Source organism: Synechococcus sp. CBW1004 (genome assembly GCF_015840715.1).
Taxonomy (GTDB): Bacteria; Cyanobacteriota; Cyanobacteriia; order PCC-6307; family Cyanobiaceae; genus Cyanobium.
Window position 1 is genome coordinate 1,854,822 of the sequence record NZ_CP060397.1, and the last position, 57,671, is coordinate 1,912,492.

At 67.8% G+C, this 57,671-nt stretch carries 46 protein-coding genes (2 of these 46 cut by a window edge); 24 read left to right on the top strand and 22 right to left on the bottom strand.

Features of this window, described 5'->3' with window-relative positions:
• From mnmG to H8F25_RS08965, 4 genes are all read left to right on the top strand, one after another.
• Window positions 1-1,554: the 3' portion of a tRNA uridine-5-carboxymethylaminomethyl(34) synthesis enzyme MnmG gene (mnmG, locus tag H8F25_RS08950; protein ID WP_197210113.1), read on the top strand. 411 nt of this gene lie to the left of the window's left edge; only the last 1,554 of its 1,965 coding nucleotides appear in the window; its start codon lies beyond the left edge, outside the window; its stop codon occupies window positions 1,552-1,554.
• A 53-nt stretch (window positions 1,555-1,607) separates the two neighbouring features.
• Window positions 1,608-2,615, top strand: coding sequence for a hypothetical protein (locus H8F25_RS08955; protein WP_197210114.1), 1,008 nt, complete (start codon window positions 1,608-1,610; stop codon window positions 2,613-2,615).
• Window positions 2,616-2,766: 151 nt separating this feature from the next.
• Entirely contained in the window at window positions 2,767-3,312 is a 546-nt protein-coding gene (locus tag H8F25_RS08960) for a chorismate lyase (RefSeq protein WP_231597345.1), read from the top strand.
• 98 nt (window positions 3,313-3,410) lie between these two features.
• On the top strand, window positions 3,411-4,007 hold the full coding sequence (locus H8F25_RS08965) for a hypothetical protein (protein WP_197210115.1): 597 nt from the start codon (window positions 3,411-3,413) through the stop codon (window positions 4,005-4,007).
• On the opposite strand, the gene H8F25_RS08970 is transcribed toward H8F25_RS08965, so the two are convergent.
• The 3 genes from H8F25_RS08970 to H8F25_RS08980 all read right to left on the bottom strand — a co-directional run bounded on the left by H8F25_RS08970 (window position 3,928) and on the right by H8F25_RS08980 (window position 6,093).
• A complete protein-coding gene (locus H8F25_RS08970; RefSeq protein WP_197210116.1) occupies window positions 3,928-4,449 on the bottom strand; it encodes a DUF1269 domain-containing protein in 522 nt (173 codons plus the stop codon). The genes H8F25_RS08965 and H8F25_RS08970 overlap by 80 nt on opposite strands.
• Before the next feature lie 82 nt (window positions 4,450-4,531).
• Window positions 4,532-5,272: a hypothetical protein gene (locus H8F25_RS08975; RefSeq protein ID WP_231596717.1), complete on the bottom strand. Its 741-nt coding sequence runs from the start codon at window positions 5,270-5,272 to the stop codon at window positions 4,532-4,534.
• Between the two features lie 278 nt (window positions 5,273-5,550).
• Window positions 5,551-6,093 carry a SprT family zinc-dependent metalloprotease gene (locus tag H8F25_RS08980; protein WP_197210117.1) on the bottom strand — a complete coding sequence of 181 codons (543 nt, stop codon included), beginning with the start codon at window positions 6,091-6,093 and terminating at the stop codon, window positions 5,551-5,553.
• A gap of 100 nt (window positions 6,094-6,193) precedes the next feature.
• Here H8F25_RS08980 and H8F25_RS08985 point away from each other — a divergent pair, with 100 nt between their 5' ends.
• From H8F25_RS08985 to corA, 6 genes are all read left to right on the top strand, one after another.
• Window positions 6,194-6,616: a hypothetical protein gene (locus tag H8F25_RS08985; protein WP_197210118.1), complete on the top strand. Its 423-nt coding sequence runs from the start codon at window positions 6,194-6,196 to the stop codon at window positions 6,614-6,616.
• A gap of 116 nt (window positions 6,617-6,732) precedes the next feature.
• The gene (ligA, locus tag H8F25_RS08990; protein ID WP_231597346.1) at window positions 6,733-8,781 is read left to right on the top strand and encodes an NAD-dependent DNA ligase LigA; all 2,049 of its coding nucleotides are present in this window, start codon (window positions 6,733-6,735) and stop codon (window positions 8,779-8,781) included.
• Between the two features lie 282 nt (window positions 8,782-9,063).
• On the top strand, window positions 9,064-10,197 hold the full coding sequence (locus tag H8F25_RS08995; RefSeq protein ID WP_197210120.1) for an efflux RND transporter periplasmic adaptor subunit: 1,134 nt from the start codon (window positions 9,064-9,066) through the stop codon (window positions 10,195-10,197).
• Complete coding sequence (gene devC / locus H8F25_RS09000; protein ID WP_197210121.1) at window positions 10,172-11,425, top strand: ABC transporter permease DevC; 1,254 nt, start codon at window positions 10,172-10,174, stop codon at window positions 11,423-11,425. Before H8F25_RS08995 ends, devC begins: the two co-directional genes overlap by 26 nt.
• Window positions 11,426-11,550: 125 nt before the next feature.
• Window positions 11,551-12,264 (top strand): ATP-binding cassette domain-containing protein, encoded by a 714-nt coding sequence (locus H8F25_RS09005; protein ID WP_370525710.1) that lies wholly within the window; start codon window positions 11,551-11,553, stop codon window positions 12,262-12,264.
• A 110-nt stretch (window positions 12,265-12,374) separates the two neighbouring features.
• Window positions 12,375-13,457 (top strand): magnesium/cobalt transporter CorA, encoded by a 1,083-nt coding sequence (gene corA / locus H8F25_RS09010; protein WP_231596718.1) that lies wholly within the window; start codon window positions 12,375-12,377, stop codon window positions 13,455-13,457.
• Here corA and H8F25_RS09015 read toward each other — a convergent pair.
• The gene (locus H8F25_RS09015) at window positions 13,442-13,747 is read right to left on the bottom strand and encodes an MliC family protein (RefSeq protein WP_197210124.1); all 306 of its coding nucleotides are present in this window, start codon (window positions 13,745-13,747) and stop codon (window positions 13,442-13,444) included. The two genes, corA and H8F25_RS09015, sit on opposite strands and share 16 nt — an antisense overlap.
• 354 nt (window positions 13,748-14,101) lie before the next feature.
• Here H8F25_RS09015 and H8F25_RS09020 point away from each other — a divergent pair, with 354 nt between their 5' ends.
• Window positions 14,102-14,266 carry a hypothetical protein gene (locus H8F25_RS09020; RefSeq protein WP_197210125.1) on the top strand — a complete coding sequence of 55 codons (165 nt, stop codon included), beginning with the start codon at window positions 14,102-14,104 and terminating at the stop codon, window positions 14,264-14,266.
• Window positions 14,267-14,308: 42 nt separating this feature from the next.
• Here H8F25_RS09020 and H8F25_RS09025 read toward each other — a convergent pair whose 3' ends face one another.
• From H8F25_RS09025 to H8F25_RS09040, 4 genes are all read right to left on the bottom strand, one after another.
• Window positions 14,309-14,923 carry a TVP38/TMEM64 family protein gene (locus tag H8F25_RS09025; protein ID WP_197210126.1) on the bottom strand — a complete coding sequence of 205 codons (615 nt, stop codon included), beginning with the start codon at window positions 14,921-14,923 and terminating at the stop codon, window positions 14,309-14,311.
• 101 nt (window positions 14,924-15,024) lie between these two features.
• On the bottom strand, window positions 15,025-15,831 hold the full coding sequence (locus H8F25_RS09030) for an ABC transporter permease (protein ID WP_370525882.1): 807 nt from the start codon (window positions 15,829-15,831) through the stop codon (window positions 15,025-15,027).
• Window positions 15,832-15,842: 11 nt separating this feature from the next.
• Window positions 15,843-16,577 carry an ABC-2 family transporter protein gene (locus tag H8F25_RS09035; RefSeq protein WP_197213667.1) on the bottom strand — a complete coding sequence of 245 codons (735 nt, stop codon included), beginning with the start codon at window positions 16,575-16,577 and terminating at the stop codon, window positions 15,843-15,845.
• A gap of 92 nt (window positions 16,578-16,669) precedes the next feature.
• Window positions 16,670-17,644 (bottom strand): ATP-binding cassette domain-containing protein, encoded by a 975-nt coding sequence (locus tag H8F25_RS09040; protein ID WP_197213668.1) that lies wholly within the window; start codon window positions 17,642-17,644, stop codon window positions 16,670-16,672.
• A 208-nt stretch (window positions 17,645-17,852) separates the two neighbouring features.
• On the opposite strand from H8F25_RS09040, the gene H8F25_RS09045 reads away from it, so the two are divergent.
• Together H8F25_RS09045 and H8F25_RS09050 are read left to right on the top strand one after the other, a co-directional pair.
• A complete protein-coding gene (locus H8F25_RS09045) occupies window positions 17,853-18,374 on the top strand; it encodes a hypothetical protein (protein ID WP_231596719.1) in 522 nt (173 codons plus the stop codon).
• 181 nt (window positions 18,375-18,555) lie between these two features.
• Window positions 18,556-19,389 carry a hypothetical protein gene (locus tag H8F25_RS09050; protein ID WP_197210128.1) on the top strand — a complete coding sequence of 278 codons (834 nt, stop codon included), beginning with the start codon at window positions 18,556-18,558 and terminating at the stop codon, window positions 19,387-19,389.
• A 171-nt stretch (window positions 19,390-19,560) separates the two neighbouring features.
• Here H8F25_RS09050 and H8F25_RS09055 read toward each other — a convergent pair whose 3' ends face one another.
• From H8F25_RS09055 to H8F25_RS09085, 7 genes are all read right to left on the bottom strand, one after another.
• On the bottom strand, window positions 19,561-25,842 hold the full coding sequence (locus H8F25_RS09055; protein ID WP_197210129.1) for an esterase-like activity of phytase family protein: 6,282 nt from the start codon (window positions 25,840-25,842) through the stop codon (window positions 19,561-19,563).
• A gap of 188 nt (window positions 25,843-26,030) precedes the next feature.
• On the bottom strand, window positions 26,031-26,642 hold the full coding sequence (locus tag H8F25_RS09060; RefSeq protein WP_197210130.1) for a 2OG-Fe(II) oxygenase family protein: 612 nt from the start codon (window positions 26,640-26,642) through the stop codon (window positions 26,031-26,033).
• A gap of 84 nt (window positions 26,643-26,726) precedes the next feature.
• Complete coding sequence (locus tag H8F25_RS09065; RefSeq protein ID WP_197210131.1) at window positions 26,727-27,098, bottom strand: hypothetical protein; 372 nt, start codon at window positions 27,096-27,098, stop codon at window positions 26,727-26,729.
• A 90-nt stretch (window positions 27,099-27,188) separates the two neighbouring features.
• The gene (locus H8F25_RS09070) at window positions 27,189-29,171 is read right to left on the bottom strand and encodes a GGDEF domain-containing protein (RefSeq protein WP_197210132.1); all 1,983 of its coding nucleotides are present in this window, start codon (window positions 29,169-29,171) and stop codon (window positions 27,189-27,191) included.
• A 344-nt stretch (window positions 29,172-29,515) separates the two neighbouring features.
• The gene (locus H8F25_RS09075) at window positions 29,516-32,380 is read right to left on the bottom strand and encodes a valine--tRNA ligase (protein WP_197210133.1); all 2,865 of its coding nucleotides are present in this window, start codon (window positions 32,378-32,380) and stop codon (window positions 29,516-29,518) included.
• Window positions 32,381-32,405: 25 nt separating this feature from the next.
• A complete protein-coding gene (locus H8F25_RS09080) occupies window positions 32,406-34,811 on the bottom strand; it encodes an EAL domain-containing protein (protein WP_197210134.1) in 2,406 nt (801 codons plus the stop codon).
• 88 nt (window positions 34,812-34,899) lie between these two features.
• Window positions 34,900-35,760, bottom strand: a complete 861-nt coding sequence (locus H8F25_RS09085) for a hypothetical protein (RefSeq protein WP_197210135.1) — start codon at window positions 35,758-35,760, stop codon at window positions 34,900-34,902.
• Window positions 35,761-35,947: 187 nt separating this feature from the next.
• Between H8F25_RS09085 and H8F25_RS09090 the strand changes: the two genes are divergently transcribed.
• Window positions 35,948-37,420, top strand: a complete 1,473-nt coding sequence (locus tag H8F25_RS09090; RefSeq protein WP_231596720.1) for a 1-acyl-sn-glycerol-3-phosphate acyltransferase — start codon at window positions 35,948-35,950, stop codon at window positions 37,418-37,420.
• Window positions 37,421-37,431: 11 nt separating this feature from the next.
• Here the strand turns inward: H8F25_RS09090 and H8F25_RS09095 are convergent, their stop codons facing one another.
• Complete coding sequence (locus H8F25_RS09095) at window positions 37,432-38,064, bottom strand: 2OG-Fe(II) oxygenase (protein ID WP_197210137.1); 633 nt, start codon at window positions 38,062-38,064, stop codon at window positions 37,432-37,434.
• Window positions 38,055-38,504 (bottom strand): protein phosphatase, encoded by a 450-nt coding sequence (locus H8F25_RS09100; protein ID WP_197210138.1) that lies wholly within the window; start codon window positions 38,502-38,504, stop codon window positions 38,055-38,057. The genes H8F25_RS09095 and H8F25_RS09100 overlap by 10 nt, the downstream gene beginning before the upstream one ends.
• Window positions 38,505-38,576: 72 nt before the next feature.
• Between H8F25_RS09100 and H8F25_RS09105 the strand changes: the two genes are divergently transcribed.
• From H8F25_RS09105 to H8F25_RS09115, 3 genes are all read left to right on the top strand, one after another.
• The gene (locus H8F25_RS09105) at window positions 38,577-38,831 is read left to right on the top strand and encodes a hypothetical protein (protein WP_197210139.1); all 255 of its coding nucleotides are present in this window, start codon (window positions 38,577-38,579) and stop codon (window positions 38,829-38,831) included.
• Window positions 38,832-39,109: 278 nt separating this feature from the next.
• Window positions 39,110-40,405 (top strand): extracellular solute-binding protein, encoded by a 1,296-nt coding sequence (locus tag H8F25_RS09110; protein WP_231596721.1) that lies wholly within the window; start codon window positions 39,110-39,112, stop codon window positions 40,403-40,405.
• Window positions 40,402-41,676 carry a mechanosensitive ion channel family protein gene (locus tag H8F25_RS09115; protein WP_197210141.1) on the top strand — a complete coding sequence of 425 codons (1,275 nt, stop codon included), beginning with the start codon at window positions 40,402-40,404 and terminating at the stop codon, window positions 41,674-41,676. Before H8F25_RS09110 ends, H8F25_RS09115 begins: the two co-directional genes overlap by 4 nt.
• Window positions 41,677-41,727: 51 nt before the next feature.
• Here the strand turns inward: H8F25_RS09115 and H8F25_RS09120 are convergent, their stop codons facing one another.
• Complete coding sequence (locus H8F25_RS09120; RefSeq protein ID WP_197210142.1) at window positions 41,728-41,922, bottom strand: hypothetical protein; 195 nt, start codon at window positions 41,920-41,922, stop codon at window positions 41,728-41,730.
• A 201-nt stretch (window positions 41,923-42,123) separates the two neighbouring features.
• Window positions 42,124-43,140, bottom strand: a complete 1,017-nt coding sequence (ppk2, locus tag H8F25_RS09125) for a polyphosphate kinase 2 (RefSeq protein WP_197210143.1) — start codon at window positions 43,138-43,140, stop codon at window positions 42,124-42,126.
• 694 nt (window positions 43,141-43,834) lie between these two features.
• Between ppk2 and H8F25_RS09130 the strand changes: the two genes are divergently transcribed.
• Both H8F25_RS09130 and H8F25_RS09135 read left to right on the top strand, forming a co-directional pair.
• Window positions 43,835-47,380 carry a diguanylate cyclase domain-containing protein gene (locus tag H8F25_RS09130; RefSeq protein ID WP_197210144.1) on the top strand — a complete coding sequence of 1,182 codons (3,546 nt, stop codon included), beginning with the start codon at window positions 43,835-43,837 and terminating at the stop codon, window positions 47,378-47,380.
• 922 nt (window positions 47,381-48,302) lie between these two features.
• The gene (locus tag H8F25_RS09135; RefSeq protein ID WP_197210145.1) at window positions 48,303-49,421 is read left to right on the top strand and encodes a DUF389 domain-containing protein; all 1,119 of its coding nucleotides are present in this window, start codon (window positions 48,303-48,305) and stop codon (window positions 49,419-49,421) included.
• 21 nt (window positions 49,422-49,442) lie between these two features.
• On the opposite strand, the gene H8F25_RS09140 is transcribed toward H8F25_RS09135, so the two are convergent.
• The gene (locus H8F25_RS09140; protein ID WP_197210146.1) at window positions 49,443-50,771 is read right to left on the bottom strand and encodes a hypothetical protein; all 1,329 of its coding nucleotides are present in this window, start codon (window positions 50,769-50,771) and stop codon (window positions 49,443-49,445) included.
• A gap of 424 nt (window positions 50,772-51,195) precedes the next feature.
• Between H8F25_RS09140 and H8F25_RS09145 the strand changes: the two genes are divergently transcribed.
• Both H8F25_RS09145 and H8F25_RS09150 read left to right on the top strand, forming a co-directional pair.
• Window positions 51,196-51,411, top strand: a complete 216-nt coding sequence (locus tag H8F25_RS09145; RefSeq protein ID WP_197210147.1) for a helix-turn-helix domain-containing protein — start codon at window positions 51,196-51,198, stop codon at window positions 51,409-51,411.
• 144 nt (window positions 51,412-51,555) lie between these two features.
• Window positions 51,556-51,717 carry a hypothetical protein gene (locus H8F25_RS09150; protein WP_231596722.1) on the top strand — a complete coding sequence of 54 codons (162 nt, stop codon included), beginning with the start codon at window positions 51,556-51,558 and terminating at the stop codon, window positions 51,715-51,717.
• Window positions 51,718-51,934: 217 nt separating this feature from the next.
• On the opposite strand, the gene H8F25_RS09155 is transcribed toward H8F25_RS09150, so the two are convergent.
• Complete coding sequence (locus H8F25_RS09155; protein WP_197210149.1) at window positions 51,935-52,945, bottom strand: AAA family ATPase; 1,011 nt, start codon at window positions 52,943-52,945, stop codon at window positions 51,935-51,937.
• Between the two features lie 298 nt (window positions 52,946-53,243).
• Here H8F25_RS09155 and H8F25_RS09160 point away from each other — a divergent pair, with 298 nt between their 5' ends.
• A complete protein-coding gene (locus H8F25_RS09160) occupies window positions 53,244-53,957 on the top strand; it encodes a hypothetical protein (RefSeq protein ID WP_197210150.1) in 714 nt (237 codons plus the stop codon).
• A gap of 37 nt (window positions 53,958-53,994) precedes the next feature.
• Here the strand turns inward: H8F25_RS09160 and H8F25_RS09165 are convergent, their stop codons facing one another.
• Window positions 53,995-54,987 (bottom strand): PolC-type DNA polymerase III, encoded by a 993-nt coding sequence (locus H8F25_RS09165; protein WP_197210151.1) that lies wholly within the window; start codon window positions 54,985-54,987, stop codon window positions 53,995-53,997.
• Window positions 54,988-55,152: 165 nt separating this feature from the next.
• Between H8F25_RS09165 and H8F25_RS09170 the strand changes: the two genes are divergently transcribed.
• Both H8F25_RS09170 and H8F25_RS09175 read left to right on the top strand, forming a co-directional pair.
• Complete coding sequence (locus H8F25_RS09170) at window positions 55,153-56,133, top strand: hypothetical protein (protein ID WP_197210152.1); 981 nt, start codon at window positions 55,153-55,155, stop codon at window positions 56,131-56,133.
• A 242-nt stretch (window positions 56,134-56,375) separates the two neighbouring features.
• Window positions 56,376-57,671, top strand: the start of a protein-coding gene (locus tag H8F25_RS09175; protein ID WP_197210153.1) for a DEAD/DEAH box helicase. Its footprint extends 1,644 nt past the window's final position; only the first 1,296 of its 2,940 coding nucleotides appear in the window; the start codon lies at window positions 56,376-56,378; its stop codon lies beyond the right edge, outside the window.

Genomic DNA, 57,671 nt, shown 5'->3' on the forward strand with positions numbered 1-57,671 from the left:
GCCGATGGCGGCGGTGACAGCTGGCAGCCCGCCCACGGCCCTGCCGCGCGAGTCTGCGGGGTGCGCACCTACTTCGGGGGTGTCTACGGCGCCCGTGCCGTGATTCTCACCACCGGCACCTTTCTGGGTGGACGGATCTGGGTGGGCGATCGCTCCCTGCCGGCCGGCCGCGCCGGTGAACCGGCCGCCGAAGGCCTCACCGAGGCCCTGCGTCAGCTCGGGTTCCGGCTGGATCGCCTCAAGACCGGCACCCCCGCCCGTGTCGACCGCCGCAGCATCGCGCTCGATCAGCTTGAGGAGCAGCCCAGCGACGCCCACCACCGCTATTTCTCCTTCGATCCGGCCGCCTGGGCAAGTGGCGAGCCGATGAGCTGCCACATCACCCGCACCACCGCCTCCACCCATCAGCTGATCCGGGACAACCTGCATCTCACGCCGATCTACGGCGGCCATCTCGACAGCAAGGGCCCGCGCTACTGCCCCTCGATCGAGGACAAGATCGTGCGCTTCGCGGATAAGGACTCGCACCAGATCTTCCTCGAGCCCGAAGGGCGTGACACCCCCGAGATCTATGTGCAGGGCTTCTCCACCGGCCTACCTGAAAACCTGCAGCTCGCCTTGCTGCGTACGCTGCCGGGCCTGGAGGCCTGCGTGATGCTGCGCCCGGCCTATGCGGTCGACTACGACTATCTGCCGGCCACCCAGCTGCGTCCTTCGCTCGAGACGCGTCGCGTCGCCGGCCTGTTCAGCGCCGGTCAGCTCAACGGCACCACCGGCTATGAGGAGGCCGCCGCCCAGGGCCTGGTGGCCGGCCTCAACGCCGCCCGCCTGCTGCGGGGGCAGGAGCCGGTGCACTTCCCCCGGGAGGGGAGCTACATCGGCACCCTGATCGATGATCTGATCAGCCGTGATCTGCGCGAGCCCTACCGGGTGCTCACCAGCCGCAGCGAATACCGCCTGGTGCTGCGCGGGGATAACGCCGATCGGCGCCTCACCCCTCTGGGCCATGAGCTGGGGCTGATCGACGAGCGCCGCTGGCAGATCTATCAGGACAAGCAGGAGCGGATCGAGGCGGAGAAACGCCGTCTCGAGACCGTGCGCCTCAAGGTGAGCGATGCCGCCGCCCCTGCCGTGGTGGCCGAAACGGGCGCCGCCATCAAGGGGTCGATCACGCTGGCGGACCTGCTGCGCCGTCCCGGCTTCCACCACGGCGATCTGGTGCGCCATGGCCTTGCCGATGCCGCGCTCCCTGCCGATGTGTGTGAAGGCGCTGAGATCGATATCCGCTACAGCGGCTACCTGGCCCGCCAGCAGCAGCAGATCGAGCAGGTGCGCCGCCAGCAGGGCCTGGCCATTCCCGCCGGCCTGGATTACGCCGCCATCGCCACCCTTTCGGCGGAGGCACGCGAGAAGCTGGCGGCGATCCAGCCGCTCACACTCGGGCAGGCGTCCCGCATTCCCGGCGTCAGCCCCGCCGACGTGCAGGCCCTGCTGCTGTGGCTTGAGCTGCGCCGCCGTCGTGAGGCCGTGCCCGCTGCGGTCCCCGGGCTCTGAACACCGCCTGCTGCCAGTACAGTTCGCCATCCCCTGAGCCCTCAGGACCGCAGGTGAGTGCCTCCGCCCCCGGCCCCCCGCATCGCTCCGGCGAAGGTCGTCCCCTGCGCGGCATCCCGCGTTCACGTGCCTTCTGGGAGCTGAAGGCCGAGCAGATGATGAACCGGATCTTCGATCCGGAAGACCCGATCGACCTGGCCGTCGAGCATCTGCCGCAGGACGAGACCACCCTCCCCACCTCGCTTCAGGATGATGAGGCGGCAGCGCGTGGCTTCCAGGCCGGTCAGGCCGCCGCCGGGTCAGAGTTGCCCCGGAGTGCGCCGCCGCCGCCGCCACCAGGCCTGCCCTCCCGCCAGCGCGATCCTCTGCGCTCCGGCCGCGGTCGGCGTGCCACGACCCGTTCCACCGCCTCCACCGCCTCAGCCCGTGTCGCCGGCCGGCCCGATGAGCGGCTCCTGCTGATCGGAGCCCTCTGCGGTGTCTGCCTGGTGAGCCTGGGTGGTTCGCTGCTCTATTTCCGTTTCTGGAATCGCCTGCAGCTGAATCTGGCTCAGGAGCGCAACCTGTTGCTGCTGGAGCGGCTGCGGAATCTGGGGCCTGCCAATCCCCCTCCCGTCTCCGGTCCGGAGCCGGCCGCTCCGACCCTGCCGGGGCCCGCCGCCCAGACCGCCGCCGGCGCCGAGGGCCTGCCGCCGCCTCCCCCGCAGGAAGCCTGGATCGAGCAGCTCTCCTCGCTGCCTTCGCCCGCTCCGACTCCGCCCCGGGTCCTCACCGTGCCCGTCAGCCCGAGCCTCGCAGCCACGTCTGCACCCCCCGCGCGGGTGGCGGCGGCTTCGACGCGTCCGGCGGCCCCCCTGCCCCAGCTGGTCGGTGTGGTGGCCGGAGCCGGCCGTGCACCCTCCGCCATCTTCCTGGTCGGGGGCAGCTCGATGAGCGTGGGCAGCGGTGAGCTGATCGGCTCCACGGGCTGGCGTCTGCGCAGTGCCGAGGGGGAGACCGCTCTGCTGGAACGCGACGGTGAACTGCGCCAGGTCTCGATCGCCAGCGGCAACGGCTTCTGATCCCGTCTTCCTAGGCTCGATCCCCACCAGGACAGCCTCCTTGCCGACGCCCCTCCCACCTGCCGTCCCGACGGCCCCTGTGCAGGGAGATGGGGCCGGAGCATCCCTGCTGCCCTCCCCCTGGCCCCTCTGGCAGGCGCCCTTCGCCGAGGTGCAGGACGCCACCGCCGGCCGGCAGCTCAGCGGTGCCTGGAAGCTGCTGCTGCTCGGCGATGGCAGCCCCACCCGTCACCTGCAGCTGCTCACCGGCATGCCCGTGGAGGTGGAGCTGATCGCCATGGGGCCCGACCGCTGTGCCGTCGAGGAACCGCCGGCACCGGCCGAGGTGGGGGAGCTGCAGGCGCCGCTGCTGCGCCGTCAGGTGTGGCTCAACTGCGGCAACCTCAGCCTCGGCTGGGCTGAGAGCTGGTGGAACCTCGAGGAGGCTGAGCGCCATCTGTGCGACCGTCGCCAGCCCATCTGGCGCAGCCTCACCACCGGTCGGGCCGAGCTGTTCCGCGAGGTGGACGGCCTCGGCCAGGTGCGCGCTCCCTGGCTGTCGGAGCGCTTCGGCTGTCCGGGCCCCTTCTGGAGCCGTCACTACCGCTTCTTCCGCAATGGGCGGGAGCTGACCGTGATCCGCGAGGTGTTCTCCCCCGCGCTGGAAACGTGGCTGGGACCGGCGATCGGTCGGGAGCCCCCGACATCGATGTCATGACATTTCATGAAGTCGGTAACAGCGTGTCGCGGTTTGCTCTTGACGGATTGACGGGCTCTATGAGCTAGCCAGCATGCGGGCACAGATCTCCACGGTCCATGTCCCGTCCAGCAGCCAGGGCTCAGGCTCCAGGTCCCACCCGCCGGCCCCGTCCCGCCTCGCCGCCGCCCCGTAACCTCTCGGCCCTGCCCGCCACCCCGTTGCCCGCTCCAGCGAACGACTGGCTGAGCCTCACCGAGCTGGGCCGCCTTTACGGCATCTCCGCTGTCCAGACCGGCAGGCTCCTCGTGCTCGCCGGCCTGCGCAGCCGGGAGGGCGAGCCGACCGCCCGCGCCCTGGGCGAGGGAATCGCTCTCTGCCCACACCCCGGTGACCACCACCAGGCCCTGTGGAGCCGGGTCGGCTGTGCCGCTCCCCTGGAGCGCCAGGGCCTGGAACTGCAGCAGCAGCGCAGCCTGGTGGGCCTGTGGGCCGATCTGCTCAGCGCTCTGCAGCAGGGGTCTCCTTCGATCTGCGTCTCCGCGGAGGAGATGGCCGACGACATGCCTCAGGAACTGGTGCGCCCCGTCAACCGCGAACTGCGGCAGCGGGGCTGCAGCTTTCAGGTGCGGCGTCTCAGGACAGGCGCAGCGCTTCGGCCTGCTTGCTCGCCTGCTCCAGCAGCTGACGCAGGCGCTCCTCGTCCGTGTGACTGAGGTTGGTGCGCAGCAGCTTCGCGTGAGGAGCATGGGAGCGCAGGCGTTCGATCACCCGATCGGGCGTCGCGTCGCGCAGCAGCACGAACAGGGCTGCGGTGCCCTCCGGCAGAGTCTCGCCCACCTCGCGCATGAAGCCGTCGTTGATGCCCAGGTCCGAGAGGGAGCCTGAAGCTGCGCCGATCCCGGCACCCACCGCCGCACCCAGCAGCGGGTTGAGGAAGAGCAGGCCCACCAGCGATCCCCAGAAGCCGCCACCCAGGGCGCCGGCCGTGGTGAGGTTGAGGGCCTGCCGCAGGTGCACCTGGCCGCCGCGGTCGCGCTCGACGACCACCGCATCCTCCAGGGAGATCAGCTGTTCGCGCTGGATGTCCACCAGGTCGCGGCGCACCTGCTCCGCTTCGTCCGCCGTGGGGAAGCCCACCACCACAAGGCTGCTCATCGTGATCCGCAGATGGATGCGGTCAGGTTAGGGGTGCGGCTCGGATCGGATGCCGCCCGCCCCCTGCGGCCGGTCCCGGCCATCAGCGTCGGCGGCTTGAGCGTGGCAGGGGGCGGGCGGCGCCGGAGGGGGGCTCGCCGTCCGCGTCCCGCTCCCGGCCGCTGCGCTGCGTCAGCTCCTCCTGCAGGGGATCGGGACGGCGCAGTGGCGCGCTCGGGCGCTGCCAGCGGGGCACACTGAACACCTCGTCATCGGGCCAGTCCTGGGCTGCGCCACTGCCGCTGTCGCTTCGGTCCGGATCTGCTGCAGCCGCTGGCCTGATGCGGTCTTGCTCCGCACCGACATCCCGTTCGGTGGCGGTCTCCACAGGCCGGGCGGCCGCCATGGATCCTCGCCTGGAGATCGCCTGCAGCGGCTGGCGGCGGGGGCGATCACTGCGCCCGCTGCTGCGACCACCGGTGCGCTCCCGCTCCTGGGGCAGGACGTCTCTGGCGGGTGCGGGTGGCTCGCTGCGCCGCCGCTCGCTCTCCTGCCAGGGCTCCGGCCAGTCGTCGCTGTCATCCAGCAGCCAGTCGAGACGGTTCTCCACCCAGCGACCCAGCCCGTCGAAGCCGCCGCGGCTTCCCGGTCGTCCCTCCGATCTGCGGTTGCCCTGGCGTGCGCCCGGCCGACTTCCGGAGACGCCCTCCACCAGCTGGCGGCCGGTGCTCATCCAGCGATCGAGGCGCTGCTCCAGGGGTTCCCCATCGCGCATGGAGCGGCGTTCGGTGGGAGGAAGCGGCGAGCGCGGATCCCGGCGCCGGCCGCCATCAAACGAATCCATCGGCCAACCCTACCGAGCCTGCTCGCCTGCCAGCCTTCTGCAACCGATGGGCCTCATCGCCGGCGCCGGGCCAGCCAGCGCTCGCGGCCCATCCCCACCAGCGCAATGGTGAGTCCGCCCCATTCCAGGGTCCAGAGAAAGGTGGCCATGGCCGCCGTCGGATCGCCGGACCCTACGCCTGCCCCCCGCCCATCGGCCCATCCCGGCCAGGACGGGGCCCCGCGGCCACTGGCTGATCGCTGGGCCGGGTCAGCCAGACGCGGGGAGATGGGCGGCGGTCAGCCGGCCGCACGTTCGAACAGCAGCAGGCAGTCCGCATGCCAGCGGCCGTTGTGCAGTCGTTCGCAGCAGGCCCTGCAGGCGAGACCCTCGCGCCGGCGCCGGTAGGGGGAGCGCAGGCCGCAGCAGGGGCAACGGGCGATCCAGGCGGCGGGCCTCTGCGGCACCGGGAAGCGGTGACGCACGCTCACCTCGAACTCCTGCTGGCTGGCGTTGATGCGGGCCATGCGGGCGCGGAACCGGGGACCATGCACCTCCCGGACCCCTAGCACCCGGTCGATCCAGGCGTGGATCATCTCGTGGCAGAGGGTGCTCAGCGTCGCCTGGCGGGGCAGCGGTTCCAGCAGTGGCCTGGACAGGACGATCTCGCACAGGTCGCTGCCGTCCGGCCGGCGGCCGCTGCGGTAGAGCCCGGCCGTGCGCGTCAGGCGGCCGTCGCTCCAGCGCACCGTCACCAGCGGACCTTCCTCGCGCAGCAGGGAGTTCTCGAAGTGCTCGCGGTTGAGCCGGTGGAACAGGGGCAGCAGCGGTTCCAGGGGCACGGGTCGAGGCGTGTGGTCCACCGACGTCGCCGCATCATGGCGTCCCCGTTGCGTGACGTCGTCGGTCAGACTCTCGGCTCCGACGATTTCAGGCGCAGACATGGACGCGGGACTGGTGCAGACCATCGGCACGAAGGCCCTGCTGGCCGGGGCCGGAGCGCTGCTCCTCTACTGGACGATCTCGGCGGTGAAGCTGGTGCTCAGCGCCCGCGGCATCAACCCGCTGCTCAAGCAGTTCTTCAACCAGGTGGCCTCCGGCCAGGTGGACGGCGCCTATCTGCTCACCACCAAGAACTACCGCTCCCACGTCAACCGCCAGCAGTTCATCCGCTTCCTCGCCGGTCTGCAGCTCAACAAATACCGCAATCTCAAGTCCGGCCGGCCGCGCCTGCAGGAGGACCAGATCATCCTCACCGTCAAGCTCAAGTCCGACGGCAAGGAGGAGCTCCCCCTCGATTTCACCTTCGTCAAGGTGGAGGACGCCTGGCGGGTGGATCGGATCCAGAAGCTCGCCGCCGCCTGACGCGTCCCGTTTCCGTGCCCCGCTCCGCGCCCCCGCAGCCGGCCGATGACGCTCCTGCCGCTGCAGCGGTCGCGGCAGCGGCACCCTCCGAGGCCCAGCGCCAGCGGGCCGCCGAGCTGAGATCCCTGCTCAACCGCGCCGCCCACGCCTATTACGTGCTCGACGCGCCGCTGATGGAGGACGCGGTCTACGACCGCCTCTACCGCGAGCTGCTGGAGCTGGAGCAGGCCCATCCGGCGCTGCTCAGTGACGACAGCCCCACCCAGCGGGTGGGTGGCGCGCCGGCCGAGGGCTTCGTCAGCGTGCGGCATCGCATCCCCCTGCTCAGCCTCGACAACGCCTTCAGCGTCGAGGAGCTGGAGGCCTGGTATTCCCGACTGCTCAAGGTGCTCGACCGGACGCCTGCCGCCGGTGAGCCTCTGCCGGCCCTGCCGATGGTGGGCGAGCTGAAGATCGACGGCAACGCCCTGGCCCTCAGCTACGAGCACGGTGTGCTGGTGCGGGCCGCCACCCGCGGCGACGGCGAGCAGGGGGAGGAGATCACCGCCAACGTGCGCACGATCCAGAGCGTGCCGCTGCGGCTGCAGCTGGCCTCGCCGCCCCCCTGGCTGGAGGTGCGCGGTGAGGCGCTGATCCCCGATCCGGTGTTCGCTGCGATCAACCGCGAGCGGGCGGAGCGGGGTGAGGCCCTGTTCGCCAACCCGCGCAACGCCTGCGCCGGCACCCTGCGGCAGCTGGATCCGAAGGTGGTGGCCGCCCGGCGGCTGGACTTCTTCGCCTACACCCTGCATCTGCCGGAGGACTGGCAGGCCGGCACGGAGACGGGGGATCCCCTCCGGCCGGGCAGCCAGTGGCAGTCGCTGCAATGGCTGCAATCCGCCGGCTTCCGGGTCAACCCCAATGCCGCCCTGCTCAGCGATCTGGCGGCGGTGGAGGCCTTCTGCGCCACATGGGAGGAGCGGCGCCACGAGCTCGACTACGCCACCGATGGTGTGGTGCTGAAGCTTGATGACCTGCGCCTCCAGGACGAGGCCGGCTTCACCCAGAAGGCGCCGCGCTGGGCGATCGCGCTCAAGTACGCCGCCGAGGAGGCTCCCAGCAGGCTGCTGCGCCTCGAGGCCCAGGTGGGCCGCACCGGAGCGGTGACGCCGGTGGCGATCTTTGAGCCGGTGCCGCTGGCCGGCACCACGGTGAGCCGCGCCACCCTGCACAACGCCGACCGGCTGGTGGAGCTCGATCTCCACAGCGGCGACACGATCGTGGTGCGCAAGGCCGGCGAGATCATCCCCGAGGTGGTGCGGGTGCTCCCCGAACTGCGGCCTGTTGGCGCGCAGCCCCTGCAGCTGCCCCACACCTGCCCGGAGTGCGGCTCCGCTCTCGTGCGCGAGGACGGTGAGGCAGCCACCCGCTGCGTCAACAACGGCTGCCCGGCGATCCTGCGCGGCTCCCTGCGTCACTGGGTGAGCAAGGGTGCCCTCGATGTCGACGGGCTCGGCACGAAGCTGATCGAGCAGCTGGTGGACCGGGGCCTGGTGCGCTCCATCCCCGATCTCTACGGCCTCGATGCCGCCCTGCTGGCCAGCCTCGAGCGGATGGGGGAGAAGTCGGCGGCGAACCTGATGGTGGCCCTGCAGGCCTCCAAACAGCAGCCCTGGCACCGGCAGCTCTACGGCCTGGGCATCCATCACGTCGGCGAGGTGACCGCCAGGGCGCTGGCGCAGGCCTTCCCCGGCGTCGACGCCCTGCGCGAGGCCGCCCTGAGCGATCCGGCGCCGATCACGGCGATTCACGGCATCGGCGCTGAGATCGCCCAGAGCCTGCAGCAGTGGTTCGCCACGCCGGCCAATGAGGATCTGATCCAGACGCTCCGGCAGCGGGGCTTTGCCCTCGCCCCCGCCCCCGAGGAGCAGGCCGCCGCGGCGGTTGAGCCCGCCGAGAAGCCCCTGGCTGGCCTTACCTTCGTGCTCACCGGCACCCTGCCGACCCTGAGCCGCAGCCAGGCCCAGGCGCGCATCGAGGCGGCCGGCGGCAAGGTCACCGGTTCGGTGAGCAAGAAGACGAGCTATGTGGTGGCCGGTGCGGAGGCCGGCAGCAAGCTGGCCAAGGCCGAGAGCCTCGGGGTGCCGGTGCTCGATGAGGCGGAGCTCCTGGCCCTGCTGGCCTGAGCCCCCGGGGCCTCCCGGTGCCCTGCGGGTTGAGCCCGGCCACTCCGCTGAGCGTGCAGCCGCTGGCTGGATGGTGGCTCCAGGGCTGCGGCGGTGGACGTGCTGGCCCCATCGCTGGCGCCACCGTGCCTGAGCCCCGTGGCCTGAGCCCTTCGCCAGTCTCTGCCGGTCGCTCCTCTGGTGTGGTCAGGGCTTCAGCTGTGGTCGGGTGGGCGACCGATCGCGGCTGGTCGGCGCTGCAGCGGGGGCCTATAACCCAGGTTCGCCCTGGCCGCCTGCGGGATGAGCTCGCCCCCCTCGATGCCGGAGCCCTCGGCCCCGGCAGCCCCTCCGCCGGGGCCTCTGCAGACGCGACGCCCCTCCCGGCTGGCGGCGCTGATCGCCCTGTTGGTGGTGGTTGCCGGCGGTGGCGGTGCCTGGTGGCTGCACACCCAGCGGCAGGAGCGCCAGCGTCAGGCCACGCCGCCGGCGCTGCTGCCCCGCCGCATCGCCGCCCTGGGGCGGATCGAGCCCCTCGACGGGGTGGTGAAGCTGTCAGTGCCGAGCAGCCTGGCCAATGATCCGGTCAGCCGCATCCTGGTGAAGGATGGCGAGCAGGTGACGAAGGGGCAGCCGCTGGCGATCCTCGAGAGCGCCGCCTCGCTCGAGCAGGCCGTGCGCCAGTCCGAGGCGGCGATCGCCACCGCTGAGCGCCGCATCACCAGCCAGGACAGCGTGATCGAGAAGAGCCGCGCCCAGCTGGCCCAGGCGGAAGTGGAGCTGCGCCGCTATAGCTCCCTCTATGCCAGCGGTGCCAGCAGCGCCGAGGAGCGCGACCGGCGCCAGACCCTCGCCAGCACCACCCGCGCCAACCTCGATCAGGCCCTCTCCGACCGGGCCACCCTGGCGGCGGAGCTGGAGGAGAAGAAGGCGGATCTGGCCCGCAACCGCAGTGAACGGGCGAAGGCCACGATCCTGGCGCCGTTCAGCGGCACGGTGTTCAAGGTCTATGCCCATCCCGGCGACAAGGTGGGCGATGACGGCATCCTCGACATCGGTGACAGCAGCCGCATGGGGGTGATCGCCGAGGTGTATCAGACCGACCGCCCCGGCATCGCCCTGGGGCAGAAGGCGGTGATCACGGCCGAGGGCTTCCCGGACAAGCAGATGAGCGGCACTGTGGTGGAGATCGCCCGCCAGGTGAGCCGCCAGACGGTGTTCACCGGTGAGGCGGGTGAAAACCTCGACCGACGGGTGGTGGAGGTGAAGATCGGCCTGGGCCCTCAGGCCACCGCCATCGCCAGCACCATCAACTATCTGCAGGTGAATGTGCTGTTCGAGCCCCTCACCGAAGCCCAGAAGCAGCAGCAGCGCCAGCGCCAGGAAGCGTTGATCCGCCAGCAGACCGGCGGTGCTGCCCCGCCTCCGCCCCGCTGAGGTCACCGATGGACCACCGGCCACGCCACCGAGACGCCCATGGGGAGCAGCCGATGAGGGCCTGTCGATGAATGCCCTGCGTCGCACCCCCCTGGCCTGGCGCCAGGTGATCCACCGACCGATGCGCCTGGTGGCGGCCCTGGCAGGCGTGAGCTTCGCCAATGTGCTGGTGTTCTTCCAGATGGGCCTCTCAGGCGGTCTGTACGACAGCCAGAAGCGACCGCTGCAACGCATCAACGGCGAGCTGGTGATGGTGAGCCGCCGCTATCTCTATCTCGGCGAGCAGCTCAATTTTCCCCGCGCCCGCCTCAGCCAGGCCCTCGGTATTCAGGGGGTGAAGGCGGTCACGCCGCTGTATCTCGGGCTGGCGGAATGGATCAACCGCGACACGCGCCAGCAGAAGCAGGCGATGATCTTCGGGCTCACCCCCGAGAACCCGGCGCTGCGCATTCCGGAGCTGGAGGCCAACCCCCTGCTGCTGCAGCGCTCCGATGCGGTGTTGTTCGACAGCCGCTCCAAGAAGGTGGCAGGGCCGGTGGCGACGATGGTCGGCAGCGGTGAGATCTATCAGACCGAACTGCGTGGCACCCGGGCGGTGGTGACCGGCCTGTTCACGATGGGTGTCACCTTCGCCGCCGACATCAACCTGCTGACGTCGGCCACCAACTTCAAGAACTACTTCCCGGATCAGAGCGCCGACGACATCCAGATGGGGGTGATTCAGCTCGAACCCGGCGTCGATCCACGGCGGGTGCAGGCGACGCTGCAGAGTTTTCTGGGCTCCTCAGTGAAGGTGCTGACGATCCCTGAGCTGGAGAAGGCGGAGGTGAATTACTGGCAGCGCAACACCTCGTTCGGCATCATCTTCGGCCTGGGTGTGCTGGTGGGGCTGGTAGTGGGCGGCATCATCGTCTATCAGATTCTCTATTCCGATGTCACCGATCATCTGGCCGAATACGCCACGCTCAAGGCGATGGGCTACGACGATGGCTTCGTGGTGGCGATCATCCTGCAGGAATCGCTGATCCTCGCGGTGCTTGCCTTCGGCCCCAGCCTGCTGCTGTCGCTGGGCCTCTATGGCTTTCTCGCCCGCTCCACCTCGCTGATGGTGGTGATGACGGCCCAGCGGGCGGTGCTGGTGTTCGTGTTCACCCTGGTGATGTGCTCCCTCTCCGGCTGGCTGGCCACCGCCAAGCTGCGCCGCCTCGATCCGGCGGAGATCTTCTGATGGCGCCTGAGCCGCTGCCGCCACTGGAAACCGCCGGCTCCGGGCCCGCCCCAGAGCCGGCGGGAACCGGCCCACAGGCTCCACCACCTGACGCTGCCCGTTTTTCGCATGAAAACGCGGGCGGAGTGACGGCTGCCAGCCTGGAAGCAGCCGAGCCCCTGGTCACGGTCAGCGGCCTCGACCACTGGTTCTTCGAGGGGGGGATGCCGAAGCAGGTGCTGCGCGAGGTGAATCTCTGCCTGCATCCCGGCGAGATCCTGATCCTCACCGGCCCGTCGGGCTCCGGCAAGACCACCCTGCTCACCATGCTCGGGGGCCTGCGCGCCGCCCAGTGCGGCAGCCTGCGCATCCTCGGATCGGAGCTGCTGCATGCCGATCCGCCCACGCTCACGCGCCTGCGCCGCCAGGTGGGTTTCATCTTCCAGGCCCACAACCTGATGCCTTATCTCAATGCGCTGGAAAATGTGCGGATCGGGCTGGAGGTGCGCAGCGACTGGCTGGAGCGGGGCCGCCCGGCCATGGATGCCTGCGCCGCCGCGATGCTGGGCCGGGTGGGACTGGCCGACCGGATCAGCTACTACCCCGAGAAGCTCTCCGGCGGCCAGAAGCAGCGGGTGGCGATCGCCCGGGCGCTGGCCCCGGTGCCGCGCCTGCTGCTGGCCGATGAACCCACCGCGGCCCTCGATCGCGAATCCGGGCGGGATGTGGTGGAGCTGTTCCGCGCCCTGGCCAATGAGAGCGGCGCCGGCATCGTGATGGTGACGCACGACAACAAGATTCTCGACATCGCCGACCGGATCATCAACCTCGATGGTGGGCGCCTGGTGGAGCAGAGCTGAGCATCGTCAGGGTGTGGGCCCGATGCAGATGCGCTGCAGCGGGCGCTGGATCTTCGGCTGGGCATGGTGCCACGGGCTTCTTACCCTGCTCCCACATGGGTGGCGCATTGATGACGACCCCTCGCCGCAGGCCGTCGTTGCAGCCGATGCCGCAGGAGAAGCTGTTCACCGCACCGGGCACACCCGTGTTTGTCGGTCAACGGCGCAGCGAACAGGCGCGGCTGGATCTGTTTCTCTATGACGCCGAGACCGTGGCGGAGATCAGCCCGGCCACGCTGGAGGACTGTCGTGGTGCCCGCAGTCGCCCCGGGTTGTTGTGGATCAATGTCAGCGCCGTGCATGACATGGCGCTGCTCCAGGCGCTGGGGGAGGAGTTCGCCCTGCATCCGCTGACGCTGGAGGACATCGCCAACACCTCGCACCGGCCGAAATGGGAGGAGTTTCCCGACTATGGATTCCTGGCGATGAAGATGGTGCACCGTCAGGGCCATGGTCGCGGCGTGACGGTGGAGCACGTGAGTGTGATTCTGGGTGATGGTTTCGTGCTCTCCTTCCTGGAGGACAGCGGTGATGTCTTCGAGGCGGTGCGTCAGCGCATCCGGCGCGGTGCGGGCCGTATCCGGGCGTTGGGAGCGGATTATCTGGCCTTCAGCCTGATGGATGCGGTGGTCGATCATTACTTCCTCGCCATCGAGTCGATCGGTGAATGGGTGCAGCACTTTGAGGACCGGCTCCTCTCCAATGCCATGCAGCCGGAGATCGGTGGGCTGTATCGCTTCAAGCGGGAACTGCTGGAGGTGCGCCGTGCTGTCTGGCCGCTGCGCGAGGTGATCTCGGCGATCAACCGCAGTGAGTCGCCGCTGCTGAAGAAGGAGAACAGGGTGTTCTGGCGCGATCTCTATGACCACGCCGTGCAGGTGATGGACATGGTGGAGAATGCCCGTGAGTCGCTGGCGAGCATGCACGACACCTATCTCTCCAGCCTCAGCAACCGCATGAATGAGGTGATGAAGATTCTGACGATCATCTCGACGATCTTCATTCCTCTCACCTTCATCGCTGGCATCTATGGCATGAACTTCAAGCACATGCCGGAGCTGGAGTGGAGGGATGGATATTTTCTCATTCTCGCCCTGATGGGCGTCATCGCCGTGTCGCTGGTCGTGTATTTCCGCCGTCAGCGCTGGCTCTGAGCCGGCTTTGTGCTGCACTGCATCGTGGCGGCGGCATGGGCTCCCAGCGTCCAGCTGGCCTGCTCGCCCTTGATCCAGAACTCCTGGCTGCCTGCGGCGTAGCGGCTGCCGCTGGCGGACAGTCGCCGGGGCAGACGCGTGGCCGTCTCGCCCACCAGCAGGATCACCTCGCTGGGGTCGCGGTTGAAGAACAGGGCGGTGAGCTCGACGGCGTCGAATCGACCGCGGCACAGGTAGCTGGCGCGGATTGCCTGCTCCGCCTCAGGGGCGGGGGCGGCACGAAGGGGCATCGCTGCTCCCAGCAGGCTCATTGCCAGAACCATCAGGGCTGGCCCCGCCTGCCAACGAGACGTTGCTGCGGCTCGACGGGATCGCGAGCCGCCCGCTGTTGCCCCAATCCTGCAGCGGCAGCCTGGGCGGGATGGCGCGGGCATCGGAGGGCCCTCCTGGGTGATCGGCGGACTCCAGCCTGCTGCCGGCCCAGGCCCCTGCCATCCTGCGGGCGCCTGTTCTGTCATGGCTCGGGGTTGGGCGGGCCACCCCGCGGCAGGCTGTTGCGGTGCTTCGGCCTGCGGCCCGGGAGCGCGCCGGCCGCTGCCGCTGGTGGGGGCGCCAGGATTGATGCCTACCTGTTCCAGGCATTGATGGACCTGCAGCCACCTTCCATCCCCGCCGGCATCCGCAGCGCCTGCGGCCGGGCCAAGTACCTCGAGCTGGCCTCCCGTCCCGGCCTCCTGGCCCGTCTGCGGCTGGCCTGGTTCGTGGCGATCGCCACCCTGCGGGATCGAAGTCTGCCGGTGCCGGAGTGAGCGATGCCAGGGCTGATCTCGACCACCTTCTGAGCCAGCCCCTCAGGGGCTTCCGGGAGGGGTGAGCGCCCGCTGCGCCGCCCTTCCCACCAGCCACACGCTGGCCACCGTGGCCAGCAGGCCGACGATGCGCAGGGTCCACGTTCCTGCATCGGCCTCGCCGCTGAGCACCTCCCCGAAGCGAGCCACATCACCCGCGAGGGCCCCGAGGCCGCAGAACAGGATCGTGCCCGGCAGGATGCCGATCAGGCCGATGTTGTAGTCCCGCAGGCTGACGTCGCTGAGGCCATAGGCCAGGTTGAGCAGCGAGAACGGGAACGCCGGCGACAGGCGGGTGAGCAGCACCAGCTTCAGGCCCTCGCGGCTGACGCCCTGCTCGATCGCCAGCAGCTTCGGGGTGCGCTGCAGCTGCCGCCGGGCCCAGTCGCGCAGCCAGTGGCGCCCGAGCAGGAAGGCCGCCTCTGCCCCCAGGCAGGCGCCCAGGAACACGATCAGGCTGCCCCACCAGGTGCCGTAGAGGGCGCCCGCCAGCATCGAGGCCCAGACCCCCGGCAGCAGCAGCGTCACCCACAGGGCATAGAGAGGCACGAACAGCACCGCGCCGGCGGGGCTCTGCAGCATCGGCAGAAGCGTCTGGGCGAGGGGGGCGAGATTCATGGTGGTGGGCGCAGGGGACGATGCTGGCCCGTCATGGGGGTGCGTCGTTGCTCTGTTGAAGAGCTGACCCGGCTCTGAGCTGCCTCAACCCGACGCCAGGCTCAGCTCGAGGCCGACGTGTAATGCCGCAGCGCGAAGCGCCAGAAGGCCCTGCACAGCGTCAGGCTGACGGCCGCCACCAGCAGCGCCAGGGCGATCCAGCCGGGGGTGGCGCGCCCCAGGATCGCCTCGGCCGGCACGGTGGTGAGGAAGGCGATCGGCAGCACCAGGGTGAACACGAGCCTGAGGGTGGGTGGATAGGCGCTGAGCGGGAAGCGGCCGGCGGTGAGGGCGGCACGCAGCACCTCAGTGGCGTTCCAGGTCTTCACGAACCAGATGCTGGTGGTGGCCAGCAGGAACCAGAGGGCGTACAGGATCGCGACTCCGGTGAGCAGCATCAGCCCGGCCAGCAGCCAGGCCAGGGGATCGGCGGGGGCGCCGGCGCGCGGCGCGGCCCAGGCGATCAGACCCAGCCCCAGGGCCATCTCGCCCAGCCCCGCCGGCGCCAGGGTGCGCAGCGACAGCCAGAACTGGCTGTCGACCGGCTTGAGCAGCACGAAATCGAGCGTGCCCTCGCGCACAAGGGTGACGATCGCCCCCAGGTTGGGCCGCAGCCAGGTGCTGGCGACACCATCGAGCAGGGTGTAGAGCCCCTGCACCACCAGGGCCGCCTCCCAGCTCCAGCCCCCCAGCCTTGCCGCCGCGGCGCCCGCCTCCGGTTTCGGGAAGAACAACGACAGCAGCAGCAGGCTGCCGGCCAGGTTGGCGACCATCGCCAGCAGCTCGATCCAGACATTGGCCTGATACTCCAGCTGCCCGGCCAGGGCGGTGCCCCAGAAGCGTCGCAGCGTCAGCAGGTAGTGCCGGATGGGCCTGTCCATCAGGCCCCCATCGCCGTGTAGCGGCGCACGCCGGCCCGCCAGAGCAGCAGCGCCAGGGGAAGCAGCAGGGCGATCCACAGGAGTTGCCCCGCGAAACCGGCGGCCAACGGCACGGGCAGCCCTGCCAGAAGCCGCGCCGGAAAATCGATCAGATAAGGAAACGGCGTGCGCCAGGCCCAGGAACGCAGCGGCTCCGGGAAGGCCGCCAGGGGCGCCAGCAGCCCCGACAGAAACAGGTAGGGGACGAACAGCAGCCGCTCCAGCGCGCTCGCCTTCTCGCTCCAGAAGCACAGAGCCGCGATCAGGCTCTGCAGCAGGAAGGCGATCGTGAACGCCAGCAGCGTCGCCAGCCAGGCCAGCAGGAAGGCGCCCGGGGAGGGCAGCCAGAACGAGCCGGGATTCACCAGGAAGAACAGGGCGGCGATGGCGGCGGCGAAGGGCAGCCGCGTCAGCTGTTCGGACAGGTGAGCCGCCACGTAGCGCCAGAGCGGATGCAGGGGCTGCAGCAGGTAGGGCGACAGGCGCCCCAGCAGGGCGTCCTCCTCGAAGGCGAACACCACCCATACCACCGAGAACTGGCGCACCAGGTAGGCGCTGAGGAAGTAGTGGCCGAGCTGGGCGCCGTTCAGCCCCAGCGCCGCTCCCGCCGGCGCCTGGCTCCAGAGGGCCAGCATGATGAACGGCAGCAGCCCCGACAGGGCCCACAGGGCGATCTCGGCCCGGTACTCGAGCATCAGGGCGTACTGGCTGCCCAGCAGCGCCCGTGCCACCGCTGGCCTCAGGCCGCCGCGGCGCCGGCGTTCCTGCAGCGCCCCAGCGTCCCGCCTCACAGGCCCCCCTGGCGGAACAGGCCGCCGATCAGCTCTTCGATCGGCGGATCGTTCACCTCCAGATCGCGCACGTCGAAGCGGGCCAGTAGCTGGCCCACCACCTCGGTGAGCTGCGCTCGCGGCACCAGCAGGCGCACGGCGCGGCCGTCGCAGGCCTCCAGTTCGCCGTAGCCGGCGAAGGCCTCGGCCGCCAGCGGCTCGGCCAGCTCCAGACGCACCTGCCGGCAGGGTGCCAGCCGCGCGGAGAGGGCATCGAGCGGCCCGTCGTGGAACAGCGCCCCCTGATGGATCAGCAGCACCCGCGGGCAGAGCGCCGTGATGTCGGCCATGTAGTGGCTGGTGAGCAGCACCGTGGCGCCGGTGCGGCGGTTGTAGTCGGCCAGAAACGTGCGCACCCGTGCCTGGGCGTTCACATCCAGCCCCAGGGTGGGTTCATCGAGGAAGAGCACCGCCGGCTCATGCAGCAGGGCGGCGAGCAGCTCCGCCTTCATCCGCTGCCCCAGCGACAGCTTGCGCACCGGCCGGGTGAGCTCCTCGCCCAGTTCGAGCATCTCCGCCAGCTCGCCGATGCGGCGCCGCGCCACGCCGTCGCTGAGGCCGTAGACGGCGGCGTTCACCCGCAGCGAGTCGAGCGGCGGCAGATCCCAGATCAGCTGCTGCTTCTGGCCCATCACCAGGGTGATCTGGCGCAGGAATGCCTCCTGCCGCCGCTGCGGAACAAGGCCTGCCACCCGCACCCGGCCGGCGGTGGGATGGATCAGGCCGCAGAGCATCTTGAGGGTGGTGGTCTTGCCGGCGCCGTTGGCCCCCAGGAAGCCCACCATCTCACCGGGGCGGATCGTGAAGCTGACATCGCGCACCGCCTGCACGTCGCGCGTGCGGCGGCGCAGGAAGTGCCGCACAGTGCCGGCCAGGCCGGGCTGCTTGTCGGCCACCCGATAGGTCTTGCCCAGCCCCTGCACGTCGATGATCGCCGGTGAGGCACCACTGTCCGGGGCGCCACTCTCTGCAGCGGTGCGGTCTGCGGCGCTGCGGTCCGCAGCGCCATCGGCAGCGAGATGCAGCGGTGGGGCCTGCGGCATGGGAGGGCAGCGGGGCGGAGCCATCGTTTCAGCCTGGCGGCCGGCGAAGGTTGCTGTGTCTCCACGGTGCCAGGATTCGGCAGCACCGGATGTTGCGATGGCCCAGCGCCCCCGAGGCATGCGCACGGTGGCCTCTTCCCCCGAGGGACCAGAGGCGCAGCTCGTCGAGAAGCTGCAGCGCATCGAGGCGCTGTACGCCAGAGCCGGCACCGATGGCGAGCGGGTGGCGGCCGCACGGGCGCGCGAGCGGATTCAGGCCCGTCTGGAGCAGCTGGCTGCTGACGAACCCCCGATCGAATACCGCTTCACCCTCGCGGATCAGTGGTCGCGGCATCTGTTCGTGGCTCTGCTGCGCCGCTATGGGGTCTCGCCCTACCGCTATCGCCGTCAGCGTCGTACCACCGTGATGGCTCGCCTCAGCCGCAGCTTCGTGGACGACACGCTCTGGCCGGAGTTCCTCGAGCTGCAATCCACACTGTCGGCCTACTTCGACGCGCTGACTGACCGGGTGATCGAGCAGGCCCTGGAGGTGAAGGCCGGTGAGGCCGAGGAGCGGGGAGACGAGCAGGCTGCGGCACCACGGTTGCAGCCAGTGGATCACCAGGGCTCGCTGCTGTAGTCAGCCTGGCCGGCCCGCTGCATCAGCACCGCCATCCCTCTCCGACGACAGGCGGTTGCCGATACATTTGTTCCCGTTCTGCATCATGCTGAAACCCTGCTCTTTGACCTGCACTGCGTCATGACCCATTGGGATGAAGCTGCGTGGTTTTCTCTGCGGCTGAGCAGCGACTTCGGCACCCATGCTTGATCCAGATCGTCTGCGTGTCGCGGACTTCTACGAATGGCTGGGCTGTCAGACGATCGCCGCTGCCCAACTGGGCTGCAATCAATCCACGGTGAGCCGTCGATGCCGTGAGGCCAGGCAGCTGGCCACCGGGCACAGCAGCGTCGCGCAGAAGGACTTCCTCTGTCTGGAGCGCGCCGTGCATCAGCGCTGGCGTTTCGCCAGGGCGAGGGAGCTGCGTCTGCATGGCTACCGCTGGATCCAGCCGCTGCTGCGCGGCAACCTGCCGGAATCCTGGCGGCTCAATCCAGCCGAAGTGTCGGTCACGCCGGTCTGTCCGCTCCAGCTGCTCGGCGATCACGTCATCGACGCCCTCCTGGCGCCCTGGCCCGTGGTCGCCGGCCTGGATCGTCGTCGCTTCGCCCTGTTCCCCGTCTACTCCACGCCCATGCTGCTGCTGGCACCGGCGGCAGGCTCCCTGGCCCTTCAAACGGGCCTGGGCCATGCCGAGATCGCCGGCTCCAGCCAGCTGCGGAGGTTGCCCTTCGTGCCGCCATCGGCCTGGGATTGCACGCAGCAACTGGATGGGCAACTGTTCGGCACGGCGGCCACTCCCAGCGAGGAGACGCTGGTGGAGAGCCGTTACTGGGGGATGGCGCTGACGCCGCTGATCCGCACCGATCTGGTGGCGCTGCCCTATGAGATCCCCATCGGTTACGGCGAGTTCCTCGTCTGCCTGCAGGACTGGTCCGGGCATGGGCAGATGGAGCGGCTGTTGTCGGCGATCCGCTGGGTGATGGCCTTCGAAAGCAGGGATCGTCCTCGGCTGGAGATGCTTGCCGTCGCCTGAGCGGCCCTTGCCGGAGAGGTGCCTCAGAGCGGGGGTGGCGGCAGCGCCTGCAGATCCTCACTGCCCTTCGGCAGGACAGGCTGGTGGCATCGAAGGGTCAACAGGCAACAAAAAAAGGCCCCCTGACCAGGGGGCCTTCGGAGAACTTCCAGTGTCAGAAGTGGGGTTTGCTCAGCCGGAGATGAGATCGAAGATGAGATCGACGATCAGGTCGTCGTGATCCTTGTCGCCACCCCCGAAGAGATCTTCAAAGCCCACCTTGTTAGGGGCGAGAAACTTGAAGTGGTTGTAGCCATCGTCATTCGCCGCAGCGAAGCTGAAGAAGGTCTGGTTCGTGGTCAGCACGGTGCCATAGAGGGCGACGAGACCCTGATTGACCTCGTTGAACACGATCGCTTCCGAGGCCGATTGATCATCGGCACGCGACAGCTCGGTGTCGCTGACGCGGTTGCTCTCTGCAAGTGCAGCGGCTGCATAGCCGGCATCGCCGGGCTTGTAGATGACTCCCGAAACAGCATCGCGAACATCGCCATTCTCGTTGAGAACCCTGTAGAAGCCGACACGAGAGCTGAAGTCGGCCTCTCGGGAGGCTGTGGCCTCGGCAGCCACGGCGCTGAAGCCCGTGGAAGCCAGATCGAGCAGGAAGGGGACATCCGGCCCCTGGTAGGCATCGATGCCGGTGATGGCGTCGCTGTTCTGGGCCAGATTGCTGACGCGCAGAATCTGCCCACCCTCGACCAGGTTCTGGTCGTCGATGGAGCCTCCCTTGACCCCGTGGGCCTGGACGGTGAAGAAGAAGTCTGTGCCCGGAGTGTTTCCGTAGAGCGCGGAGACATCGATGATGCCGCTGCTCTCCCAGGCGCCGAGACTGCCGGCTTCCGTATCGGTCTGGCCGGCGGGGAGTGCGGCATCGCGGTTCATGACGAGGATGCGCTCGGCGTCACCGGAGGTGGCATTCACCTTCCAGATGGAGGCTTCCTTGCCCTCAAAGGGAGTGGAGCGATCTTCATTGACATAGATTTTGCCGTCAGCGGACCAGGCCAGGTTGTCCGGGCTGCGTACGCCCAGCTGCTGATTGTCAGCAGCGTCACCGTCGTAGAGGTGCTTGAGGAGAGCAGTTGCCGGAGCGGTGCCATCGGCATTGAAGCTGACATCGAGAGTCCAGACCGAGCCGAACTTGTCATCACCGGCCCTGTCATTCTTCCCGCCACCGGTGGTGTTGAAGGCGATCTGGCTGGGGTCGTTGGGGTTGAAATCCACGTCTTCCACCCGGTAGCCCATGAAGCCACCCCCGTTGAACACCTCGGTGCGGAGGGTGGGGGCGAGCTTGTAGCCCTGGTCGTCGTAGCCAGGCTGGCCGGCTTTGCTCACATCCTGAGCATCGATGGCCACCCAGGTGCCTGCATCGGTGCCACCTTCTGCCAGGCCATCCTCATTGCGAACGCCCGTCGTCGATTTCCAGTAGAAGAGCTGGCCGCCCACCAGGCCGTTGCGCTCGAGGACATTGCCATCGGCCTTCTTGGTGCCGACATAGAGATAGAGGGGAGCGCCTTCTCCGGCGGGACCGTCGTCACCGAGGAAGTAGGCCACGGTGTCGGTGCTGCCGGTGTCGACCATGGCGGCCGATTCCCAGCCGCCATAGGCCAGGTCGGGAGCGGCCCAGAGCTCACCCTCGTTGACATCGAGGATCCACATGGTGCCGTTGGTGAATTCCTCCCCCAGCAGGAACAGGCGATCGGCGGCCCCCTTGCCGGGCCCGAAGGTGTTTGCTTCCACCAGGTTGGCGGAGCAGAAGCGGTTCAGGCCACCGACCGAGATGCCGGGACCGCGCACCTGAGCCTCGTCGGTGACGAGATCGCCGTTGCGGTCGTAGATGGTGTCGTAGGCGAGGCCGCCACTGACCACCTGGCCGGCGTTGTTGACCTCGATGAAGTTGATGCGTGCGCCCTTGAGCTCGGCCCCACTGGCGAGCAGATAGCTGTAGCCCTTGTCGTTGCCGATCTCGCTGTTGATCAGGATGCGGATGGTGTCGTCATCGACCCGATAGGCGCCCAGGCCATCGGGGATGCCGGTGGCCGTGAAGCCCGCGACGCTCTGACCGATGGTGTACAGGGACTCGACGGCATAACCAGGAGCGGAGGGCGTCATGAACGCCTCCACCGCCGGGGCAGCCGCAGAGGCGGCAACGATCTGCCCACCCTCGACCAGGTTCTGGTCGTCGATGGAGCCTCCCTTGACCCCGTGGGCCTGGACGGTGAAGAAGAAGTCTGTGCCCGGAGTGTTTCCGTAGAGCGCGGAGACATCGATGATGCCGCTGCTCTCCCAGGCGCCGAGACTGCCGGCTTCCGTATCGGTCTGGCCGGCGGGGAGTGCGGCATCGCGGTTCATGACGAGGATGCGCTCGGCGTCACCGGAGGTGGCATTCACCTTCCAGATGGAGGCTTCCTTGCCCTCAAAGGGAGTGGAGCGATCTTCATTGACATAGATTTTGCCGTCAGCGGACCAGGCCAGGTTGTCCGGGCTGCGTACGCCCAGCTGCTGATTGTCAGCAGCGTCACCGTCGTAGAGGTGCTTGAGGAGAGCAGTTGCCGGAGCGGTGCCATCGGCATTGAAGCTGACATCGAGAGTCCAGACCGAGCCGAACTTGTCATCACCGGCCCTGTCATTCTTCCCGCCACCGGTGGTGTTGAAGGCGATCTGGCTGGGGTCGTTGGGGTTGAAATCCACGTCTTCCACCCGGTAGCCCATGAAGCCACCCCCGTTGAACACCTCGGTGCGGAGGGTGGGGGCGAGCTTGTAGCCCTGGTCGTCGTAGCCAGGCTGGCCGGCTTTGCTCACATCCTGAGCATCGATGGCCACCCAGGTGCCTGCATCGGTGCCACCTTCTGCCAGGCCATCCTCATTGCGAACGCCCGTCGTCGATTTCCAGTAGAAGAGCTGGCCGCCCACCAGGCCGTTGCGCTCGAGGACATTGCCATCGGCCTTCTTGGTGCCGACATAGAGATAGAGGGGAGCGCCTTCTCCGGCGGGACCGTCGTCACCGAGGAAGTAGGCCACGGTGTCGGTGCTGCCGGTGTCGACCATGGCGGCCGATTCCCAGCCGCCATAGGCCAGGTCGGGAGCGGCCCAGAGCTCACCCTCGTTGACATCGAGGATCCACATGGTGCCGTTGGTGAATTCCTCCCCCAGCAGGAACAGGCGATCGGCGGCCCCCTTGCCGGGCCCGAAGGTGTTTGCTTCCACCAGGTTGGCGGAGCAGAAGCGGTTCAGGCCACCGACCGAGATGCCGGGACCGCGCACCTGAGCCTCGTCGGTGACGAGATCGCCGTTGCGGTCGTAGATGGTGTCGTAGGCGAGGCCGCCACTGACCACCTGGCCGGCGTTGTTGACCTCGATGAAGTTGATGCGTGCGCCCTTGAGCTCGGCCCCACTGGCGAGCAGATAGCTGTAGCCCTTGTCGTTGCCGATCTCGCTGTTGATCAGGATGCGGATGGTGTCGTCATCGACCCGATAGGCGCCCAGGCCATCGGGGATGCCGGTGATCCTGCCGGTATCACCACCCCCAATTGTGTAGAGCGCTTCGGTGCGGAAGCCGCTACCCGACACCGGCAGCATCATCTCGGGCAGTGTGCCGCCGTTGAACTGGTTCTGGTCAGCGGCGGAGCGCACATCGCCGAAGCGGAAGAACTCGAGTGTGCCTGAGACTTCATTGGCGACCATCAGATAGCCGGTGCCTGACTGGTCGTCACGGATGAACTTCACACCCTCCGGTGAGATCGAGGACTGTGACTGAAGCGCCTGCACATAGACCGGCTGGTAGGGATCGGTGATGTCATAGGCCAACACGGTTGAGGTGGTGCCCCGTTCAAGGCCCATGAAGGCATAGCGGCGCCCGTTGATCACCTGGGTGGTCACCATCTCGGGCTCGGTGCCCTTGTCGTCGCTGCGGCCTTCGTCGTAGATGCCAAGCTGCTTGGCGATTTCTTCCAGCTGGTTCCCCGAATCAAAGATCAGATTCTGGTTCTGGTCGTAGATGCGGAAGCTGCGGCTGCCGAAGGCATAGGCCTGGTCGAGCACACCATCCCCGTCATAATCACCATCGGTGTTCGACAGATTCAGACGGCTGCCGAGGTTGGCGGTGTCGGCGCCATTGAGACTCCCGGCCCGGGTCTTGTCGGGGGTGCTGATGCTGTTGGGATCATCGCCAGCGCGATCGTCTCCTTCGCCCACCACGATGATGAAGGTCTCGCCGCCCTGGCTGAAGGCATCAAGGCCGTCGGCCATGGTGAGGCCGTACAGCTTGCGGACGGCGATGTCATCCGTCTGGCCGTCCCTGTCGTTCGTGTCGATCGGGGTCGGAATGAAGCGCACTTCGGTGAGGACGTTGTCGGCGCGATCGGCCACCTTGATGAAGTCGTTGTCGAAGCCGAACACGAGCGAGCCATCGGGCTTGAGGGCGAGCCCTTCGGCCTTGTCGAAGGCAGGATCCGCTCCGCGGACGCTGGGGAGATTGAACAGCTCCTCGCGGCGTGCCATCTGAATGCCCTGGCTGTCCAGCAGATCGGCGATGCTGCCGAATGGCGTGGTCTTGAGGTCCACCAGCTCCGGTTGGGTGCTTCCACCCAGCACATCAGCCCAGTTTTTGCCGTTCTGGGCCAGCGTGTAATCGAGAGTGTCTGTGGCGCCTTTGAGATTGATTTCCGTGATCGACTTGTTCGCCGTGGCGCCGAGTTCACTGTCGCGCTCAATGACGAGAAACACATCGCGCTCGGCGTCATAGACCGCATCACCGATCTTGTCCTGACCGGCCTCGATCGGCAGCAGGCTCAGGTATTCGTGCACAGGCTCGCCGCTCAGGGGGTTGATGGCGAGGATGCGGATGAATTCCTTGTTGTTGTAGCCATCCGGGCGCAGAGGGCTCTGTACGAAGGCGTAGAGCAGGCCATCGTTGGGATTGAAGGCCATCCCCTCGAAGCCGCGGTTCGCCTGGCGATCGCCGTAAACCGCCGGCAGCGAGAAGGTGGTGTAGCCAGCCACATCACCGCGGCCTGCGGCGTAATCGCTGGGATTGAAAACAGTGTTGCTGGCAACGAAGCGCTGGATCAGGTTGCCCGTGCTTGCATCGAACAGAGCCACCTGAGGGCGGTATTCGTCGGAGACGGCGAATACCGGATTGCCGCCATTGAGACCGGGCAGCGTGAATGCGTTGATCGACTCGGTGTCCAGGCCGAAGGCATCCCAGCCCACCTGTTCGTAGACGTTGTACTGGTTGGGGTCACCGGCGATGCCGTTGCCGGCCGTCTTCAGAGCGAAGGCCTTGTCGTCGGTGCCGGGCAGTTCGCCGATGCCGGTGGCCAGACGGAAGCCGCCGTTGCCGTCGGGCACTTTCAGGCTGATGGTGTCGACCACCGTGACAACGCCGTCGTTGTTGGCCAGGCGGTAGACCGTCGGCGCGAAGTCGGGATCGTCGAAGATCTTCTCGCCTCTGTTCGGATCGTTCGGGTTGTCATTGGGGCGATCGCCGATGTTCGCGGCCTGGGGGCCGCGATCGCTGATCGTGAGGTAAAACTCGCTTGTTCCCTCTTTGCCCTCGTACCACAGACCGGAGAGGCCGCCGGCGATCACTTCACCGGCCTCAACGGTTCCGTTGCCATTGAAATCGGGGCGGGTGCCGGTGTAGGCGAGATCAAAGGCGTAGTTGCTGGCCTCGGGGGTGCCGCGGCTCCAGTCCTTGATCCCGAGACTCCAGATGTCGCTGAGCTTGCCGCTGGCCAGATCCACCTCGGCGATGGCGTTGTTCTCCTGCAATGTCACGTAGGCCTTGTTGCCCACGATTGCGATGGCTTCCGGCTCAAAATCCTGGGCGGCGGTGGCTCCGGGAGTGCCTTCATTCAGGCGGATGCCCAGCAGACCCAGCTTCACCTTCTGATTGTTGTAGGCCTCAAAGCCCAGCGTGGTGACAGCAAAACCATTGGCGTCGGTGGTGGCTGCCGTGAAGCTGCTCACGTCGATCAGGGAGATCGAACCCACCGCATCGGTGGTGGTGCTGTCGATCGCTTCGCCTTCGTTGGCCACCACAAGCCTGGTGCCGGCGGCATTGAATGCCACCGAATCCGGCAGGGCACCCACCTTCACCTCCCCGAGTGCCGTGAGGGTCGTCTGTTCACCGGTGCCGGACAGGCGCAGGAACAGGATGCTGCCTTCCTCGGCCTTGTCAGTCGGGTTCACCAGGGCCACCGCCACCAGATCACCGCTCACGGCAACGCTCTGGGCGGCAGCGGGAAGCGCGAACGCGCTCAGCAGCTGTGGATTGCTGATGGAGCTGAGGTTGACAAGTCGCAGGCTGTTGTCGCCACCGGTGACCAGGGCAACGGCATGCTCTGAAGAGAACGTGGCGATTTCTGCTCCACCCAGATCGATGCTGGAGAGAGGGCCTGTGGTCAGCGCAGACATGCCGGATTGAGCAAATCTCTTTCAGGCTGCCGAGCGCTGCGCCGCATGCATGACTGCCCCGACACCAGCACGATGTGTCGGGCGGCACCACGCCATGTCCGTGGTTATCGGGGGATTAACTTCCGGCTAACGATTGATTTGGTCTGGGAGAGTTCATCGCATGTGGCTTCACCTGTCTTGTCCTTTCTTCACGCATCGGTGTTGCTGCGAAGCGGTTGCATTCCAATGTTGAAGCTGATGCAGATTCTTGGTTTGCTGCTGCAGCTTCGCTCAACCTCGTGCCAGAGCCAGCCCGGAAACAGCAGCAGCAGGCCTGGCCGGGGTTGACGCAGCACACGCCCGCAGGCATAGCCAGCCGCAGGATCGCGCAGGGGTGGGAGCAGCACCTGGGCCCCGGCGCGAGGATCCAGCAGGGCAATGGCGCCGCTGCCTTCCGGAGCGGTGAGATACAGCACGCCGCTGAACAGGCTGTTGGGATGCAGGTGGGCCCGGACCGAATGCCCTTCCCGGTTCACCATGGCCCAGGCGTTGTTGAAGCAGGGGCTGGCTCGGCCTGTATCCCAGCCGATGCTCTCCATCGCCTGCTGGGTGCAGCCCGCGATCCATCGGAACAGACGGTTCAGCTCCGGATCCTTCAGCAGATCGGTCTGGCTGTGCCACCCTCCCTGATTGGTGAGCGTCAGGCCGCTGGCGTCGTTGCACTCGAGGCGGAGAATGTGTTCGCTCCAGGTGAGCAGCTGATCCCGGTCCGGATAGTCGAAACTCCAGAGTGGAGTCGCGAACAGTGCTGTTGCCTCCATGGTCTGCCTGGCCGTGGGAGAGCTGTCGCTCGCGCTGACTGCCGGATCAATCTGGCAGGCCGCTCCCATGGCGCCGTCCCCGCTTCATCCGCGTGATCCCAGCGTTCTCAGATCCACGCTGCCGCAGTAGAGGCAGCGCTGACGGTTGCCCATGTTCTCCCGTCCGCACTGACCGCAGCGCAGGGATGGCGGACGGGCCTGGCGGCCATCGGCGACGCCGTCCTTGCGATCGATCGCTTCGGCGATGGCGAGCAGCTTCTCCTGGCTGAGCAGCCCCTGGGCTTCCAGCAGTTGCACCATCGCCTGCAGCAGCAGGGCCAGGCGTTGCTGGCGCCCATCGAGTTTCTCCAGCAGCCTGGCCAGGTTGGCCGCGTCGAGGTGGCTGGCGAAGTCGACCGGCAGGGCCGCGTCGTGAAGGTCGAGCCAGTCAGCCAGGGTGTTGTTGGAGGGCTCCATGGCGTTCGAACACTGCCGCTGCCCCCATGCTGTTGCCACCACCCCGGCTTGACCAGAACCGCAGTCGGGCGATGGGCGATTCGGAGCCGTTCAGTGCACTGGATCGGTGTGGACGCCATCGAGCACGCCGCGCACCAGACGGTTGCGGCCCGCGTGTTTGGCGGCATAGAGGCAGTCGTCCGCCAGCTGCAGCAGGGCGTCCAGATCCACCTCGCTGCCGGGCCTGGGTGTCCAGCTGACCAGCCCGAGGCTGATCGTGAGCCCGCGGCCGTTGACGGGGGCCGGATGCTTGATGGCCGCTTCCTCCACGGCATGGCGCATCTGCTCGCCGACCACGGCGGCCTGTGTCGCGGAGGTGTCCGCCAGCACCACGCCGAACTCCTCGCCGCCCAGCCTGGCCACCATGCAGTTCGGCTGGGGCAGCTCCTGATGCAGCAGGCCGGCGACACGGCTCAGGCAGGCATCGCCATAGGCATGACCGAGGCCATCGTTGACGCGTTTGAACCGATCCACGTCGATCAGCAGCAGCGCGAGGGGCCTGCCGCTCGTGGTGGCGGCGACGGCCTCGGCACGGATGCGTGAATCGAAACTGCGCCGGTTCGGCAACTCGGTGAGGGGATCGAGCAGGGCGAGCCGGCTGACCCGTTCACACTCGAAGGCGTGAAACAGCAGGCTCAGAAGATTGCTGAGGGACTCGATCTGCTCCACCCGCGCATCATCGAAGTGCCCGGAGCCGCGCAGGCAGATCGAGAGCACCGGGATCGAAACACCGCGCGAGGCGAGGCGCAGGCCGAGATAGTCGCTGCCACCCTGCTGGCGCAATTCCTCCAGAAAGGCGAAGCCGCCGCTGTCTCCTTCTCCCAGTGGAAGGCGCACGATCGGAGCGCGGGTTGCGATGTGGTGCAGGACGCTGTCGAGATGCTGGGCCGTCTGCAGAAAGTCGCGCTGCATGCGCACGCTCTGCACCTCCCCGGGTCTGGTGACATGCCAGATGAACTGATGACAATCCACATCCTCCTGTTGCGGCAGAAAGGCAAAGGAGAGGCGCATCACATCCAGGCCCCAGCTCTGCAGTTCACGCAGATAGCAGAGCATCACTTCTTCGAAGTCGCGCAGACTCGACCAGTGCTGCAGCACATAGCGTTCCAGCGGCAGCGGTGCGAGGGGCGGTTCGCCCACGGAGCTGTGCAGCAGCGGGGTCTGGATCTCTGCATCGGACCGCCGGATTCGCTCGCACAGACCGGCAAGGCAGCCTGGCTCGAGCCAGGGGCTCTGTCGCAGGAACGGCTCCAGGTCGTGCCAGCGCATGGGCTGTGCCACCAGATAGCCCTGGACCGCATCCACGCCCAGGCGCAGCAGCAGCTCCAGGTCGCGCTGCTGCTCCACCCCCTCGGCCACCACGGTCTTGCCGAAGCCATGCACCGCCTGAATCAGTGACCCCACGAAGGTCTGCATGCGGAAGGAGGCGGCGATGCCCTGCACCAGCTGCAGATCCAGCTTGATGGTGTCGTACCAGGCTTCACAGAGGCGGCGGTAATTGGAGAGCCCTGAGCCGAAGTCGTCGATCAGCAGGCGCAGCTCCAGTTCCTCCATCAGGCGCTGCGAGACCGATCCCTGCCGGCCCTCACCCGACAGGTCCTCCATTGCGGCTGTTTCGGCCAGTTCGAAGCGAAACAGTGCCGGATCCAGCCGCAGCTCGCGCACCAGGGCGATCAAGGCGTCCTGCCGCTGAACCGTGGCGACGGAGCCGGCGCTGATGTTGACGCTGATGTAGGGGATGCGTTCACGCAGGGGGCCAAGGTTCTGCCAGGCCTGTCGCACCTCCCCCAGGCGCCTCAGCACGATCTGATCGAGCCGATGCACCAGATCCAGATCCTGCGCGCAGTGCACCACGGTCCCGGTGCCCAGTGCCGCCAGTGCCGGTGGACGGAAGCGCACCAGCAGCTCCAGGGCGCAGCAGCCGGGATCGCGCACCTGCAGGATCGGCTGAAAGCGAAGCTCCAGATCCTCCGGCTTCAGGTTTCGCAGGCGTTCCGCCACGCTGGCAGCGATCGTCGCCCGCTTCGTCGGCATGGGGAAGACGGAGCCGTCGTTGCTTGAGCGGGGGGAGATCGCGTCCGTTCCATGCGCACCAATGCGCCCCGATCTGCGGCGTCGAGAGAAGTGCGGATGGGACAAAGGGCTTGGTCAGGATGACGTCAGACACGCCTGATCATGCCCCGGCTGGGTGATGTTCGCCCTGACGGTCAAAGTCACACCATGTGGATCTGGAGCCAATGCGGCGGCTGCGCCATGACGGCGTCTGTGGGATGGAGCGCGCCGCCGGCTGAATCGGCTCCTCAGCAGGGGACAAGCTGCCCATGGCATGGCACGGGGGGCGTGGAGGGGCCTCAGGCAGAGGCACCGCAGAGGCCGCCTCAGCCCAGATCCGCCAGGCGCCTGCGGGCCAGCTCCGCCTGGGCCTCGGCTTCGGCCAGGTTGGAGCGGCACTCGGCCACCACCTCCGGCGGCGCCTTGCCGGCGAAGTTGGGGTTGGCCAGGCGACCGGAGAGCCCCTTGATCTCCTTCTCGGCCTTGGCGATGTCCTTCTCGAGGCGGCCGCGCAGGGCCTCAAGGTCCACCAGGCCCTCGATCGGCAGCAGCACCTGCAGTTCGCCGCTGACGCCGGCCAGGGCCCGGGCCGCCGGGCTGGCTTCCGCAGCGGCGGGATCGAGCACCTGCACCGATTCGGCGCGGGTGAGGGCGGTGATGTCGGCGGTGGCGTCGCTCAGCAGCTTCGCCAGGGGCGGCCGGCCGGTGACGAAGCGCACAGGTGCCGGCTGGGCCGGCTTGAGGCCCGCCACGGCGCGCAGGTTGCGCACCACCCGGATCGCCTCGATCAGCTCGGCGAAGCTGGCCTCCAGCTGATCGTCGAGGGCGGACGCGTCCAGGGCCGGCCAGGGCCGCAGGGCCAGGAACGACGCGGCGGGCTCGCCGGTCAGCCCGTGCCAGAGCTCCTCGGTGAGGTGCGGCATCAGGGGGTGGAGCATCACCAACAGTTCGCTGAGCACCTTGGCGAGCACCTGCCGGGCGGTGCGCTGATCGGTCAGGGCCTCGGGGCTGGGATTCTCATCGGGGTTGAGGCGGCGCTTGATCAGCTCCACATACCAGTCGCACACTTCATTCCAGGCGAACTCGTAGAGGCCCTTGGCGGCCTCACCCAGCCCGTAGCTGCCGTAGCGCTCAGCCGTCTCGCCGTTCACCCGCGCCAGCCGCGACAGGATCCAGCGATCGGCCAGCTGCAGGCGGGCGGGATCCGGTGCTCCCAGGTTCGCCGGCGTCTCGCCGCCCAGGTTCATCAACGCGAAGCGGGTGGCGTTGAACAGCTTGTTGGCGAAGTTGCGCGCCGCCTCCACCGTGGCCGAGGTGTCGGATTTGCGGTCGTAGTCGAGCCGGATGTCCTGGCCGGCCCCGGCCACCTCGCGCACCAGGGCGAAGCGCAGGGCGTCGGCGCCGTAGCGCTCGATCAGCAGCAGCGGGTCGATGCCGTTGCCCGCCGACTTGCTCATCTTGCGGTTGTTCTCATCGCGCACCAGGCCGTGGATGTAGACATCGCGGAACGGCATCCAGCTGTCGCGGCCGCCGATGGGCATCAGCTCGCCATCCGGGCCGTCCTCCTGCAGGAAGGCGCCGGCCATCATCGTCATCCGGGCCACCCAGAAGAAGATGATGTCGAAGCCGGTCACCAGGACCGAGGTGGGGTACCAGCGGGCCAGATCGGCCGGCTCCTGACCGTTCTCACCGGGCCAGCCCAGCGTGGAGAAGGGCCACAGGCCGCTGGAGAACCAGGTGTCGAGCACATCCGGGTCCTGCTCGAGGGTCAGTTCCAGTCCGGCGGCGGCATGGGCCTCGCCGTGCAGCTGCCTGGCCTTCTCCAGGGCCTCAGCCTCGTCGCGCGCCACCACATAGGGGGTGCCATCGGTGATCACGCCGCCGGTGAGGCTGACCACGAACCAGGCAGGGATGCGGTGGCCCCACCACAGCTGGCGGCTGATGCACCAGTCGCGGATGTCGGTGAGCCAGTCGCGGTAGACCTTGCTCCAGCGCTCCGGCACGAAGCGCGGTTCGCCCTGCTCGAGGGCCTCCCGGCAACGGGCGGCCAGCGGCTCGGTGCGCACGAACCACTGGGTCGAGAGCAGCGGCTCCACCGGCACCTTGCCGCGATCGGAGTAGGGGACGCTGTGGCGGTGCGGCTCCACCTTCACCAGGAAGCCCTCTTCCTCCATCGCCGCCACGACGGCCTTGCGGGCGGCGAAGCGATCCAGGCCGGCGAAGCGGCCGGCGGCGGCGTTCATCGTGCCGTCCTTGGCCATCACGTTGATCTGGGGCAGCCCGTGCCGCTGCCCGATCGCGAAGTCGTTCGGGTCGTGGGCGGGGGTGACCTTGACGCAGCCCGTGCCGAAGGCCGGATCGACGTGCTCATCGGCCACGATCGGGATCTCGCGCCCCACCAGCGGCAGCAGCAGGGTCCTGCCGATCAGCGAGGCGTAGCGCGCGTCGCCGGGATGGACCGCCACACCCGTGTCGCCCAGCAGCGTCTCGGGGCGGGTGGTGGCCACCACCAGATGGCTGGTGCCATCCGCGGCGGCGCCGCCTGTGAGCGGATAGCGGAAGTGCCACAGGTGGCCCTCCACCTCCTGCATCTCCACTTCCAGATCGCTCACGGCCGAGCCGGAGGCGGGGCACCAGTTCACCAGGTATTCGCCCCGGTAGATCAGGCCCTGCTCATGCAGGCGCACGAACGCCTCGCTCACGGCCTTGCTCAGGCCCGGATCAAGGGTGAAACGCTCACGCTTCCAGTCGACCGAATAACCGAGCCGGCGCAGCTGGCCGACGATCGTGCCGCCGCTCTCGGCCTTCCAGGCCCAGGCCCGTTCCAGGAAGGCATCGCGGCCCAGGTCGTCGCGGTGGGCGCCCTCGGCCTGCAGCTGCTTCTCGAGGATCGTCTGCACGGCGATCGAGGCGTGGTCGGTGCCGGGCAGGCAGAGCACGTTCCTGCCGCGCAGGCGCTGGAAGCGCACGATCGTGTCGATCAGAGCCGTGTTGAAGGCATGGCCCATGTGCAGGCTGCCGGTCACGTTCGGCGGCGGGATCACCACCGAGAACGGCTCACCGGAGGCGGCCGGATCGGGGTGGAAGGCACCGCTCTCCTCCCAGGCCTGCTGCCAGCGACTCTCGGTGCCGGCCGGGTCGTAGGTCTTGGGCAGGGCGTCGGACACGGCGGGCACGGGCAGTGGCCCCATGCTCTCAAACGGGGCTGGTGCCGCCTCAGCCCACGAGGGAGAGCTGCAGCCCCAGTCGTTCGCGGCCGCAGCGGCTGAAGCCGAGCTCGGCCCCGCGGCCATCGAACAAGGAGGGAATGGAGGTCACATAACCCTGGGCGATCGTGACGCCGAGATCGCGCAGGAAATACAGCAGCGGCAGATCCTCCACGCCTTCGGCAATGATTTCAAAGCCGAGTTCACGGCCCATCCGCACCAGGAAGTCCACCGTCAGCCGGCAGGTGGGATCGCCCTTCACACGCCAGATGAAGGCCTTGTCGATCTTGACGTAATCGAGGGGCAGGTCGCGCAGGTGGCTCAGTGAGGTCATGCCGGCGCCGAAGTCATCGAGGGCAAAGCGCAGACCCAGCCGCCTCAGCCGCTGCATCGCGCCTGTCACCACCGTGAGGTTGTGCACGGCCGCCTGCTCGGTGATCTCGAAGCACAGCCGCTGTGGGTCGAGGCCGTGGCGCTCCAGCAGCGACTCCACCCTTGCGCTGAAGTCATCAGCCAGCAGGGTGTCGGCGGTGAGATTGATCGCGAACACCATCGCGTCCAGCGCCGGCTCGTCGCGGTGACGGCTGAGCAGCTCCTGCAGGCTGCGGCAGCTGAGTTCGAGCACATGGCTGTCGAGCAGCGGCATGGTGCCGCAGAGGGTGGCGGCCTCCACCAGCGCTTCACTCCAGCGGTACCGCTGTTTCCCTTCCGCCTCCGGATCCTGCAGGCGGGAGAGAAACTCCACGTACACAGCCGGCAGGTCAGAGCGGTCCAGCCGCCAGGCCGCCTGCGCGAACAGGGCGATGCGGTTCTGCTTCAGCGAGGCCACCAGCTCCTGATTGAGCCGCTGGATGGCGATGGTGGTCTGCATCGTCGCTTCCTCATCGCCGTAGAACAGGCACTGCCGGCTGCCGGAGCGCTTGGCCAGATCCCGGGCCACGCCGCTGTCCTGCAGGGCCGTCAGCGCCGGGGCGTCGGCGAGCAGGCGGGCGCCGGCGCTGACGGCCAGACGCAGCGTGCGTCCGTCCACCGGCAGATCGAGCTGCTGCAGCGCCCCGGTGAGAGCCTCGATCCGCGACCGCAGGGCGCTGCCGCTCGGGCCCACCAGGCAGCAGCTGAATTCATCACCGCCGCAGCGGGCCACCAGGCTGGAGCGATCCAGGTGCTGCTCCAGCCAGCGGGCGAAGGCGATCAGCACCCGGTCGCCGAAGGCGCGGCCGAAGCTGTGGTTGATCAGGGCGAAGTGGCGGATGTCGAGCAGCAGCAGCGCCCGCGCGACACCAGCCTGCGCGACACCCTCCGGCACAACACCTCCCGGCGCGTCACCGCCAGGCGGCTGCCGTTGCGCCTCCATCGCGGCCAGCAGGCCGCGGGCATTGAGCAGGCCGGTCAGCCCATCGACGGTGTCGCGTTGATCGAGGGCCCGCCGCAGCCGCTGCTGTTCCCGTTGCTGGCGGCATTCCCGCTGACGTCGCTGGCGCCGCTGGCGATAGGCCTGCAGCAGCAACACCGTGAGCACGGCGCTGTCCAGCCCCAGCAGCACCCCGAAGGCGGCGAGGGCCTGGAGTCGCTCGCTGGCGGGGCGCCGCACGCTGATCTGCAGGGGCTGCAAGCCATCCAGCTGGGGTGTGCGGATGGCGAGAGCCAGCGGACCCAGGGGGGACGCGGGCAGGGCATGCACGGGCTCGAAGTCGTAGTGCCGCAGCGCCAGGGCCCGGCGGGTGATCGCCTGATCCGGCCCCCCGAGCGGGCGGCCCAGCAGCAGGCGGCCGCCGGGGGGTGCATCGCCGCTGGCGTTGGCGATCAGCTGCAGTGACAGCAGATGGGGCTGACCTTCGACCATGGCCAGGAAGGTGCGGGGACGCAGCTCTCGCCGTCCGGGAATCAGCTGCAGCAGCTGCCGTGCCCGCAGCGGCGGCAGGGGTTCGATCCGCTGCCGTCGATCGTTCCAGTGGGCGCTCGAGACGGGGTCGCCGTCGCGGTCGAGCACCATCACGAAGGGCAGGCGCAGGAAGGTGTTGCGGGTGTAGTTGCCCTTGCCGTAGTAGGCGGGATTGCGCCCTGTCGCATGCAGGTGCGTTTCGTCCCAGGTGGCCCAGTCCCGCGTCTCCACCTCGAGGTTGTGGGCCATGGCCTGCAGCTGTTCCTGCACGAGACGCCGGATCAGCTCCTGGCGTGAGCGCTCGCTGCCGATCGCATGGGCCCCCAGGATCAGGCCGCTGACCAGGGTGGAGGCAGTGATCACCGGCAGCCAGGTGCGGAAGCTGGCGGCGGCCCCGCAGTCGCGTCGGAAGCGGCGCCAGCGCCAGTGCCAGCCCTGGGAACGCTGCGCCGTCGCCGGCCACCGCCACCCCCGCGAGGCCCCTGGCCGGGCCTGTGGCACCTCCATCCAGCCGATCCCGCCGCATCCGGTCATGGCAAGCGCTCCCCTGGGGCGTGTCGTCTGCCCCGGAGGATTCCCGCCGGGCGTCATGCAGGGCCTGCCGGCAGCTCTGGCCTGCCCCTCAGCTCACCAGCGCGTCGCCGCGGCTCTCGATCTCGGCGACCACGGTCTGCAGCAGAGCCAGGCTCACGTCTTCGGAGGAATCGGGATCGGCGTTGCCGAAGGGATTGTCGAGATCGTCGATCAGATGCAGCAGGAAGATCAGCAGAAAGGCGATCACGCACACGAAGAAGAAGGCTTCGTTGATCGCTTCGCTCACCGAGAACACCAGACCGCCGCAGAGCAGGGTGATGCTGGCGAGGGCCAGCCAGTACACCAGCGGCACGAAACGGGTCTCGCGGATGGTGTCGATGCGGTTGATCATCCGCAGCAGCGCCGCCATCTCCGCCATCAGGCGTCCCTGCAGGGTGGAGGAGCGATGCAGCGTGCTCGCCTCGACCACCACGGTGTGGCAGCGGCTGTGGGTGAGTCGCAGCTGCTCGGTGCTGAGGTCTGAATGCAGCCAGCGGAGGATCTCACGGCCCAGCTCGGCCACGGCCCGTCCATGTCGGCCGACGTCGCTGCCGGGTTGGTGCAGAGGGATGGCCGCGATCTCCAGCTGCAGCGTCTGCAGGCAGGTGGCGATCTCGGCGGGCAGCTTCTCGCTTTCCTTGAAGTCGCTGAGCACCCCGTTGAGCAGGAAGCCCAGCAGGAACACCGTCGAGGCCACCAGCGCGGAGAACAGCGGGTTGATCGTGATCACCTCGAGACCGAGGTGATGCACCAGCAGCTTGCTGAGGCCGATCGCCAGCACCAGCGATCCCACCCGCAGCAGCAGGCGCAGGCGACGGCGCCAGCTCTGACGTCGGGAGACGCCCGGCTGGCGTGCGGGGAGCAGGGAGTGGCGCACGGCGTTGACGATGAACCGTGCTGAGCCGACCACGCCGGCCTCACTGCGGCGTGTCGTCCGGGATACCCGGCGCTCCCGAAGACGCCTCCGTTGGCCATGGCTGATGCAGGCGCCGCCAGCGGGTCGCCTGTCGGGGAGGCCCGATCCGGCTCCGCGGGCCGGCGGCGCCGCCAGGATGCCCCTGGCCCACGGGGCCGCCTTCGCCTGCGCTGCATCGACCATGGCCACCGGCACCCCCCTGGCCTTCCTCCCGCCGCGGCTCGATCGGCGCGTGCTGGCGGCGGCGCGGTTGCTCATGCCCCTGTGGCTGCGACGCAGCGGCATCGAGGCGGTGCGCGTGGAGGGGCTTGAGCGGCTCTCGGAGCAGATGCATGCCTTCCAGGAGGGCCGCAGCCGCCTGCTGCTCGCCTTTCGCCATCCCACCGTTCAGGATCCGGCGGTGCTGGCGCAGCTGCTCTGGCACGACCTGCCGCGCGCCGACCGGTTTCGCCCTCGGCCCCATGCCCAGTTCCTCTACGACCGCGGCATTCCGCTGTGGGCCGGCGAGGCGGCCGGCTGGATGCTGTCGCACCTGGGGGGCTGCTCGATCCAGAGGGGGGGCCTCGATCTGCCGGCGCTGCGCACCGCCCGCTCGCTGCTGCTCGATGGTCCCTATCCGTTCGCCGTGGCGCCGGAGGGAGCCACCAACGGCCACAACGAGGTGGTGAGCCCCCTGGAGCCGGGCGTGGCGCAGCTGGCCCTCTGGACCGCCGACGATCTGGCCCGCGCCGGCCGCAGCGAGCGGATGGTGGTGCTGCCGCTGGGTCTGCAGTACGGCTTCACCCGGCCCGTGTGGCCGGCGATCGAGGCGCTGCTCAGCGATCTCGAGCGCGATGCCGGTCTGCAGGCGGGCGACCATGGCCTGGCGCCCGAGCGGCTCTACAGGCGAATGCTGGCCCTGGCGGAGCGGATCCTCAGCTGTATGGAGGCGTTCTACCGCGATGCGTACTACCAGCCCCTGCCTGTCGCGGTCGATGGCGAGGCGGAGCTGGATCCCAACCGGCGGCTCAGCGTGCGGCTGGCAAGGCTGCTGGACGCCGCGCTGCAGGTGGTGGAGCAGGCTCTGGCGGTGGAGCCCCACGGCGACCTGGGCGCCCGCTGCCGGCGGATCGAGCAGGCCGGCTGGGAGCGCCTCTATCCCGGCGGCAATGGGGTGACACCGGCCGGGCAGCGCCACAGCGGCCGGCTCCGGGCCGCCGATGCCAAGGCCCCCGATGCCAAGGTCCCCGCAGCTCAGGCCACCGATGTCCACGCCGCAGCCGGCCCGTGCCCCCTCGAGCAGGGCCTGGCGCAGCGGCTGGCCCAGGAGACCGCCGAACGGCTCTGGCACATGCGCCTGGTGGAGTCATTCGTGGCGGTGAGCGGCCGCTACGTGCGGGAGCGGCCCAGCCAGGAGCGCTTCGCCGACACGCTGCTGATCCTGTGGGACACCCTCTGCCGGATCAAGGGCGGCGATCCCGAGAGGCGGCCGCGGCTGGGCCCCCGCCGGGCCCTGGTGCGTGTGGGCCAGCCCCTGGGGATGGACCCCTGGCTGGTGGCCTATCGGAGCAACCGCCGCCGCGCCGTGGCCGACCTCACCACGGAGCTGCAGCGGCAGCTGGAGGGGCTGATCGTGCCCTCGGAGGCACCGGGGGGAGGGGCGCTGAACCCCTGAAGCGGCGCGCCTCAGCCCGCCGCCAGGCGCCTGAGGTAATCCGCGCGGCTGCCGGCGTTGATCCAGCCGGTGGCGATCGTCTTGCTGTGCTCCTGGCTCACCCGGCCGCGGTGGATGTGCGACAGGCCGGCCGGGAAGAGGACGAGCTTGCCCCGCTCGGCCTCTTCGTGGTGCTGTTGCCAGTGGAACTCGGTGCCCCCGTCCGGCAGGGAATTGCAGTACAGGATCCAGGCCAGCACCCGATGGACCGGTTCCGTCGCCTCGTCTGAGATCGTCCAGTCGCAGTGCCAGCGCCGGAAGCCCTCGCCCGGGGCGTAGCGCTGGAGGTTGAAGATCGGATTCACGAACAGCTGCTGCTCCGGGCTGCAGTCACGCAGCAGGGGCCGCTCCTGCAGGTAGCGCTCGAGCGCCGCGCTCACGCCCCGCAGGATCACCTCAGCCAGAGCGAAGGCCTCCGGATCGGAGCGGTCGAGGGCCACCAGGCTGATGTCAGTGGACACCTTGGCGGGTTCGGCGTCGGGGCCATCCCCGGCGCCGAAGGCCACGCCGGGCCGCTGCAGGTCGCTGCGGCGATCGAAGAAGGCCATCACCCCGTCGGCGAGGGCTTCGAAGCCGGCGTTGCGGTAGCGGGCGATCAGCTGCACGGGGCCTCCTGCCAGGGGATGGCGGTCAGGGCTTCCAGTGTCTGCCAGCACTCGGGAGCGGCCAGTCGCGGTGTCAGCTCGCAGCGCTCCAGCGCCTGGCTCACCCGGGCGGGGTCCAGCGGTCCGGTGCCGTCGGCCTGCAGCGGCTGCACCAGCACCTGTGACTCCGCCGGATCGGCCAGCACCTGCAGGCCCAGATCCTCCAGCTCCCGGCTGAAGAACAGGCGGCGCATCCGCTGGCTCAGGGCCGGCCCCAGGGCCTGGGCGAAGGCCTCCAGCGAGGCCGGATCACTGCCGCAGCCGCAGTTGAGCGCCAGCCAGATCAGCAGCTTCGCCCAGCTCTCGGCGCTCCAGGCGGGTGGAAAGCTGTCGCGGTGGGCGCGCACCAGCTCGGCCAGGGCGAAATCGACGAGGGTGGCCTGAAGAGCGGAGGCTGACATGGGGACGCGCGCACCTGCCGTGGGGGCCGGCAACGGGCAAACTGCAGGGGCATCCTCCCGGAGAGTGGCCCGATGGCCCTGGATCTGAACGACCCGGAGCTCGAGTTCAGCGACCTTGTCACCGCGTACCAGAGCTGGGTGATGGCGGTGATCAATGACGAGAAGCTCGGTGGCGACAAGCTGCTCACCGACGAGATCGCCGATGACGCCTTCCAGGCGATGCGCTTCCTGCCGGATGTGGTGACCAGCGCCATCGAGACCACCCTGGCCCGCGTCTACGACGTTGATCCCGATGAGCTCTCCGAGTTGCTCTACCCGGAGGAATAGATCCTCCCGGCCGCATCGCCTCACGTCGATGGGGGCAACGCTGTCCCGGCCCAGGCTCCTGGCTTGCACCCCGCCCCACAGCGTGGCCGGCGGATGACAGGTTCCCGGCTCTGGCGTGGCCGGCGATGATCGCCCGTGTGTTGCGCGAGCAGGTGCTGCGACGTCTTCGAGGAGACCGGGGGCGGTGGCCCGGAAGCCGCGGTGGCGTCGTCTGCTGCCCGGATCGGCCTGGCGCCTCACCGGCTGAGCCGCAGTCTGCGGATCGATCCCCGAGGACGGTGGAGGTGCCGGTCAGCGCTGTTCGCCTGCGGCAGCGCCCGGTGGCCTGCGGCACCCGTCGATGGCGCCGCGGCCTGGGGGGCCTGCTCGCTTCGGTTGCGCTGCTCGGCCTGTCCGGTTGCACGCAGGGGTTCCCCCAGCGTCCCCTCGTGCTTTACGTGGCGGTCAGCACTCCGGGCGAGGAGCCCATCACCCGTGAGCTGTCGTACACCTTCCAGTCCCGCTTCCAGCAGCTGGTGCAGGGCTTCCGCCGTCTGCATCCCAATGTGCGGGTGCAGGTCTCCCTCTACCCGGAGGAGCAGTTGCAGCGCCAGATCCGCCGGCGCACCCGCAGCGGCCTCGGGCCGGATCTGATCGTCACCTCGGCCAATCTTTCCAGTGCCCTGCTGGCCGCCGGCCTCACCCAGCCGATGCCGTTGGACCGGGCCGAGACCGAGGCGATCGATCGCTCCCTGCTGCGCCGTGTCGCCACACCGGAGGGTCGGTTGGCGGCGTTGCCACTGGTGCTGAATGCCCAGCTGGCCTGCTTCGACCGGCGCCGGGTGCCGCAGCCACCGGCCGATGTGCGACAGCTGCTGCAGCTCAGCTCCGAAGGGGTGCGGGTGGGCATGGCGCTGCAGCTGCGCAGCCTGGTCTGGACCGCCGGCAGCCTCGGAGCGGTGCCGGCGCTGCAGGCCGCGGCCCAGGGCCGGGCTCCGGATGCGGCCCAGCGCCAGGGCCTGCTCAACTGGCTGCGCTGGCTGCAGAGCGCCAATGTTCAGAAGGATGTGACCTTCATGGAGGAGGAGGCCACGCTGCGCGAGGGCCTGCGCCGCGGCCGCTTCGACTGGATCAGCTGCGGCAGCTCCAATCTGCCGGTGCTGCAGCGGGCCCTGGGTGACAACTTCGGGGTTTCGACGCTGCCCGATGGCGAGACCTCCCGGGCCACGCCGGTGAACCCGCTGCGCGTGCTGGCCCTGGGGCGCAATTCCAGTGGCGAACAGCGCCAGATGGCGATCGCCCTGAGCCGCTACAGCCTGCGGCCGCTGGTGCAGCGCAGCTTCACCCTGGAGAACCTGGTGTTCCTGCCGGTGAACCGCCGCCTGAGCCTGCCGGTGCAGAGTTCGCGACAGCTGGCCACCCTCGTGGCCGCCCGGCGCCAGGGTGAGGCGGTGGGCGACCTGCTGGCCCGCCTGCACAGTGCCGATCCGCGCGTGGTGCAGCTGGAGCAGGTGATCGTGGCGCTCGTGTTCGGCGTGATCGAACCGGAGCAGGCCCTTCAGGACAGCCTGCGCATTCTGGGCGGACGCCGATGAATGAACTGCTGCTGGAGATCGCCGGCTGGCTGGGCTACCTGGAGCGGGGGCCGGTGCAGCTGCAGTTGCTGGTGCTCCTGGCCGTGCGCCTGCTGCCCCAGCTGCCCGTCCTGCACCGCCGCCTGCAGGGCTGGCCCAAGGCACTGCGGCCCCTGCCGGGCATCGCCCTCGCCCTTCTGATCAGCCTTCCCCTCGCGGCGGCCGGGGTGCCGATGGGGCTGCTGCGCTTCCTCACCCTGCTGTGGCTGGGTTGGGTGGCGCTCGGCTGGCTGCAGCAGGCGCTGCCTCGCTGGCTGTCGGCCGATCAGGTGCATGGCCTGATGAGTCGCCTGGTGCGTCCGGGCTATCTGGTGCTGGCGTTGCTGGCGCTGATCAACCGGCTGGACAGCGTCCAGGACGTGGCGGTGATCGCCGTGGGGCGGCTGTTCAGCGTGGAGATCAACCTCGGCAAGGTCCTCTCCGCGCTGGTGGTGCTCTATCTGCTGATGGTGGGTTCGGGTCCGCCGTCGGCCCTGGTGGCCTGGGTGCTGCAGCGGCTGATCGGCTTCAGTGAAGGCAGCCGCAAGGCCCTGGAGCTGATCCTCCGCTACGCCATGGTGGGTCTCGGCATCGCCGCGGTGGGGTATCACCTCGGCTTCAACAGCACCGCGCTGCTGGCGGTCGCCGGGGGGCTCTCGGTGGGGCTCGGCTTCGGCATCAAGGAGGTGTTCTCCAATTTCGTCAGCGGCCTGTGGCTGCTGTTCGAGGGATCGGTGCGGCCGGGCGAGGTGCTGATGATCGACGGCGATCCCTGCGAGGTGCGGCGCCTGGGCCTGCGGGCCACCCTGCTCTGGCGCGACCGCGACAACGCCGAGCTGCTGATCCCCAACCAGACGTTCTTCACCGACACGGCCACCACCTACACGGCCACCGATCGGCTGCGGCGCAGCCAGGTGAGTGTGGGGGCGGCCTACCGCCACGATCCGGCCCGGGTGATCGCCCTGCTGGAGGCCACCGCCCTGACGGTGCCGCGGGTGCTCCGCCGGCCGGCGCCCAAGGCGCTGCTGCTCAGCTATGGCGACTCCGCGATCAACTACGCGCTGCGCTTCTGGATCGCCAACCCGATGGACAATGTCGGCATCTGCAGCGAGGTGAACCAGGCGATCTGGACGGCCTTCGCCGAGCAGGGGATCGAGATTCCCTTCCCGCAGCAGGTGCAGCACCGTCCGGGGGCGCAGCCTCCCTCGCCAGAGCGCTCACCACGCCAGGAGTTGCCGGGGCCGCCGCTCTGAAGGCAGCACCATCCTCCCTGCGGTGGTGTCCTCGCCTGCCCCAGTGGGGCTTCAGCTCCAGTCCTGCTGCAGCACCTGGCAGGCCTGGGCATCCACCTCGCAGAGCCGCTGCAGGATCAGCTGCACATCGTTCTGCTTCAGTTCGCCGTCGGCTTCCCAGGCCAGACAGGTGCGTCCGAGGCAGATTCCGTCGCCCGGCGTCAGCGGTTGCGGATGATCAGCGTGGTGGGGCGCGGCAGGTGCCATGGCGCCGCCCTCCGATTCGGTGTTGGAATCAGCATAATCACCCTGCCGCTCCTTGCCAGGGGGCTTCGCTGGCATCCATCCGGTGCTGTTTCGGCGCTGCAGCCGTTCCCGGGACGGAGTGCAGGGGGCGGGAAGCAGCCGAACCCTGGGCTCCACCGCTGGCCGGTTGCCACCTGAGCTGCGGCAGGGTCCGGCAGGGGCTCAGCCGTAGTGGTTGGGCACGAAGAACTGCTCGTTGAGGGGCGGGCGCTGGTAGTCGCCCCCGCCCTTGCGGGGCGGCAGCTCGATCGCCTCCGGGGTCATGTCCTCGTAGGGCACCTTGCTGAGGACGTGGCGGATGCAGTTGAGACGGGCGCGGCGCTTGTCATCCGCCTCCACCGTGAACCAGGGCGCCTCCGGGATGTTGGTGTGGGCGAACATCTCATCCTTGGCCTTGGAGAACTCCACCCAGCGATCGCGCGATTCGAGATCCATCGGGCTGAGCTTCCAGCGGCGGGCCGGATCCTCCAGGCGTGAGCGGAAACGGGCCTCCTGCTCCTCGTCGCTCACCGAGAACCAGTACTTGATCAGGGTGATGCCGCTGCGCACCAGCATCCGCTCGAATTCAGGGCAGGAGAGCATGAACTCCTTCACCTGTGCCTCTGCGCAGAAGCCCATCACCTTTTCGACACCGGCGCGGTTGTACCAGCTGCGATCGAACACCACGATCTCCCCGGCGGAGGGGAAGTGCTCCACGTAGCGCTGGAAGTACCACTGCGTCTTCTGCTGGTCGGAGGGGGTGCCGAGGGCGACCACGTTGCAGCCGCGGGGATTGAGTGGTTCGGTGAGGCGTTTGATCGTGCCGCCCTTCCCCGCGGCGTCGCGGCCCTCGAACACCAGGATCAGGCGGTAACCGACATGCTTGATCCAGTACTGCATCTTCACCAGCTCCACCTGCAGGCGGGCCAGCTCCTTTTCGTAGAACTTGCGATCCAGCTTGCCGCAGCCGTTGTCGACATAGCCCTCGAGATCATCCAGGATCGGAGAGGGGTGATAGCGGTCGTGTTGCACGCTGCAGGGATTGAGCAGTCGGCGAGCGTGTTTCTTGTGCTTTTTCTTCTTGTCTTTCTTCTTCTCTTTCTTCAGCGTGGCGTGCGGTGGCAGCGACCCGCTGTCCGGCCGGCCCTGCAGTGGGCCGGCCGGAGCTCCAGTGGGCGTCGCGTCGTCGGAATGGCTCATGCCCCTGCTGCGGATGGCTTGTCTCCGGGCTAGACCCGGGGTCCGACACTGAACGGCAGCCCCTGTCACCAGGGACGGAAATGCTGGATTTTTTTAATGAAGCTGCGTCACGGTTGTCTGCCGGGCCTGTCGTCGCCGAGGGGTGCCGCGCGGGCCCTGGCCGGGGGAGGCGGCTGCCGCTGGCTCCCAGCTGGTTCCCATGAGGCCTGGATCGCCCTGGTCTGACGAGACCGGCTGACCGCGCGAGCATCGCGCCCGGGGCGGGACGCGCGGTGGCGCACGGTTCGGCATGGCACCGGCGCGGGGATTGCCGTTCTGATTCAGGGTTGCCGGATCCGAGTGACGCGATCCGGCGCTCGCCTTGAGGGAAGCCTCGCAGGGTTGCTCCACGGCCTGTGGACTCTCCCCCTTGGTCTGCTGAGCGCCCGCTTGGTTGCCGCGCCTCTGCTCGCCTGGCTTTGTGAGGGGTGATGGTTCACCGGCTTGCAGACGATTGACCGGCCTCAGGTGGTTCTGGCCGCGGCCCGGAGGCGTCGACGCGCTCGCGGATGCAGCCGCATGAGCCGTGGCCGGAGGAAGGCCTGCAGGCCTGAAGGCGAGGGGGGGGTGGCGTTAAGCCGTGCTAAGTGTGAGGGTTGGTCAGTTGCGCCTGCGTAGCCTGGATTGTGTGGCCGAAGGTGTGAACCCTGGATCGATGAGGGCCGAGGCTGAGCTCAATTCGACGCTGGAATTGTTCAGTCCGGAAGCCAGGCAGAGGCTGGACGATTTCAAGCGGATCGCTGATCTGGCCGGTCGTGATCTGATGGTGTCCGATGCCCTCCAGGGGCATTTTGTCGACTGCAATGATGCTGCCGCGATGCATCTGGGCTACAGCCGCGACGAGCTGCTGCGCCTCAATCCGGAAGCGCTGCAGGCCGATCCGGATCACGATGCCAGATGGGTGGCCGAGCGCCGGGCGGCCCTGGTGGCCGCGGGCGGCGGTGCCTTCCTGACCCGCCATCGCTGCAAGAACGGCGCCATTCAGGATGTCTGGATCTCCCATTCGGTGCTGACGCTGGATGGGCGCCTGCTGCTCCTCAGCGTCGTGGCCGATCGCACGCTTGAGCAGCGCACGATCCACCGGCTGGAGGAGAGCATCGCTCTCTTCAACGATGGCGAAGCCCTGAGTGGCATCGGCACCTGGGAGTTCCGCTTCGACGACGGCAGCATGCGCTGGTCACCGCAGGTGCATCGCCTCTGCAAGACCGATGCGGCCTCCTACACCCCCACCCTCTGGGGCTACAGCACCCTGGTGCATCCCGACGACCGGCCGCGCTGGCGCCGCGATTTCCAGCAGGCCGTCAATCGCGGCGATCCGCTCCTCTCCAGGCATCGCCTCGCCTTCCTCGACGGTTCCGAGACCCGGGTGGAGGTGCGCGGCGAGGTGCTCGTCGATGACGATGGCCGGCCCGAGCGTGTGGTCGCCACCGTCTGCGATGTCAGCCTGGCCGAGTCGGCCCGGCAGCAGGTCGAGGAGCTGCGTCACCACGACCCCCTCACCGGCCTGCCCAACAAGGAGGCCTCGCTGCAGGAGCTGCGCCAGCGGCTGGGAGGCCGCGACTACGGCCAGTCCCTGGCGGTGCTCAGCCTCGACATCGACGGTTTCCAGGAGATCAACGACAGCTTCGGACCGGAGCTGGGCGATCAGCTGCTGCAGCGCATCGCGGTGCAGCTGGGGTTGATCCTGGGGCCGCGGGCCTGGCTGGCGCGGCTGAGCAGCGATGAGTTCCTGGTGGTGCAGCAGGACGAGATCCGCTCCCTCGGCGATGCGATGGCGCTGGCCCGTCGCATCGAACAGCTGTGGACCGAGCAGCCGCCGCTGGTGCCGCAGTTGCGGCTCAATCCCAGTCTCTGCATCGGCATCGCCTCCTATCCCGAACACGCCCAGGACGCCCAGTCCCTGCTGCAGTGCGCCAACACGGCTCTGACGCAGGCCAAGCGCCTCGGCCGCGGCCAGATCTGCGCCTACTCCAGCACCCTCAGCCGTCAGATCCGCGAGCGCCTCGAACTCGACGGTGAATTGGCGCAGGCCCTCGACGGCCAGCAGCTGCGCCTGATGATCCAGCCCCAGGTGCACAAGTCGGGCACGCTGATCGGCGGTGAGGTGCTGCTGCGCTGGACCAACCGCCGCGGCATCAGCATCCCCCCGTCCCAGTTCATTCCCCTGGCCGAGCAGAGCGGCCTGATCGTGCCGATCAGCCAGTGGACCCTGGAGCGGTTGCTGGAGCGACTGAAGCTCTGGGAGCAGAGCGCCCTGCCCCTGCCGCGTCTGGCGCTGAACATCTCCCCGCGCCAGCTGGAGCTGCCGAGCCGTCATTTCGTGGGGGGGCTGCTGGACACGCTGCGCGCCTTTTCGCTGCCCCCGGAGCAGCTGGAGCTGGAGATCACCGAATCGGTGCTGCTGCGCAATCCGCTCCTGGCGCGGGAGCAGTTGATCGCGCTGGCGGATCAGGGCTTCCGGATCTCCATTGATGATTTCGGCACCGGCTATTCCTCCCTCGAGCTGTTGCGCAGCCTGCCGGTGCATCGGCTGAAGATCGATCGCACTTTCGTGAGCTCGATCGTCGAATCCCCGGAGGATCAGGCGATCGTGCGGGCCACGATCACCCTGGCTCACGGCCTGGGAATGGAGTGCATCGCCGAAGGGGTCGAGACCGCTGAGCAGAGTGCCTGCCTGGAGCAGCTTGGCTGTGATTTCTACCAGGGGTATCTCTACAGCCGTCCGCTGGAGATGGAGGCCTTTGAGGCCCTGCTGCGTCAGTCCGGGGACGAGCCTGGCGGCCAGTCCCCGATCCGCCTGGAGCCTGCCACGGGACAGCGCGATGACCACGCGCACGCTGCGCTCGACCGCCCACCGAGCATCACCGCCCAGCTGCGGCTGCTGCGCACCGCGCTGGATCAGGGCCAGGATGAGTTCCTGCTGCTGCGCGCCGAGCGGGGGGTGAATGGCGCGGTCGAGGACTTTCTGATTCTGGATGCCAATCAGCCCGCCTGTGAGTACCTGCACCAGGAGCGTCATGCCGTCGTGGGGCAGATGCTGCTGGCGATCTTCCCGCAGGTGAAGGTGAATGGTCTGTTCCAGATCTATCTGGAGGCGCTGCAGCGTGGCAAGACCATCGTTCTGGAGAACTATGCCTATGCCGATCACGATGTCTTCCAGGAAGACCGTGTCTATGACATCACGATCTCACCGGTTCAGGATTGTCTGGTGCTCAGCTGGCGCGATGTCACCGGGCGTTCGCAGAGTTCGCGCAATTTCGCCGATGCGGCCGCTCTTTACCGTCTGCTCGCCGAGAACATCGTCGAGGTGGTGGTCCTGCTCGATCGTGACCAGGCCATCCGCTGGGTGTCTCCCTCCCTGCAGCAGATGACCGGCTGGACGCCGCTGCAGTGGAACGGCCGCACCTTCCCCGAGCTGTTCGCCAGTTTCGAGCAGAGCGACGCGGGAGCCCCCACCCCGGTCGACCTGCGCCAGTGGATGGCGGGTTTCGGGCCGATCCGGCAGGGACGCCTGCAGCTGCTCCAGCCCGAGGGTCGCTGGGGCTGGATCGAACTGAGCGTGCGGCGCCTGCAGGGCGTGGGCCGGCGCCGTTTTGAGGGGGCCCTGCGCGGTGGCGATGGATCCGAGCCCATCAACCTGCAGGACGGCTTCGTGATCACCCTCAACCCGGTGGATGGCCAGGTGCTGCAGGAGCAGCGGCTCCTGCGGCAGGCCACCACCGATCCGCTCACCGGCCTGGCGAGTCGGGCGGCCATCCTCGACTGGCTGCAGGGACGCCTGGCCGGGGGGAGGGCGGAGCACGCCCAGCAGCTGGCCCTGCTGTTCTGTGATTTCGACAACTTCAAGGGCATCAACGACACCCACGGACACGCCGCCGGTGATCTGGTGCTCACCACCACGGCGGATCGCATCAGGGCGACCATCCGTCAGAACGATCGGGCCGGGCGGCTGGGGGGCGACGAATTCCTGGTGCTCCTCGATGACCTCCCCAGCCTTGAGAAGGCGATGGTGGTGGCTGAGAAGCTGCAGAACGCCACCGCGACGCCGATTCCCTACGGCGATGGGCTGATCGACGTGTCGCTCTCGATCGGCGTGGCCTCGCATGGCGCCGGTGAAGATGCCGATCTCTTTGTCCGCCGCGCTGACCGCGCCATGTTTGCCGCCAAGGCTGCCGGCCGCAATCAGGTGGTGGCCCTCTGAGCCGCCGCGGGTCGGATCAGAACGCCGCGATCAGGCTCCACGCGATCGGCGTGGCCAGCAGCAGGACCAGACAGGCCACGTTCCAGCCGGAGCGCAGCAGCCGCATCGCCACATCCCACGTGCTGCCTGCCAGTGGGGGTGGCTCAGGCCGGAACACAACAAAGCCCGGAGCGGGGGGCTCCGGGCGCTTGCCTGCTCAGTCGTGCAGCCCCGAGGACAGGAGGTGCCGCTGCGCGATGGTGGGCCTGATGGACGTTCTGATCAACAGATCAGGGAGTCTTCGGTTGTGGGGGCGGAGCTGCTGGCGCTGGCACCTGGGGCCAGGTGACCAGGGGGACGTTCCATGGGTCCGGGGCACCTGAGGCTGGGCCGTGAACGGTGCGGTGGACGGCGAGGCTGTCAGCTCGGAGCAGGCCGCTCAGACAGCAGGGACTCGCCTGGAACATCGAAGATCCGTCGAGAGTGTTGGAGCAGGGGCCGGATCGTCAGCGCGCTCCTGGGTTCTGCTGCGGGGGGGTGTCATCCATGCGTGGAGCCTCCGAATCCCGATGCAGCCACCTTGGGCCGGCCCGGCCGAGCCGGCAACCGCCCCCGCGGTGCCGGACAAGTGTCTTCACGGCAGGCAACGGGCCTTCATGAAGGGTGCTTCACAGCTCGGCCGGGCTTCGGAGCGCTGCCGGTGCTCTGGGTGGGGCGAGAGGAGGGCCGCAGGTGGGAGTCAGGCCAGGCTGTGCGACGGGCTCCAGGCCGCAGGCGGCGGTGGGGATGGCCGGTGGAAGCGGAGTCCGCCGCTCGGGTTCGCGGAATCGATCGCCGCAGAGCAGGCGCACCCGGTCCGCAGCGTGGCTCGAACGGGATCGGTGTCCCGGACAAACCGCATCGGCACCGGCAGGATCGGCACGGCCAATCGCAGGGCACCACGGTGGGCATCAGCACGTCGTCCTCACAGGACGCCCGGCTCGAGGCGCTGAGGAGGGAGTTCGAGCATGAGGCCGGCTTCAATCAGGTGTTCGTGGTGCTCACGGTGGGGGCCACCCTGATCGCCACCCTCGGCCTGCTGGCCAACAGCCCCGGCGTGGTGATCGGCGCCATGGTGGTCGCCCCCTGGATCCTGCCCCTGCAGGCCATGGCCTACGAGATCCTCAGGGGACGCCTGCCGATGTTCCTGCGGGCCCTGCGCACCCTGCTGCTGGGGGTGGGGCTCTGCGTGCTGCTGGCGATGACGGTCAGTGCCACGGCGGCGCTTCCCAGCTTCGGCAGCGAGGTGATCAGCCGCACCAGTCCCAACCTCCTGGATCTGGGGGTGGCGCTGGTGGCCGGCGCGGTGGCGATGTACGCCAAGCTGCGCCGTGAGGCGATCTCGGCCCTGGCCGGTCTGGCGATCGCGGTGGCGCTGGTGCCGCCGATGTGTGTGGTGGGGATCCTGCTGGCCTCCTCCTCCTGGCCGCTCGCCTATGGCGCCCTGCTGCTGTTCACGACCAACCTGCTGGGGATCCTGGTGGGGGCGATGGTGGCGCTGGGGGCGCTGGAGCAGGTGTATCGGCAACGGCTGATCAACAGTCGGCTCGGCCTCACCAGCGTGGCCCTCACCGCCCTGCTGGTGATCCCGCTGGGCAGCAGCTTCCTGCGCCTGGTGCAGCAGTCCCGCCAGGATCTCAAGGCCCAGCAGCTCGAGGTCACCATCGAGCAGCGGCTGCGCAGCAGCACGATCACCCTCGGCGGCGATCCCGCCATCGATCTGGTGGATCTCAGCATCGACTGGCAGCAGAACCCGCCCCTGATCCGCGCACGGGTGCGGGTCACCGATCCGGATCTGCCCACCTCCGCTCAGGTGGCTGCGGTGCAGGACTTCATCAACAGCAGCCAGGCTCCGCGGCGTTACCGACTGGTGGTGGAGCGCACCGCCGTGGAGCTGATCGGTCCGGAAACCGCTCCCAATCCAGCGGAGCTCGAAGTGCGCACCTCCCCAGGGGTGCCTCCCCCGCCGCCGCTGCCGCCGTTGCCTCCCCTGCCGCAGGAGGACGCGCCGGCGCCTCCGTAGTCGTTCCTGCGCCGCCCTGGCTCAGACCGGCGTGGCGTCGCGCACCGTCTCGAACAGATCGATGTCCCAGGCCACCAGGTCGCGGCGGATGGCGTCGGCGCGTGAGCGGGGCAGCAGCCGCGCCAGATCCTCGCCGGTGATCACCCCGTCGAGGCTGCCGCCGTCCTCGCGCAGAAAGGCCAGGGCATGCCAGGCCAGGATCGCTGCGCCCACGGCGGTGGGATAGGAGATATAGGTGGCGCCGGCATAGGGACTGCCCAGCAGACCCCGGTAGCGCAGGTAGCTCAGGCCCACGGTTTCGATCGTGACCTGGCGGTCGTTGCGCACGGTTTCGGTGTAGCGGATCTCGGCGGCGGCGGCGAAGTGGGCCCGGCGGATCACGCCGTTGCGCAGATACTCCTCGATCCGGCGCGGCTTGTTCATGCCGGGCAGGATCGCCCGCACCATCGCTTCCACCGTCAGCTCGCTCTGCTGCGGCAGGGTGCGCTTGGAGAGGAGGCTGAGCTGAAACAGGGCCTTGACCAGCTCCACCTCGGAGCCGCCCGTGTAGACGCCGATCGACTCGATTTCCGGGAAGGAGCGGTGCAGCGACAGCAGCTCCTCCTGGTAGAGCGGGTACTGGCGCGTGGGTTCCACCTCCCCGGGGAAGTGGTGCTCGCGCGCAGAGCTGAACGGCTCGAGCACCTGGATGCGTCCGTCCCGCAGCAGGCGCGGGCGGGCGGCCAGCTCTTCCAGCGCCACCAGCGGCGACCAGGAGAAGACGATCTCATCGGCGTCGATGTCCTCCAGCAGATAGAGATCGACGCTCTCGATCTCCAGATCGCGACGCCGCGAGCTGCGCAGCTGGTGCAGGCGCAGGCCGATCAGAAAGTTGGTGACGCCCGGCGAGATGCCGAGGTTGATCAGGGCGGCGCGGCCGCCTTCGCGGTAGGCCTGCTCAAAGCCGTACTGGGAGAACGTCAGGCTGCGCTCCGTCTCGGCGTCGTACATGTCCGAGGCGAGGTCCACCACATGGGCACCGAGCTGCAGGCCGAGCTCCAGCAGCGGTCGGTTGAAGCCTGGCCAGGCGGCATTCACCAGCACCTCGGCGCCGCTCAGCCGCTCCAGCTCCGGCGCGCTGCCCTCGAACAGCGGGGCGAAATCCGGCAGGCCGATGAAGTCGATCCGGTCGAACAGGCGCTCGGCGTGGAACAGGGCATCGCGGGCCAGATCGACGTTGAGCACCACCACCACGAAGCGCAGCGCCACGTCGTCGCGCTCGGCCAGCTCCGACAGGCAGATCAGCATCGAGGAGCCCACCGCGCCGAGCCCGAAGAAGGCGATCGTCAGCGGGGCTGAGGGGGCGTCCATGCGATGCCGTGAAGGCATGCCCGCTGCCGGGTTCGAACCAGCGACATCCTGCTTGTAAGGCAACAGTCTCTTCAAGTGCAGGACTGGATTCTGACGCTATTGCACGGGGTGTGGGCGCAGAATTTGGCGCAGATTGATGGGCTCGGGGTCTGGGCGATAGGGCTGCGTCCCGCAGCTTCGGCAGGGATCGAACAAGCCTTCGGCACCGAGAGCTCTGCGATGCCCTGCCTGGGAAGCAGGCGGCCGCTGCCGATCCATGCCGTCTTCTCTGGCTGTGAGTCCGTGCCGCCACCGCCTCACTCACGCCTCCTGGCGAGACGGCAACCGGAGGCGTCAGCCCACGGGCGATTCCGGCCTGATCCACAGCCTCGGTGTGGCATCGCCAAAACCGCTCCATACCCTCGCCGCAGATGCATGCCATGACATGTCGCCAACCCCACCCGCCACCCTCTCCGACTGGCTGCCCACCCCGCAGGCCGCCCAGCTGCTCGGTATCAGTCACAGCACCCTCAAGCGCTACGCCAGCCGCGATCGGCTGCTTGAGGAGGGCACCCACTTCCGCCGCGGCCCGCACGCCAATACGCCGCTGCTCTGGCACGTGCCCCGCTGCTTCCAGGCGATTCGGGGCGGCACGCCCTGATGGCGCTGCTTCTCCCCCTGACAGCCCCTCCAAGCCCCCTTTGCTCCACCATCAGGCGGTCTTCCCATGCACACCCCTGTCACCTCGGCCTTACAGGCCTCCCAGCAATGGCTTCCGACCGGCCAAGCCACGCTGGTTCTGGGCGTGAGCGCAGACACCCTCAAGCGCTACGCGATGCGCGACGAGTTCCTGATCGACGGGAAGCACTGGCGACGCGGCCCCTATCGCAACAGCCCGATGGTGTGGAACATCCCTGCCTGCGAGGAGGCCATCCGCTGGCGGGTGCGCAAAAGGAGACGCGCGTAAGCGAAGCAGAGCCGCACAAAGTGTCCTGGGCTCAGCTACGGGGCGACATCGAAAACCGAACCAACGGCATCACCATGAGTCATACAATCAAGGGCAAATTATTTCCCATGGCAAAGCCATGGAGAAACACATATCACTAAGCACTCAGGCAGTCTTCGAATGCGTTAATCGGACACCAGACAAACAATACTCACCCAGAACAGACAATCGGACCCCCTCAAGCCGAAATATCTTCAGGCCCTAAATACTCTAAATCATAGCGGCTAGGCAAGCTTAGGCGCGCAACTCTTGACGCATGGTTAATTATGGCCCTCTCAAAGAGATTCCTGACTGCTCGACCGTTACCGGACGTCACAGCGGTACTTGAGCGAATTGCCTCACATGCTTTACGAAGGCTGGCAACACAGCCAGCGCATAGCTTATAGTTTTGCCTGGCTGCGAAGATATTAAACATTGCCTGCAACTCATCTAGGCTATAATCAGGGAAGTGCAAGAAATTGCTGAAACGAGATTTCAGCCCGGGATTTGAAGCGATAAATCTTCTCATTTCTTCTTCGTAGCCAGCGACAATCACAATTAGGTCGCCCCTGTTATCTTCCATGTACTTGACAATAGTGTCTATGGCCTCCAACCCAAATGAATCAGATCGATTTGCAGAGCACAGTGAATATGCTTCATCTATGAATAGAATGCCGCCAAGCGCCTCATCCAGCCTCTCCCTGGTTTTCAATGCTGTCTGGCCCAAAAATCCAGAGACAAGTCCAGATCTATCGGTTTCAATTAAGTGTCCCTTGGAGAGGATGCCGATTTCACGATAAATCCCGGAAAGAATTCGGGCCACTGTCGTTTTTCCAGTTCCTGGATTTCCCGAGAAGACCATATGATGAGATAGACGCGTGGATGGAAAACCCATCGCGCTTCTGATGGCTTGAATCTTAAGAAAATCAACTTGCCTTTGAATGTCTTGCTTAATACTCTCCATTCCCACCAGGGAATACAACTCCTCCAAGAGCACATCTAGTGGCTTTGACGTCGCCCTGGTTCGTATTGATATGGACCCTGGCGAACAAGCGCCCATCCGAACGAGCACATCATCGTAATCGATGCGCCCTTTAATATGCGCTTGGACTGTACAAAGCTTGCCATTGTGACTATATTCGTAGATGTCCTGCCCTGGAACAACCTCTTGTCCGCTTTGAACAAAAACCCTAGTTACCACCTGATCCATAAACTCACCAATAAGAAAAATTGATTTTGCTGCCCTCCAAATTCTAGGGCCTGGGGTGACCCGGGCGCAACACTGGCTAGGCACAATGAATATTCATGCCTGCAAGTCTTCAGAGCGCTTCCCACAATTGGGAAGCATTTCATATTTGCCATGGCAACAATTCCAAGAGCAGTGTCGGCGTGTTCGCATTGCATGCTTTATCTGGCGCCAAGCTGAGCTGATTGTTCGGGGTTGTTCACACTCTTAGTCTTTGCTGAGTCATACGGTGGCGCTAGATCCCAGCCACGTCAACGCCTAGGTGGCCCTGAGGATCGCGGCTCTGCGGGACCGGGACACAGCCGCCGCGCGGGCGCCACTGGAGAAGCTGGTGGTGCTGGAGCCCCGCAATCCCTTTGCCCGACGCACCCTCGGCCAGCTGCTGCTGCTGCTGATGGAGGACGAGACGGCGGCGGCCCTGCCCCATCTGCGAGCCGCCGCGGAGGTTGGCGCGGATGACCCAATCAACCTGTTCACCTACGCCCAGGCCCTGCTGGCGAGCGACGGGGACTCCCACGTCGCCGAGGCCGATGCGCTGTTCAAGCAGGCGCTGCCCCTGGCACCGGTGGGCGAGTTGGCGGAGAAGATCAAGAACCAGCAGCGCAGGCTGGCCGACCGCGTCATGCGGGCCAACGCCCAGGGGATGCCGCGCATGGACGCGGTGGAATACTTAATCAGCGCTCTGCAGGCCTACCGAGAGCTGGCGCCGGAGGAACAGAAGCAGTTGCATGCCGAGGTGGTGGCCCTCAGCCAGCGGGGCCTGGCGATCAACGACCCCTGCAAGAAGCACAAGCTGAGTCTCTACCGCAGCGGCAGCACGGTCTCGGCGCTTGGGGCCGCCTGCGTCTACTACGCCGGCGTGAAGCTCCTCCTACCGGGGGAGGACCCTGGCCTTGATCTGGGCCGGGAGTACGTGCTGGCGCAAAGGATGGCGGGGGAGGGGGCAGAAGCACCGCAGGCAGAAGAGCCTGCGTGAGGAGATCCATGGGGTGGACGGATCCTGCTGCCCAGGGTCAACGCTCCCCCCACCGCTGCCCCGGCAGCACCTGCCCGCTCTGAGCCTCCAGAAATGCCTTGCTCTCCACCACCGAGGTGCCGGCGTTGCGCAGGCGGCGCATCAACGGTCTGTCGATGAACACGCTGCTGACGGCCATCAGATCAGCCAGGGCTGCTGGGTCCAAGGGGACGGGAGTGAGCCCGAGGCTGATGGCGTGCTCCAGAGCCTTCTGCACCTTGAAGTCCCAGCCGTGGGCGTCCTCGCCGAGGAAGGCGATGGTTCCCCCGGTAGAGGGAATGGTCACGGTTGTGGGCAACCAGTCGTGGCTGGGCGGGGCCGGCTGGGGCAGCCCTGAGGGTCGCGGCCGCAGGGAAGCAGGTCGGGCAGCGGAGGCCGAGCCAGCCACCCGTGCAGCAGCGCGGGATGGATGCAGATGGGGCAGACCGTGCCGCAGTAGTGCCGCCAGGGCACGGGTGTCGCCAAGGGCGGTGTGGGCGTCCTCGCCGGTCAGGGTGATGCCGCGGGCGGCGCAGAGCTTCCCCAGGCTCAGGAAGGGGGCGGGCATCGTGTCGATGCCGTCGCCCAGATCCACCACCAGCTCAGGGTGGTAGCTGCCGGCCGCCCAGAAGTGGTGCCGCAGGATCGGCCCACGGATTTGCCCAGGCAAACAGCCGCGATCGAGGTTGTGGGCCACAACCACGCGGCCATCAAGCAGGCCCGCCAGCTCAGGTGCCACGTCCGAGAAGGCCGGTGCAGTGGATGCCAGGGCGTCATCGATGCCGTGCACGGCGGCATTGGGGATGGGGACCCCAGGATTGATCAGCGTCGTCCACTCCTGCTGAAGCTCTCCCTCGGGCGAGAGCAGCAGCAGGGCGATCTCCACGATGCGGCAGAGCTGGCCGGTGCCGGTGGTCTCCAGATCCACCACCGCGAAGCCACTGGCCCCTGGAGGCAGCAGCTCCGGGAGGGGCCTTGGTACGGGCGGAATGGGGATGGGGCTGACTGGCATCCCCCTGGCATAACCGCGGCAGAGGCATCGAGATCGCCTGCGGCCGAAAGGATGCGTGATCCGCATGGATCCGGCTCCGAGCGGGCCCGTGGTTTTTCGCAGGAGGAATGGTCCGATCGGGCTGCAGCGTTGTGACGCTGAAGGGATGCGGTTCAACTCCAACCCGTGGCCTGTTCCACCATCGTTCAAGCCTGCCTGACATCAAGGCGCGTCGTCTCGGCCTACGCCCCGCCGGAGCCGCTGGAGCCTCTGCATATCCTCGATCTGCTGGAGCTGAGCGGCTCTCAGCCCAAGGCCGCACTTGCCCTGTCGATGCACCAGAGCACCGTCAGCCGCAGCGCCGCACTGATGTGCGAGCAGTTCCGCCTTCAGGCCAGGCCTGGCGCCAGCGTCTGCCGCTACGGAACCAACGAGAGCCTGCAGCTCCTCCGCCAGTCGTACAGAGCCCATCGGCTGATGGACGGGCAGCTGCGGATCGCCACCGATCCCCTCCACCAGAGCCTGCTCAACGGCATGGCGACGGTGCAGAGGGTGCCGCCCCGATTCCGGCTGTCGAACGACTGGGCCAAGTTGGTGGAGCAGGCCGTGATCGATGGCGCGATCGTCTCCTCCTGGTGCCATCCGCGGGCGGTGATGGCCGAGCGTCAGCCCCGCTGGGCTGGCGTCCAGGCGGTGCTGCTGGGGGAGCTGCCGCTGCAGCTGGTCTGCCATGCCCCCGCCTCTGCCGAGGAGCCGATCCCTCGGAGGGTGCTGCTGCCCCGCAAAGCGGCCACACCGTTGCTGCATGAAACGCTCGCCTGGCATGGCTTCCAGCTGGAGCAGCAGCCAATCGGCTGCCAGGAGGTGCCCGCCTGGCTGAAGCGCATGCGTGACCGCGAACTGGCGATGCCGATCTGCCCGGGCCTGGTGCCGCCGGGATGGATCGAAGCCGAGGGGCTGATCGCCTTCCCGGACCAGCCGCCGCTGCGGGAGACGCTCTGGCTGCTGCTGCCCGAGGGGCGGGTGCTGGGCAGCGCCACCGCCAGGCATCTGATCCGGATCCTGCGGCAGCGGGTGGCCAAGGCGGTGGAAGCCTGGATTCCGGGAACTTCCGATGTCTCTGAAAGGGCTGGCGACGCGCTCCAGGTGGCCACGGGCCGAGGTTGAGACCAAAACTATGCAGCTGGTGCATCGAATCGCCGCGTTGAGGGTGGTGAACCTGCGGCGAGTGATGCCGTGGCGCAGTAGAAAGCAGCAGAATGGGCCGGAGCGCTCTCAAAGGATGGTCGTCCTGCAGTTTGGTGCTGCCCAATCGGGGCCTTGCAGGCAGTGGAGCGTGGAGAGTCATCGCAGTGTCGGTCTCCGCGCCCTGTTCGGCGCGGTGGTGAGAAGACACAGGAGGTTGGCCCGTGCCTGAAGCCGTCCTCGCCCCTGGAGCCCGCATCGAGTGCCGCAGCGCCGAATGGCTGGTGCGCAGCGTGGGCAAAACTTCGGACCATCAGCAGGTCGTGGACGTGGTGGGCATCTCGCCGTTCCTGCGCGAGAAGGAGGCCCGCTTCCTGGTGGAGGTGGAGCGGGCTGCCGGCAGCTTCAAGGTGCTGCAGCCGGAGGACACGGCCCTGGTGAGCGACCCATCCCCCCGGTACCGCGACAGCCTGCTGTTCCTTGAGGCGCATCTGCGCCGCTCGGTGCCTACGGACAACGCCCTGGTGGTGGGGCATCGCGCCGCCATGGATGCTCTTCCCTACCAGCTGGAGCCAGCGGCCAAGGCGCTGGCCATGCCCCGGCAGCGGCTGCTGATCGCCGATGCGGTGGGCCTGGGCAAAACGCTGGAATGCGGCATCCTTTGCAGCGAAATGATCAGGCGCGGGCGTGGCCGGCGGCTGCTGGTGGTGACCACCAAGAGCATGCTGGTGCAGTTCCAGAAGGAGTTCTGGACACGCTTCTCGATCCCGCTGGTGCGTCTGGATTCGGTGGGGATCCAGCGGATCCGCGAGCAGATCCCCACCAACCAGAACCCATTCCATTACTACGACAAGGCGATCGTCTCGGTCGACACGCTCAAGAACGATCGCGATTACCGCTTCTATCTCGACAACGCCAGCTGGGACATCATCGTGATCGATGAGTGCCAGAACGTGGCCGAAAGGGCCCGTGGCGCCCAGAAGAGCCAACGAGCTCGGCTGGCGGAGCGGCTGGCCACCCGATCGGAGACATTGCTTCTTCTCTCGGCGACACCGCACGACGGCAAGCCCGAGAGCTTCGCCAGCCTGATGAACATGCTCGATCCCACGGCGATCGCCGATCCGAGCCGGTACAGCAAAGACGACATCAAGGATCTCTATGTGCGGCGCTTCCGCAAGGACGTGATCGCTGATCTGCGCAGCAGCGTGAAGGAGCGCGACAGCGCCGATGTGGAGTGTGCGGCCAGTGAGCGGGAGGAACGGGTGTTCGCGCGGCTGAAAGACCTCACGCTCCCCGACAGCGACGCCAGGGCCAAGGCGGGCCAGTTGTTCAAGACCACCTTGGCCAAAAGCCTGCTCTCCAGCCCGATGGCGGCACTGGAAACCGTGCGCAACCGGCTGAAACGGCTGGATGCTGCCGCAGCAGCGGGCAGTCCGGCCGATGCCGACCGCGCCGCCCTGCAGGAGCTGGAGCCCTTACTGGCTGCCATCGGCCCTGCCGACTTCTCCAAATACCAGCGG

What these genes read in the sequence shown, in the direction of transcription:
- H8F25_RS09145 (WP_197210147.1), top strand. Translation starts at nt 51,196, where the DNA reads ATGTCGCCAACCCCACCCGCCACCCTCTCCGACTGGCTGCCCACCCCG.
- H8F25_RS09080 (WP_197210134.1), bottom strand. Translation starts at nt 34,811, where the DNA reads ATGACCGGATGCGGCGGGATCGGCTGGATGGAGGTGCCACAGGCCCGG.
- H8F25_RS09065 (WP_197210131.1), bottom strand. Translation starts at nt 27,098, where the DNA reads ATGGAGCCCTCCAACAACACCCTGGCTGACTGGCTCGACCTTCACGAC.
- H8F25_RS08975 (WP_231596717.1), bottom strand. Translation starts at nt 5,272, where the DNA reads ATGGATTCGTTTGATGGCGGCCGGCGCCGGGATCCGCGCTCGCCGCTT.
- H8F25_RS09015 (WP_197210124.1), bottom strand. Translation starts at nt 13,747, where the DNA reads ATGCCCCTTCGTGCCGCCCCCGCCCCTGAGGCGGAGCAGGCAATCCGC.
- corA (WP_231596718.1), top strand. Translation starts at nt 12,375, where the DNA reads ATGACGACCCCTCGCCGCAGGCCGTCGTTGCAGCCGATGCCGCAGGAG.
- H8F25_RS09100 (WP_197210138.1), bottom strand. Translation starts at nt 38,504, where the DNA reads ATGTCAGCCTCCGCTCTTCAGGCCACCCTCGTCGATTTCGCCCTGGCC.
- H8F25_RS08985 (WP_197210118.1), top strand. Translation starts at nt 6,194, where the DNA reads ATGGACGCGGGACTGGTGCAGACCATCGGCACGAAGGCCCTGCTGGCC.
- H8F25_RS09130 (WP_197210144.1), top strand. Translation starts at nt 43,835, where the DNA reads ATGAGGGCCGAGGCTGAGCTCAATTCGACGCTGGAATTGTTCAGTCCG.
- H8F25_RS09120 (WP_197210142.1), bottom strand. Translation starts at nt 41,922, where the DNA reads ATGGCACCTGCCGCGCCCCACCACGCTGATCATCCGCAACCGCTGACG.
- H8F25_RS09155 (WP_197210149.1), bottom strand. Translation starts at nt 52,945, where the DNA reads ATGGATCAGGTGGTAACTAGGGTTTTTGTTCAAAGCGGACAAGAGGTT.
- ppk2 (WP_197210143.1), bottom strand. Translation starts at nt 43,140, where the DNA reads ATGAGCCATTCCGACGACGCGACGCCCACTGGAGCTCCGGCCGGCCCA.
- H8F25_RS09045 (WP_231596719.1), top strand. Translation starts at nt 17,853, where the DNA reads ATGGCCCAGCGCCCCCGAGGCATGCGCACGGTGGCCTCTTCCCCCGAG.
- H8F25_RS09090 (WP_231596720.1), top strand. Translation starts at nt 35,948, where the DNA reads ATGGCCACCGGCACCCCCCTGGCCTTCCTCCCGCCGCGGCTCGATCGG.
- H8F25_RS09070 (WP_197210132.1), bottom strand. Translation starts at nt 29,171, where the DNA reads ATGCCGACGAAGCGGGCGACGATCGCTGCCAGCGTGGCGGAACGCCTG.
- H8F25_RS09115 (WP_197210141.1), top strand. Translation starts at nt 40,402, where the DNA reads ATGAATGAACTGCTGCTGGAGATCGCCGGCTGGCTGGGCTACCTGGAG.
- H8F25_RS09050 (WP_197210128.1), top strand. Translation starts at nt 18,556, where the DNA reads ATGCTTGATCCAGATCGTCTGCGTGTCGCGGACTTCTACGAATGGCTG.
- H8F25_RS09060 (WP_197210130.1), bottom strand. Translation starts at nt 26,642, where the DNA reads ATGGAGGCAACAGCACTGTTCGCGACTCCACTCTGGAGTTTCGACTAT.
- H8F25_RS08970 (WP_197210116.1), bottom strand. Translation starts at nt 4,449, where the DNA reads ATGAGCAGCCTTGTGGTGGTGGGCTTCCCCACGGCGGACGAAGCGGAG.
- H8F25_RS09140 (WP_197210146.1), bottom strand. Translation starts at nt 50,771, where the DNA reads ATGGACGCCCCCTCAGCCCCGCTGACGATCGCCTTCTTCGGGCTCGGC.
- H8F25_RS09025 (WP_197210126.1), bottom strand. Translation starts at nt 14,923, where the DNA reads ATGAATCTCGCCCCCCTCGCCCAGACGCTTCTGCCGATGCTGCAGAGC.
- H8F25_RS09055 (WP_197210129.1), bottom strand. Translation starts at nt 25,842, where the DNA reads ATGTCTGCGCTGACCACAGGCCCTCTCTCCAGCATCGATCTGGGTGGA.
- H8F25_RS09035 (WP_197213667.1), bottom strand. Translation starts at nt 16,577, where the DNA reads ATGCTCGAGTACCGGGCCGAGATCGCCCTGTGGGCCCTGTCGGGGCTG.
- H8F25_RS08995 (WP_197210120.1), top strand. Translation starts at nt 9,064, where the DNA reads ATGAGCTCGCCCCCCTCGATGCCGGAGCCCTCGGCCCCGGCAGCCCCT.
- H8F25_RS09075 (WP_197210133.1), bottom strand. Translation starts at nt 32,380, where the DNA reads ATGGGGCCACTGCCCGTGCCCGCCGTGTCCGACGCCCTGCCCAAGACC.
- H8F25_RS08965 (WP_197210115.1), top strand. Translation starts at nt 3,411, where the DNA reads ATGTCCCGTCCAGCAGCCAGGGCTCAGGCTCCAGGTCCCACCCGCCGG.
- H8F25_RS09165 (WP_197210151.1), bottom strand. Translation starts at nt 54,987, where the DNA reads ATGCCAGTCAGCCCCATCCCCATTCCGCCCGTACCAAGGCCCCTCCCG.
- H8F25_RS09020 (WP_197210125.1), top strand. Translation starts at nt 14,102, where the DNA reads ATGGACCTGCAGCCACCTTCCATCCCCGCCGGCATCCGCAGCGCCTGC.
- H8F25_RS09105 (WP_197210139.1), top strand. Translation starts at nt 38,577, where the DNA reads ATGGCCCTGGATCTGAACGACCCGGAGCTCGAGTTCAGCGACCTTGTC.